At 38.6% G+C, this 57,152-nt stretch carries 62 protein-coding genes, 3 pseudogenes, 1 riboswitch and 1 other annotated feature (1 of these 67 only partly in view); of the genes and pseudogenes, 47 read left to right on the top strand and 18 right to left on the bottom strand.

The features are described from left to right. The first annotated feature begins 3 nt into the window (after window positions 1-3). The 5 genes from AC25Y1_RS00860 (at window position 4) to AC25Y1_RS00840 (ending at window position 3,704) form a co-directional block, all read left to right on the top strand. Window positions 4-474 carry an S-ribosylhomocysteine lyase gene (locus AC25Y1_RS00860; protein WP_488146044.1) on the top strand — a complete coding sequence of 157 codons (471 nt, stop codon included), beginning with the start codon at window positions 4-6 and terminating at the stop codon, window positions 472-474. After that, a complete protein-coding gene (locus AC25Y1_RS00855) occupies window positions 474-1,406 on the top strand; it encodes a PLP-dependent cysteine synthase family protein (protein WP_488146043.1) in 933 nt (310 codons plus the stop codon). Before AC25Y1_RS00860 ends, AC25Y1_RS00855 begins: the two co-directional genes overlap by 1 nt. 1 nt (window position 1,407) lies before the next feature. After that, window positions 1,408-2,541, top strand: a complete 1,134-nt coding sequence (locus AC25Y1_RS00850; protein WP_488146042.1) for a bifunctional cystathionine gamma-lyase/homocysteine desulfhydrase — start codon at window positions 1,408-1,410, stop codon at window positions 2,539-2,541. 224 nt (window positions 2,542-2,765) lie between these two features. Continuing rightward, a complete protein-coding gene (locus tag AC25Y1_RS00845; protein ID WP_488146041.1) occupies window positions 2,766-3,194 on the top strand; it encodes a hypothetical protein in 429 nt (142 codons plus the stop codon). A 60-nt stretch (window positions 3,195-3,254) separates the two neighbouring features. Further along, window positions 3,255-3,704, top strand: coding sequence for an OsmC family protein (locus AC25Y1_RS00840; protein ID WP_488146040.1), 450 nt, complete (start codon window positions 3,255-3,257; stop codon window positions 3,702-3,704). 43 nt (window positions 3,705-3,747) lie between these two features. Here AC25Y1_RS00840 and AC25Y1_RS00835 read toward each other — a convergent pair whose 3' ends face one another. From AC25Y1_RS00835 to AC25Y1_RS00825, 3 genes are all read right to left on the bottom strand, one after another. Beyond that, complete coding sequence (locus tag AC25Y1_RS00835; protein WP_488146039.1) at window positions 3,748-5,220, bottom strand: PH domain-containing protein; 1,473 nt, start codon at window positions 5,218-5,220, stop codon at window positions 3,748-3,750. Continuing rightward, a complete protein-coding gene (locus AC25Y1_RS00830) occupies window positions 5,220-5,714 on the bottom strand; it encodes a PH domain-containing protein (RefSeq protein WP_488146038.1) in 495 nt (164 codons plus the stop codon). Before AC25Y1_RS00830 ends, AC25Y1_RS00835 begins: the two co-directional genes overlap by 1 nt. Before the next feature lie 319 nt (window positions 5,715-6,033). After that, window positions 6,034-6,579, bottom strand: coding sequence for a GbsR/MarR family transcriptional regulator (locus tag AC25Y1_RS00825; RefSeq protein WP_488146037.1), 546 nt, complete (start codon window positions 6,577-6,579; stop codon window positions 6,034-6,036). Between the two features lie 220 nt (window positions 6,580-6,799). On the opposite strand from AC25Y1_RS00825, the gene AC25Y1_RS00820 reads away from it, so the two are divergent. From AC25Y1_RS00820 to ribH, 6 genes and pseudogenes are all read left to right on the top strand, one after another. Then, a complete protein-coding gene (locus tag AC25Y1_RS00820; RefSeq protein WP_488146036.1) occupies window positions 6,800-8,062 on the top strand; it encodes a quaternary amine ABC transporter ATP-binding protein in 1,263 nt (420 codons plus the stop codon). After that, complete coding sequence (locus AC25Y1_RS00815) at window positions 8,055-8,906, top strand: ABC transporter permease (protein ID WP_488146035.1); 852 nt, start codon at window positions 8,055-8,057, stop codon at window positions 8,904-8,906. The genes AC25Y1_RS00820 and AC25Y1_RS00815 overlap by 8 nt, the downstream gene beginning before the upstream one ends. Before the next feature lie 2 nt (window positions 8,907-8,908). Then, window positions 8,909-9,811, top strand: a complete 903-nt coding sequence (locus AC25Y1_RS00810) for a glycine betaine ABC transporter substrate-binding protein (protein WP_488146371.1) — start codon at window positions 8,909-8,911, stop codon at window positions 9,809-9,811. 93 nt (window positions 9,812-9,904) lie between these two features. Next, window positions 9,905-10,082, top strand: a riboswitch (FMN riboswitch). A 703-nt stretch (window positions 10,083-10,785) separates the two neighbouring features. Next, window positions 10,786-11,436, top strand: coding sequence for a riboflavin synthase (gene ribE, locus AC25Y1_RS00805; RefSeq protein ID WP_488146034.1), 651 nt, complete (start codon window positions 10,786-10,788; stop codon window positions 11,434-11,436). A gap of 13 nt (window positions 11,437-11,449) precedes the next feature. After that, a pseudogene (gene ribB / locus AC25Y1_RS00800) lies at window positions 11,450-12,055 on the top strand (3,4-dihydroxy-2-butanone-4-phosphate synthase); the annotation flags it as partial. 30 nt (window positions 12,056-12,085) lie between these two features. Continuing rightward, window positions 12,086-12,550, top strand: coding sequence for a 6,7-dimethyl-8-ribityllumazine synthase (ribH, locus tag AC25Y1_RS00795; protein WP_488146033.1), 465 nt, complete (start codon window positions 12,086-12,088; stop codon window positions 12,548-12,550). A 68-nt stretch (window positions 12,551-12,618) separates the two neighbouring features. Here ribH and AC25Y1_RS00790 read toward each other — a convergent pair whose 3' ends face one another. Beyond that, window positions 12,619-13,830, bottom strand: a complete 1,212-nt coding sequence (locus AC25Y1_RS00790; protein WP_488146032.1) for a CynX/NimT family MFS transporter — start codon at window positions 13,828-13,830, stop codon at window positions 12,619-12,621. Between the two features lie 157 nt (window positions 13,831-13,987). Then, a complete protein-coding gene (locus AC25Y1_RS00785; RefSeq protein ID WP_488146370.1) occupies window positions 13,988-14,611 on the bottom strand; it encodes a flavodoxin family protein in 624 nt (207 codons plus the stop codon). A gap of 135 nt (window positions 14,612-14,746) precedes the next feature. Between AC25Y1_RS00785 and AC25Y1_RS00780 the strand changes: the two genes are divergently transcribed. From AC25Y1_RS00780 to AC25Y1_RS00745, 8 genes are all read left to right on the top strand, one after another. Beyond that, window positions 14,747-15,094 (top strand): ASCH domain-containing protein, encoded by a 348-nt coding sequence (locus AC25Y1_RS00780; RefSeq protein ID WP_488146031.1) that lies wholly within the window; start codon window positions 14,747-14,749, stop codon window positions 15,092-15,094. 8 nt (window positions 15,095-15,102) lie between these two features. Continuing rightward, the gene (locus AC25Y1_RS00775) at window positions 15,103-15,546 is read left to right on the top strand and encodes a DUF2269 family protein (protein WP_488146030.1); all 444 of its coding nucleotides are present in this window, start codon (window positions 15,103-15,105) and stop codon (window positions 15,544-15,546) included. Between the two features lie 222 nt (window positions 15,547-15,768). Continuing rightward, complete coding sequence (locus AC25Y1_RS00770; protein WP_488146029.1) at window positions 15,769-15,870, top strand: hypothetical protein; 102 nt, start codon at window positions 15,769-15,771, stop codon at window positions 15,868-15,870. A gap of 204 nt (window positions 15,871-16,074) precedes the next feature. Beyond that, window positions 16,075-17,358: a family 4 glycosyl hydrolase gene (locus tag AC25Y1_RS00765; RefSeq protein ID WP_488146028.1), complete on the top strand. Its 1,284-nt coding sequence runs from the start codon at window positions 16,075-16,077 to the stop codon at window positions 17,356-17,358. Window positions 17,359-17,427: 69 nt separating this feature from the next. Beyond that, on the top strand, window positions 17,428-18,585 hold the full coding sequence (locus AC25Y1_RS00760; RefSeq protein WP_488146027.1) for an ROK family transcriptional regulator: 1,158 nt from the start codon (window positions 17,428-17,430) through the stop codon (window positions 18,583-18,585). 54 nt (window positions 18,586-18,639) lie between these two features. Then, window positions 18,640-19,956, top strand: coding sequence for a sugar ABC transporter substrate-binding protein (locus tag AC25Y1_RS00755; protein ID WP_488146026.1), 1,317 nt, complete (start codon window positions 18,640-18,642; stop codon window positions 19,954-19,956). A 62-nt stretch (window positions 19,957-20,018) separates the two neighbouring features. Further along, entirely contained in the window at window positions 20,019-20,975 is a 957-nt protein-coding gene (locus AC25Y1_RS00750; RefSeq protein ID WP_488146025.1) for a carbohydrate ABC transporter permease, read from the top strand. 18 nt (window positions 20,976-20,993) lie between these two features. Further along, on the top strand, window positions 20,994-21,803 hold the full coding sequence (locus AC25Y1_RS00745; protein WP_488146024.1) for a carbohydrate ABC transporter permease: 810 nt from the start codon (window positions 20,994-20,996) through the stop codon (window positions 21,801-21,803). Window positions 21,804-21,860: 57 nt separating this feature from the next. Here the strand turns inward: AC25Y1_RS00745 and AC25Y1_RS00740 are convergent, their stop codons facing one another. Then, complete coding sequence (locus AC25Y1_RS00740) at window positions 21,861-24,365, bottom strand: PIG-L family deacetylase (RefSeq protein WP_488146023.1); 2,505 nt, start codon at window positions 24,363-24,365, stop codon at window positions 21,861-21,863. Between the two features lie 438 nt (window positions 24,366-24,803). On the opposite strand from AC25Y1_RS00740, the gene AC25Y1_RS00735 reads away from it, so the two are divergent. Continuing rightward, window positions 24,804-25,229 (top strand): VOC family protein, encoded by a 426-nt coding sequence (locus AC25Y1_RS00735; protein WP_488146022.1) that lies wholly within the window; start codon window positions 24,804-24,806, stop codon window positions 25,227-25,229. 200 nt (window positions 25,230-25,429) lie between these two features. Then, a complete protein-coding gene (locus AC25Y1_RS00730; RefSeq protein ID WP_488146021.1) occupies window positions 25,430-26,281 on the top strand; it encodes a GNAT family N-acetyltransferase in 852 nt (283 codons plus the stop codon). A gap of 71 nt (window positions 26,282-26,352) precedes the next feature. Here AC25Y1_RS00730 and pepF read toward each other — a convergent pair whose 3' ends face one another. Next, complete coding sequence (gene pepF, locus AC25Y1_RS00725; protein ID WP_488146020.1) at window positions 26,353-28,170, bottom strand: oligoendopeptidase F; 1,818 nt, start codon at window positions 28,168-28,170, stop codon at window positions 26,353-26,355. Between the two features lie 137 nt (window positions 28,171-28,307). Then, entirely contained in the window at window positions 28,308-28,610 is a 303-nt protein-coding gene (locus tag AC25Y1_RS00720) for a hypothetical protein (RefSeq protein WP_488146019.1), read from the bottom strand. Between the two features lie 105 nt (window positions 28,611-28,715). Here AC25Y1_RS00720 and AC25Y1_RS00715 point away from each other — a divergent pair, with 105 nt between their 5' ends. From AC25Y1_RS00715 to AC25Y1_RS00695, 5 genes and pseudogenes are all read left to right on the top strand, one after another. Beyond that, window positions 28,716-29,099, top strand: a complete 384-nt coding sequence (locus AC25Y1_RS00715) for an NUDIX hydrolase (protein ID WP_488146018.1) — start codon at window positions 28,716-28,718, stop codon at window positions 29,097-29,099. Between the two features lie 368 nt (window positions 29,100-29,467). Next, window positions 29,468-29,983: a DUF2268 domain-containing putative Zn-dependent protease gene (locus tag AC25Y1_RS00710; RefSeq protein ID WP_488146017.1), complete on the top strand. Its 516-nt coding sequence runs from the start codon at window positions 29,468-29,470 to the stop codon at window positions 29,981-29,983. An 8-nt stretch (window positions 29,984-29,991) separates the two neighbouring features. Next, window positions 29,992-30,192: pseudogene (locus tag AC25Y1_RS00705) on the top strand (DUF2268 domain-containing putative Zn-dependent protease); the annotation flags it as partial. After that, window positions 30,189-30,992 carry a class I SAM-dependent methyltransferase gene (locus AC25Y1_RS00700; protein WP_488146016.1) on the top strand — a complete coding sequence of 268 codons (804 nt, stop codon included), beginning with the start codon at window positions 30,189-30,191 and terminating at the stop codon, window positions 30,990-30,992. The pseudogene AC25Y1_RS00705 and the gene AC25Y1_RS00700, both read left to right, overlap by 4 nt. A gap of 28 nt (window positions 30,993-31,020) precedes the next feature. Then, window positions 31,021-31,536, top strand: a complete 516-nt coding sequence (locus AC25Y1_RS00695; RefSeq protein WP_488146015.1) for a GNAT family N-acetyltransferase — start codon at window positions 31,021-31,023, stop codon at window positions 31,534-31,536. Between the two features lie 148 nt (window positions 31,537-31,684). Here the strand turns inward: AC25Y1_RS00695 and AC25Y1_RS00690 are convergent, their stop codons facing one another. Next, on the bottom strand, window positions 31,685-32,128 hold the full coding sequence (locus AC25Y1_RS00690; RefSeq protein ID WP_488146014.1) for a hypothetical protein: 444 nt from the start codon (window positions 32,126-32,128) through the stop codon (window positions 31,685-31,687). A gap of 152 nt (window positions 32,129-32,280) precedes the next feature. Here AC25Y1_RS00690 and AC25Y1_RS00685 point away from each other — a divergent pair, with 152 nt between their 5' ends. Beyond that, window positions 32,281-32,772, top strand: a complete 492-nt coding sequence (locus tag AC25Y1_RS00685; protein ID WP_488146013.1) for a PaaI family thioesterase — start codon at window positions 32,281-32,283, stop codon at window positions 32,770-32,772. A gap of 360 nt (window positions 32,773-33,132) precedes the next feature. Here the strand turns inward: AC25Y1_RS00685 and AC25Y1_RS00680 are convergent, their stop codons facing one another. Next, window positions 33,133-34,386 carry an erythromycin esterase family protein gene (locus AC25Y1_RS00680; RefSeq protein ID WP_488146012.1) on the bottom strand — a complete coding sequence of 418 codons (1,254 nt, stop codon included), beginning with the start codon at window positions 34,384-34,386 and terminating at the stop codon, window positions 33,133-33,135. Between the two features lie 131 nt (window positions 34,387-34,517). Between AC25Y1_RS00680 and AC25Y1_RS00675 the strand changes: the two genes are divergently transcribed. From AC25Y1_RS00675 to AC25Y1_RS00655, 5 genes are all read left to right on the top strand, one after another. Continuing rightward, the gene (locus AC25Y1_RS00675; RefSeq protein ID WP_488146011.1) at window positions 34,518-34,769 is read left to right on the top strand and encodes a hypothetical protein; all 252 of its coding nucleotides are present in this window, start codon (window positions 34,518-34,520) and stop codon (window positions 34,767-34,769) included. 11 nt (window positions 34,770-34,780) lie between these two features. Further along, window positions 34,781-35,170 carry a DnaJ family domain-containing protein gene (locus tag AC25Y1_RS00670; RefSeq protein WP_488146010.1) on the top strand — a complete coding sequence of 130 codons (390 nt, stop codon included), beginning with the start codon at window positions 34,781-34,783 and terminating at the stop codon, window positions 35,168-35,170. Between the two features lie 74 nt (window positions 35,171-35,244). Continuing rightward, window positions 35,245-35,553, top strand: coding sequence for a magnetosome magnetite crystal formation protein family (locus AC25Y1_RS00665; protein ID WP_488146009.1), 309 nt, complete (start codon window positions 35,245-35,247; stop codon window positions 35,551-35,553). Window positions 35,554-35,685: 132 nt separating this feature from the next. Further along, window positions 35,686-36,891 (top strand): dicarboxylate/amino acid:cation symporter, encoded by a 1,206-nt coding sequence (locus AC25Y1_RS00660; RefSeq protein WP_488146008.1) that lies wholly within the window; start codon window positions 35,686-35,688, stop codon window positions 36,889-36,891. A gap of 99 nt (window positions 36,892-36,990) precedes the next feature. Then, a complete protein-coding gene (locus AC25Y1_RS00655; RefSeq protein ID WP_488146007.1) occupies window positions 36,991-37,557 on the top strand; it encodes a GyrI-like domain-containing protein in 567 nt (188 codons plus the stop codon). 52 nt (window positions 37,558-37,609) lie between these two features. Here the strand turns inward: AC25Y1_RS00655 and AC25Y1_RS00650 are convergent, their stop codons facing one another. Further along, on the bottom strand, window positions 37,610-39,205 hold the full coding sequence (locus tag AC25Y1_RS00650; protein WP_488146006.1) for a catalase: 1,596 nt from the start codon (window positions 39,203-39,205) through the stop codon (window positions 37,610-37,612). Between the two features lie 320 nt (window positions 39,206-39,525). Between AC25Y1_RS00650 and AC25Y1_RS00645 the strand changes: the two genes are divergently transcribed. The 8 genes from AC25Y1_RS00645 (at window position 39,526) to AC25Y1_RS00610 (ending at window position 44,224) form a co-directional block, all read left to right on the top strand. Next, complete coding sequence (locus AC25Y1_RS00645; RefSeq protein ID WP_488146005.1) at window positions 39,526-40,011, top strand: YitT family protein; 486 nt, start codon at window positions 39,526-39,528, stop codon at window positions 40,009-40,011. A 77-nt stretch (window positions 40,012-40,088) separates the two neighbouring features. Next, window positions 40,089-40,667, top strand: coding sequence for a histidine phosphatase family protein (locus AC25Y1_RS00640; RefSeq protein ID WP_488146004.1), 579 nt, complete (start codon window positions 40,089-40,091; stop codon window positions 40,665-40,667). A gap of 219 nt (window positions 40,668-40,886) precedes the next feature. Beyond that, the gene (locus tag AC25Y1_RS00635) at window positions 40,887-41,216 is read left to right on the top strand and encodes an ArsR/SmtB family transcription factor (RefSeq protein WP_488146003.1); all 330 of its coding nucleotides are present in this window, start codon (window positions 40,887-40,889) and stop codon (window positions 41,214-41,216) included. A gap of 2 nt (window positions 41,217-41,218) precedes the next feature. Beyond that, a complete protein-coding gene (locus AC25Y1_RS00630) occupies window positions 41,219-41,479 on the top strand; it encodes a hypothetical protein (protein ID WP_488146002.1) in 261 nt (86 codons plus the stop codon). 117 nt (window positions 41,480-41,596) lie between these two features. After that, complete coding sequence (locus tag AC25Y1_RS00625; RefSeq protein ID WP_488146001.1) at window positions 41,597-42,037, top strand: GNAT family N-acetyltransferase; 441 nt, start codon at window positions 41,597-41,599, stop codon at window positions 42,035-42,037. 60 nt (window positions 42,038-42,097) lie between these two features. Next, entirely contained in the window at window positions 42,098-43,036 is a 939-nt protein-coding gene (locus tag AC25Y1_RS00620; RefSeq protein ID WP_488146000.1) for a ring-cleaving dioxygenase, read from the top strand. 15 nt (window positions 43,037-43,051) lie between these two features. Then, on the top strand, window positions 43,052-43,645 hold the full coding sequence (locus AC25Y1_RS00615; RefSeq protein ID WP_488145999.1) for a flavin reductase family protein: 594 nt from the start codon (window positions 43,052-43,054) through the stop codon (window positions 43,643-43,645). Between the two features lie 33 nt (window positions 43,646-43,678). Further along, on the top strand, window positions 43,679-44,224 hold the full coding sequence (locus tag AC25Y1_RS00610; RefSeq protein ID WP_488145998.1) for a hypothetical protein: 546 nt from the start codon (window positions 43,679-43,681) through the stop codon (window positions 44,222-44,224). Window positions 44,225-44,263: 39 nt separating this feature from the next. Here AC25Y1_RS00610 and AC25Y1_RS00605 read toward each other — a convergent pair whose 3' ends face one another. After that, complete coding sequence (locus AC25Y1_RS00605) at window positions 44,264-44,833, bottom strand: nitroreductase family protein (protein ID WP_488145997.1); 570 nt, start codon at window positions 44,831-44,833, stop codon at window positions 44,264-44,266. Window positions 44,834-44,955: 122 nt separating this feature from the next. Here AC25Y1_RS00605 and AC25Y1_RS00600 point away from each other — a divergent pair, with 122 nt between their 5' ends. From AC25Y1_RS00600 to AC25Y1_RS00590, 3 genes are all read left to right on the top strand, one after another. Then, window positions 44,956-46,188, top strand: a complete 1,233-nt coding sequence (locus tag AC25Y1_RS00600; RefSeq protein WP_488145996.1) for an MFS transporter — start codon at window positions 44,956-44,958, stop codon at window positions 46,186-46,188. A gap of 70 nt (window positions 46,189-46,258) precedes the next feature. Continuing rightward, complete coding sequence (locus tag AC25Y1_RS00595) at window positions 46,259-47,434, top strand: MFS transporter (RefSeq protein WP_488145995.1); 1,176 nt, start codon at window positions 46,259-46,261, stop codon at window positions 47,432-47,434. A 175-nt stretch (window positions 47,435-47,609) separates the two neighbouring features. After that, window positions 47,610-49,181 (top strand): BCCT family transporter, encoded by a 1,572-nt coding sequence (locus tag AC25Y1_RS00590; protein ID WP_488145994.1) that lies wholly within the window; start codon window positions 47,610-47,612, stop codon window positions 49,179-49,181. A 65-nt stretch (window positions 49,182-49,246) separates the two neighbouring features. Here AC25Y1_RS00590 and AC25Y1_RS00585 read toward each other — a convergent pair whose 3' ends face one another. Both AC25Y1_RS00585 and AC25Y1_RS00580 read right to left on the bottom strand, forming a co-directional pair. After that, window positions 49,247-49,672: a protein-tyrosine phosphatase family protein gene (locus AC25Y1_RS00585; protein ID WP_488145993.1), complete on the bottom strand. Its 426-nt coding sequence runs from the start codon at window positions 49,670-49,672 to the stop codon at window positions 49,247-49,249. Window positions 49,673-49,701: 29 nt separating this feature from the next. After that, window positions 49,702-50,400, bottom strand: coding sequence for a metallophosphoesterase family protein (locus AC25Y1_RS00580; protein WP_488145992.1), 699 nt, complete (start codon window positions 50,398-50,400; stop codon window positions 49,702-49,704). Between the two features lie 99 nt (window positions 50,401-50,499). Here AC25Y1_RS00580 and AC25Y1_RS00575 point away from each other — a divergent pair, with 99 nt between their 5' ends. Together AC25Y1_RS00575 and AC25Y1_RS00570 are read left to right on the top strand one after the other, a co-directional pair. Next, window positions 50,500-51,174 (top strand): SOS response-associated peptidase, encoded by a 675-nt coding sequence (locus AC25Y1_RS00575; protein ID WP_488146369.1) that lies wholly within the window; start codon window positions 50,500-50,502, stop codon window positions 51,172-51,174. 20 nt (window positions 51,175-51,194) lie between these two features. Continuing rightward, window positions 51,195-51,914: an NAD-dependent protein deacylase gene (locus AC25Y1_RS00570; protein ID WP_488145991.1), complete on the top strand. Its 720-nt coding sequence runs from the start codon at window positions 51,195-51,197 to the stop codon at window positions 51,912-51,914. A 79-nt stretch (window positions 51,915-51,993) separates the two neighbouring features. Here AC25Y1_RS00570 and AC25Y1_RS00565 read toward each other — a convergent pair whose 3' ends face one another. After that, window positions 51,994-52,605 carry a DUF3298 and DUF4163 domain-containing protein gene (locus tag AC25Y1_RS00565; protein ID WP_488145990.1) on the bottom strand — a complete coding sequence of 204 codons (612 nt, stop codon included), beginning with the start codon at window positions 52,603-52,605 and terminating at the stop codon, window positions 51,994-51,996. 83 nt (window positions 52,606-52,688) lie between these two features. On the opposite strand from AC25Y1_RS00565, the gene AC25Y1_RS00560 reads away from it, so the two are divergent. Further along, window positions 52,689-53,636 carry a threonine/serine dehydratase family protein gene (locus tag AC25Y1_RS00560; RefSeq protein WP_488145989.1) on the top strand — a complete coding sequence of 316 codons (948 nt, stop codon included), beginning with the start codon at window positions 52,689-52,691 and terminating at the stop codon, window positions 53,634-53,636. Window positions 53,637-53,957: 321 nt separating this feature from the next. On the opposite strand, the pseudogene AC25Y1_RS00555 reads toward AC25Y1_RS00560, so the two are convergent. Next, window positions 53,958-54,142 (bottom strand): annotated as a pseudogene (locus AC25Y1_RS00555) (low molecular weight phosphatase family protein); the annotation flags it as partial. A gap of 196 nt (window positions 54,143-54,338) precedes the next feature. Between AC25Y1_RS00555 and AC25Y1_RS00550 the strand changes: the two are divergent. Next, window positions 54,339-54,749: a YkvA family protein gene (locus tag AC25Y1_RS00550; protein ID WP_488145988.1), complete on the top strand. Its 411-nt coding sequence runs from the start codon at window positions 54,339-54,341 to the stop codon at window positions 54,747-54,749. A gap of 37 nt (window positions 54,750-54,786) precedes the next feature. On the opposite strand, the gene AC25Y1_RS00545 is transcribed toward AC25Y1_RS00550, so the two are convergent. Together AC25Y1_RS00545 and AC25Y1_RS00540 are read right to left on the bottom strand one after the other, a co-directional pair. Continuing rightward, a complete protein-coding gene (locus tag AC25Y1_RS00545; protein WP_488145987.1) occupies window positions 54,787-55,647 on the bottom strand; it encodes an SAM hydrolase/SAM-dependent halogenase family protein in 861 nt (286 codons plus the stop codon). Between the two features lie 88 nt (window positions 55,648-55,735). Beyond that, window positions 55,736-56,011: a binding site (T-box leader), on the bottom strand. A gap of 156 nt (window positions 56,012-56,167) precedes the next feature. After that, window positions 56,168-57,152: the 3' end of an efflux RND transporter permease subunit gene (locus AC25Y1_RS00540; protein WP_488145986.1), read on the bottom strand. Its footprint extends 2,168 nt past the window's final position; the window shows 985 of its 3,153 coding nt (coding positions 2,169-3,153); its start codon lies beyond the right edge, outside the window — the gene reads right to left on this strand; it ends in the stop codon at window positions 56,168-56,170.

Raw genomic sequence — 57,152 nt, 5'->3', positions numbered from 1 at the left:
GACATGGAAAAATTAAATGTTGAAAGTTTTAACTTAGATCATACGAAAGTAGCTGCACCATATGTGCGCTTAGCAGGAACAAAAATAGGTGAAAAAGGCGACGAAATCTATAAATACGATCTCCGGTTTACACAACCAAATACTGAGTTCATGAAAATGGATGCACTCCATTCCATTGAACATATCATGGCTGAAAACATTCGTAATCACACAGATCAGGTAGTGGATCTAAGTCCAATGGGATGTCAAACGGGTTTCTATTTAACGGTTATTAACCACGATAATTACGATGAGATTCTAGTGATTTTAGAAAAAACATTACAAGATGTGTTAGCAGCAACGGTAGTTCCAGCATGTAACGTCGTTCAATGTGGATGGGCTGCAAACCATAGTTTAGAAGGCGCAAAAGAATTGGCGGAAAATATGCTCGCGAAAAAAGATGAATGGCATCAAGTGTACAAAGAGGCAAAGTAATGAAAGTATATAAAAATGTGCAGGAATTAATAGGGAATACACCAATTGTTGAAATTAATCACATACCTATTCCTAATAATTGTCGTATTTTTGCAAAGCTCGAGTATTTAAATCCAGGTGGTAGTGTAAAAGATCGACTCGGTCTTTCTCTTATTGAGGATGCTGAGCAGTCGGGTGCTCTAAAGCCGGGCGGAACAATCATCGAACCGACCGCAGGGAATACGGGAATAGGTCTAGCACTGGCGGCAATTGGAAAAGGGTACCATGTGAAGTTTGTTGTACCGAAGAAGTTTAGTATGGAAAAACAAACATTAATGCGCGCACTTGGTGCTGAAATTATCCATACAGAAACGGACCTAGGGATGACGGGTGCTATAAAAAAAGCACAGGAACTCGTTTCGGAAATCCCAGGCGCTTATTCTCCTTCACAGTTTTCCAATCCAGCCAATCCTGCGACTTATGTGAAAACACTTGGCCCTGAACTCTGGAATGATATGGACGGCCAAATTGGTATCTTTGTTGCAGGCGGGGGAACTGGCGGAACTTTCATGGGAACAGCCGAGTATTTAAAAATGAAAAACAACCTCGTGAAAACAGTCATTGTTGAACCAGAAGGCTCGATTTTAAATGGTGGAAAAGCAGGATCCCACGTCACAGAAGGAATTGGCATGGAATTCATCCCGAACTATATGGATACATCCTATTTTGATGCGATCCATACAATAAGTGACAAAGAAGCCTTTAAGCAATTGCGGCAACTTGCCAAATTCGAAGGTTTACTTGTTGGAAGCTCTTCAGGGTCTGCATTTAGTGGGGCATTACAGGAAGCAAAAAGTGCAAAAGAAGGCAGTCACATCGTCACTATATTTCCAGACTCGAGCGAACGTTATTTAAGTCAAAACATCTATGATTTGTTTAAAGGGAGCGAATAATTTGCGAGCAAAAACGAAGTTAATTCACGGTGGAATCGTAGGAGACGAAACGACAGGTGCTGTGACAACACCTATTTATCAAGTGAGTACGTACAAACAACAATCAGTCGGGGTATTTAACGGTTATGAGTATTCAAGAACTGGCAATCCTACACGACATGCTCTGGAAGTATTAATCAGTGATTTAGAAGGCGGTAAAGCCGGGTTTGCTTTTGGATCTGGAATGGCGGCAATTAGTTCGGTGATGATGCTGTTTAGTAAAGGGGACCATGTCGTCTTCACGGATGATGTTTACGGTGGGACTTACAGGGTCATGACAAAAGTATTGAATCGGTTTGGAATCTCCTCGACATTTGTTGATTCAAGTGATATTACTGAAGTCGAAGCGGCGATTGGGAAAAACACGAAAGCAATATTTTTAGAATCGCCAACCAATCCTTTGCTAAAAGTGACAGATATTGAAGCAGTCGCTAAACTTGCAAAGGAAAAAGGATTACTAACGATTGTTGATAATACATTTATGACGCCTTATTTCCAACAACCCATTGCACAAGGGGCAGATATCGTTCTGCACAGTGCAACGAAATATATCGGTGGACATAGCGATGTCGTCGCTGGGCTCGTCGTTGTCTCAACCGAAGAACTAGCAGAGGAAATGCATTTCATCCAAAACTCAGTGGGCGCTATTCTTGGGCCGCAGGATTCATGGTTATTAATACGCGGGATAAAAACGTTGGGCCTTCGTATGGAAGAGCATAATGAAAATGCCTTGAAGATTGCAAAGTATTTAGTTGAACATGATGCCATTGGAAAAGTATATTATCCAGGTTTAGAAGACCATCCTGGTTATGAACTTATGACGAAGCAAGCAACTGGTTTTGGCGGAATGATCTCATTTGATGTTGGAAGTGAAGAAAAGGCGGATGAACTACTAGCGAAATTGCGTTACTTTACACTTGCTGAAAGTTTAGGCGCTGTTGAAAGCTTAATTTCAATCCCGGCGAGAATGACACACGCATCGATTCCAAGTGATCGTAGACAAGAACTAGGTATTACAGACGGCCTTGTTCGTATATCTGTTGGGATTGAAGATGTAGAAGATTTACTTGAGGATTTGGAACAGGCTTTAGCATAAAAATATGATTGATAAAAAGATTGGCCATGCAGAAGATGCATTAGCCAATCTTTTTATGTGAAATTAAATATTGCAATGTATTAAAAAGTATTGTTTGATAGCTGGTATCGGTTTATTTACTTATCTGATAATATATTAATAAAGAGGTGGTCCAGTTGAGGAATAAAGTCTTATTAATTTTGATGAGTATATGTAGCGGCTTACTTTTTTTCTTTATTAATCAAATGACACCCCATCCAGGTCAGACTTCTGGAAACGGAAACCCTGCAATTCCATTAATCATTTTACTATTTTTCCCGTTTTGTTATTTAGTATTTTTATGGCTAAAAACATTCAATAATATTGTAATTAAAAGGTTACATCTTATTTTCGCCATGATAATAATAGCTATCTTTTGGATTATTGGTGTACTTTATCAAAAAGCCGCGTTTATAGTCCACCGCGATGTTTTAGCAGAAGCACATAAGATGAAATATGGTTCGACTGATTGGGAATATATAAATCAAATAACATCATCAATTTTATCTATACACGTCAATAATCACTATTTCAATGTAGTCACTTACTTTATATTTATTTCAGCCTCATTGTTCATTGCAATTATATTTAAATTCATAAAGGATTTTACATCTCAGCCTAGGGAGTCTTTTTAATTCTTTATCATCATCATTTGATACAATTATCTCAACAGATATAGGGAAGGAGATAAAAAAATGGCAGAGCACTATTTCCACCTAACGGCAAATTGGCCGGGTTTACGAAACGATGTTGGAACGATTGACGCGGGGAATTTGAAAACAGAAGTCTCGATTCCGCCGGAGATGGACGGGCCGGGGATTGGAACAAATCCAGATGAAATGCTCTTAGGTGCAGCAGCGACTTGTTATATTATTACATTGGCTGCGATCATGGAGCGAAGTAATCTTGAGAAAGAAGCACTGACAATGGAAGCAGTTGGTGTAGTCGATGTGACGAATGGTGTCATTACATATAAAAAAATCATTCATAAACCACTTATTTTACTAAAAGTGAATGCAACGGAAAGAGACAAATCGCTTGCGCTTAGACTTGCAGAAAAAGCAGAAACTTCCTGTATGATTAGCCGAGCCATTCAAGGAAACGTTCAAGTTGAATTAGAAGCAACTATTAAAGTTTCTAAATGAAAAATAGCCCTATACAACATTAAAGTTGAATGGGGCTATTTTTTCATTCGACTTTAATGTCGTTTCCTCGATTTGCATACCATGTGTAGAAATGATCGGCCATCTGAACGGGAATGTCGTCTACTCCGCTATGGTGAACGGGTTTTGCCCGATTTACAGTTCCAATGGATGCAAGTCCGAGTAATTGTTGTAATTTGCTACGTGTAACATTGACTTCAATTATTTTTTCACGTTTTGATATAAAAACTGTCGTCTGAAAACTCCCTGATTTGAATTGAATAAAATTGTCATTCATAGCGAATCGTGTGTTGAAATAATCAAGCAATCTTAAACTGATAATTAATACAAGTAATGCCGCCGAGCCTATCCACCAAGTATGTTCAAAATCAAATGGCGTGGGCTTAAAATAATAGAGTGTAATTGTCACAATCAACCAAAACCAACTGGGTTTTAAGAGCCGGATCCAGAACGACTTTTTCGGAAGTTTACGCATCGATTCTGTTATTTCATAGTCTGGTAATAGTTCGTGAATCATCTCATAAGCACGTTTAATCGGTAGAAAAGGGTACAGTGAATTCGTCGCAAGTTCATCGTCACCAACACTACCAGCACTGATTAATTTAATTTCCGCAAGTCCTAGGATTCGTTTAATAGTCGATTGTGTAATTTCAATTGCTTGAACTTTTTCTTTTGAAATAGTAAAGAAAGATTCAGTCAAAACCCCTTTTTTAATGAAAATACGTTCTTCATCAGATGCGATTTCATATTTTCCATACTTCAAAAAGGTCCTAATAATTCCAGCAATGATAGAAATGATGAACAATAAAATAACGACAATTACGATGACAAGCGTAGACGTTAAAAATCGTGACAGAAAGCCTTCAGCAAATTCCTCCACACCATCAAAATTGGTAATCTTTGAATAAATCGATCCGAAGATTGGAATTATCAAAAGAAAACTGAAAGAAGTGAATGATGCTTTTAACAGGTCTTTCTTAGTAGGTGTGAAATGAAGGGTTCGCCCTGAAATAGTCATATTAGGCTGATCGATATCCTCAATTCCGGGAGACTCTTCGACACTTGTCTCAAATTGGTCCAGTAACGCCTCGATTCGAGAAGCTTCCAAATTTGAAACTACTTTAAATTCAACAGTCGTATTTGCACCTGTTTCTAACGTTAGGGATGTAAGTTTAAAAAGTCTCTGGAAGAAAGAGGTCTGCCTTTGTATATTTTGAATTCGAGAAAAAGGAATAACGCTCTCACTTTTACTAAAGATCCCCTTATAAATATGAAAATTGTCGTCCTGTATTTCGTATTTATTAACGACCCAGTCTAATAAAATATTAATGATTGCTCCTGCAAACAATAATAAAAGAAGGATTCTACCGTATGTATAAAGCGTTGAATCATTACTGAAGGAAAGAATGAAAATGAATATAAGGAAAAAACTATTTTTCACAAAACCCCATAAGTCCATTGCAATAACGAATGGATGATAACGTCGACGTTTCTCCATTATTCTACTTCCTTTATTTTTGCGAAATGTGCAATTTGGTTCCTTAATTCATAGGCGACATCTTTAGGCAATGTGGGAATGACGTGAGAAGATCCCATGGTTTCGATAGAGATAGAGTAAAGTCCGTACTTTCTAAGTATTGGACCTTGGTTAGTAGAAACAGATTGAATTTTTGTCATCGGAACAAGTTGGTGTTCTTCATGAAAAGCGCCAAACTTTAATTGTAAAAACTCTTCGTTAGCAGCGTATCGCCAATTTTTATATAGTATAAAAGGTTTAATGAAGACGGACCAAATTCCGGACAATGCGATTAAAGAAGTAATCCCTATTAATATCCACCCAATCCATTCATACCAAGAAAACCGGAAATCTACATAGAGTAGAACCGCAAATAGGATAAGCCAAATAGAATAACTTATGATTCCACTAATAATCCAAACTTTTACTGAGTCCTTTGATAACCTGTTTTCAGGTGCGTGAATTTCCGAATACATTAAACCACTCCTATGAATCAATTAATAACTTACTTCTAATACGTATTGAAGCCCGTAAAGTTTCAATGGAAACTTTACGGTTTGCAATGATCATAAAGGTTCGAGCAACGAGCACAAACCACAACGCAACGATCATAAAAAAGGAAATCGTCCTGCTCCGAGAATAACCGTTCGAGCAACGATCACAAACCACAACGCAGCGATCATAACTGCACCCGCACCGCCCAAATTCCCCATACTTTCATTTTACCTAAGAAATTAGCAACAAAAAAAGGCAATCAGTAAGAGGCTGATGCCTTTTCGGTAACTATTCAGTTAGTCAATCCTTAGTAGTGGTTTTAATTGGAACAAGATCGAAAATATCATGGTCCTCAAAAGCATCGATGAGGCGGTCGAGCCAATCGTAATAATCTCGAATATAGATAATTTTATCTCTGTCGACTTTAGCTTTCTCCAAAATTTCAGGACTAATGGACTCGTCATTTATAAGTTGCTCAAGTTCATTGAGCGATTTTCTAATGGCAGTTGAATGCAGCGACACCGATCTTCTCCATCTACTATTAAACATATCAATGAAACTTTGATACCAATCATCTTTCACTTCATATAAGTCTTTTCGAACGCCGCGTTGCCATACGCGATCTACTAATTTGGCATCTGCCAACGCTCTAATCGATGTGCTCATACTTGTCTTACTCATTCCAAGCTCTTCAGACATATCGTCGAGGGTTAGTGGACGATCCTGGAAAAACATCATTCCATATTGTCTACCGGCAGATGGTGGGAGGCCGTATAAATGTATATTTTGCGCAATCGACTCAGCGATACGATTACGTGCCTTTTCCAGTCTTTCTTCACCATCCATATTCCGTTCCTCCTTATAGCTAATGGCTTATATAAAAGCTTATTCTAGCTGTTTCTATATAGCGTATTACAGTTTTTCTTAAAAAGCAATTCATAGCGACGAAAGTTTGTACAGTTTTAACCGTATATTCGATTTAAATGGTTAAAACAGTTGTATTGCAATCTTGTTACAGATATACTGATAGACATTCGGAAATTTATAGATTTTAGGGAGTGTAAGTATGACTGAGCAAAATGCCAAGAAAAAGATCGAAGTGAAAGACGCGACGAAAATTTTTGGCAAAAACAACAAACGGGCAGTGCAACTGCTTAATGAAGGAAAAACGAAAGAAGAAGTATTAAAAGCTACCGGCGCAACAGTCGGTGTGAAAAATGCATCGTTTGACGTGTATGATGGTGAAATATTTGTCATAATGGGCCTTTCTGGAAGTGGAAAGTCGACATTAGTCAGATTACTTAACAGATTAATAGACCCTACGTCGGGGCATGTTCTACTCGATGGTGAAGACATTGTTCAAATGAATAAAGAGCAACTTCGCGAAGTTCGTCGGAAAAAAATAGGCATGGTGTTCCAAAACTTTGCACTATTTCCGCATAAGACCATTCTTTCAAATACCGAATACGGATTGGAAGTTAAGGGAGTTTTGAAAGAAGAGCGGGCGAAAAAGGCAAAAGAGTCCTTGAGACTAGTAGGACTTAAAGGATATGAAGAACAACTCCCATCCCAATTGAGTGGTGGAATGCAGCAACGTGTGGGACTTGCAAGAGCACTCGCTAATGATCCAGATATATTGCTTATGGATGAAGCATTTAGCGCGCTTGACCCACTCATCCGAAAAGATATGCAAGATGAATTGTTACAACTTCACGATAATATGAGGAAAACAATTATCTTCATTACGCATGACTTGGACGAAGCACTCAGAATTGGTGATCGAATCGCGTTAATGAAAGACGGAGAAATTGTTCAAATTGGAACTCCTGAAGAAATATTGATGAATCCATCAAATGAATATGTCGAGCGATTTGTTGAAGACGTCGATTTAGCTAAAGTATTAACGGCAGCACATATTATGAAGAAAGCAGATACAGTGCAGATAGACCGTGGTCCTAGGGTTGCGCTTAGACTCATGAAGACACTGCGTATTTCATCCATTTATGTTGTGGATAAAAGTGGACGATTGCTTGGTGCAGTTACTGCCCAAGATGCAGTGAAAGCGACAGAATCGAATAAATCCCTTGAAGAAATACTTATAGTCGATATTCTCAAGATTCCAGAGGATCGATTGCTAACGGAGTTGTTTGATGTCGTATCAACGGCTACAATACCAGTCGCTGTTGTCAATGAAGAGAATCGACTTCAAGGAATTATTATTCGCGGTGCGCTAATCGGGGCATTGGCTGGAAATAATCAGTTCATTAATGAAAATGGAATTGTCGATTCTGTCGATGAAGTAACTTCGGAGGTGGAGACAAATGGATAAACTTTTACCTCGAATTCCGTTTGCCGATTGGATTGATAATGGTGTCGATTGGCTTGTTCAAACATTTAGTGCCGTCTTTGACGGAATTGCCGTATTGCTAGAATCAATTGTTGAAGGATCTGTCGATGGGCTAGAGCTCGTTCCATCAATTTTGCTTGCATTTGTGTTTGCTTTGCTCGCTTGGTGGATATCAACTAGAAAAATCGCGGTGTTCTCACTCATCGGATTTTTATTCATCGATTACTTGGGGTATTGGTATCCAATGCTTCAAATGCTCGCACTCGTCCTCACATCCGTTGTTTTTGCCATAGCAATTGGCATACCGATAGGAATATGGGGTTCTCAAAATGCAACTGCACGAAAAGTTATTAATCCCATTCTGGATCTCATGCAGACGATGCCAGCATTTGTCTACTTGATTCCAGCAATATTCTTTTTCAATATAGGTGTTGTACCAGGAGTTGTCGCATCCGTTATATTTTCGATGCCGCCAACAATCCGTTTAACGATGTTAGGAATACAACAAGTACCTGAAGATTTAATTGAAGCGACGGAAGCATTTGGGTCGACATCGTGGCAACGGCTGAGTAAAATTCAGATTCCGTTAGCTAAACCAACTATAATGGCAGGGGTTAACCAGAGCATTATGCTCTCATTGTCTATGGTGGTAATCGCTTCAATGGTAGGAGCACCAGGGCTTGGAGAACAAGTATATCGAGCTGTAACACAGTTGAAAACAGGGGTTGGCGTTGAAGTAGGTGTGGCTATTGTAATCGTAGCGATTATTTTGGACAGAATTACGCAACATGCCGGTACCAAAAAACAAGGAGGAAAAACATCATGAAAATCAAGAAAAAAGTATTAGGACTCGGAGCGGTTGCTCTATTAGCGGTCGGATTAGCTGCATGTGGCGACGCTGAAGAAACAGACGATAATGCAACAGGAAGCTCAACAGAAGCGGTCGGTGAGTCAGTCGATTATAAAATTACAGGAATCGATCCAGGTGCTGGTATTATGGAAAAAACAGAAGAAGCACTTGTTGACTATGAACTAGATGAATGGACGCTTACAACAGGTTCGGGTTCGGCAATGACAGCTGCTTTGAAAAGAGCATATGCTAATGAAGAGCCGATTATTGTTACAGGTTGGACACCACACTGGAAGTTTGCAGAATTTGACTTGAAATACCTTGACGATCCGGAAGGTACCTACGGTGGTGAAGAAGAAATTCATTCAATTGGACGTACTGGACTTGCAGATGATTTACCAGAAGCTCATACAATTCTTTCCAACTTTAACTGGTCAGAGGACGATATGGGTGAAGTGATGATTGTAATGCAAGAGGGCGAAAATGAAGTAGATGCAGCACAAACATGGATTGATGCAAACGCAGATAAAGTCGCAGAGTGGACTGATGGCGTTGAGGCAGTCGATGGTGATAAAATCAAACTTGCATATGTTGCATGGGACAGTGAAATCGCGAGTCATAATGTGATGAAAATTGTTCTTGAAGATGTAGGCTATGATGTTACGTTGACACAAGTTGAAGCAGGACCAATGTGGACAGCTATTGCTGATGGTAGTGCAGACGCAACACTTGCTGCCTGGTTACCAGTTACACATGCAACTTATGCTGAAAAATTCGATGGTGATTTCGAAGATTTAGGAATCAATATGGAAGGCGTTAAAATTGGCTTGGTAGTTCCAAGATATATGGACATCGATTCAATTGAAGACTTAAAAGAATAATTTAGTGAACAATTAGACTCAGTTCCGAGCAATCGGGCTGAGTTTTTTTGATTTATTTTTCTACCTATGTTACGTTGAAGTAGCATATAAATACAAACTCTTCGGGGCAAGGTGAAATTCCTTACCGACGGTGATCGAGCAAAGAAGAATTGTACTGCATTCTTCTCCATTGCTCGTTAGTCCGTGACCCGCGCCTTTTACTTAACGAGGGGCGGTGGAGCTGGTGAAATTCTGGCACCGACAGTTAAAGTCTGGATGGGAGAAGTTGTTTGGCTATTTTTATATGCAATGCTTTGGTCTTTGTCCTTTTCAATTTGAATGGAAGGGGGAATACCAAAAGTTGTGACTATATAAAGCGCTTAGCTGCATGAAGACCTTGATTTCAATTGGAAATTGATAGGTATCATGACGCCCAGAAAACCAAATCCTTTCAAAAGGAATTGGAACTTGGCTTATTAAAGTTACACTTTGAGACTCTTAGAAAAAAGACAAAGCACGCAAACCAAGCATTTTTCATTTTATCAAATACGGTAATCCATACGTCACTTTAAAGCCCGCCACCCTGGTCGGTGCATTTTTAGACGCGAATTTGGATTGGTCATTCACTGACTAATTTTTAAATCAAACCCAAATTGCGATTTCAATCGACGGTAAACCGTACTTCATGATAATCCTTTCCCAACCACTCATTGCCCCTAGGTGGAAAGAATCCAACATATTATTTTAGATCTAAGTTTAACAGTGAAAAAATATTTTAACACTTGTATCTGCCCAGTTAGAAACGGATTTTTCGGCATTTTCATTCGTTACCTTGGTTGGATTAAACCAGAGAACGAATGGACATTATTTGAATAAGGTATCAAAATTCACTGGAAATGGTGCTTATTTATTTATGGCAAAATTTCACTTCAAGTTTTCGATTTACGGATAATTGGGAGGCTTCATATGCTTTAAAGTAGGAGGAATCACCATATATGTTCACTGGAATTATTGAGGAAATTGGAACTATATCCCGGGTCACGCCAGGAGCTACTTCACTTCAACTTGCGATTAGATGTAAGAAAGTGCTTAGTGACGTGAACAAAGGCGACAGTATAGCTATTAATGGCGTGTGCTTAACAGTCTCAAACTTTTCGGTAGATCATTTTACAGCTGATGTAATACCAGAGACAGTAAAAGCGACGACATTACAAGAACTTCGTTCAGGAAGTAAGGTGAATTTGGAACGAGCAATGGCTGCAAATGGCAGATTTGGCGGTCATTTCGTTAGTGGTCATGTTGATGGTACGGGTGAAATAATTTCTATTGAAAAAGTTGCGAATGCATCGTATTTGGAGATTAAAATAGATCTCCAACTGTTGAATTATTTCATACCAAAAGGCTCGGTGACAGTTGATGGAACGTCATTAACAATTTTTGGTGTGACGGAAATAGGGTTTATTATTTCTTTAATTCCTGTCACTCAAGATGATTCAGTCGTTGGATATAAAAAAGTCGGAGATAAAGTCAATATTGAATGTGATATGTTAGCGAAATATATCGAAAGATTACTCATAAGAAAAGAAAATACCCCAAGTAGCAGCGTAACGATGGACACGCTGATTTCAAACGGATTTTTAGATTAAGGAGTTGAGCGAATTGTACGCAACAGTAGAAGAAGCAATTGAAGAACTTAAACTTGGGAAAGCAATTATCGTTGTAGATGATGAAGACCGAGAAAATGAAGGAGATTTTGTTGCTTTAGGTGAATTTGCAACGCCTCAAATGATTAATTTCATGGCAACTGAAGGCCGTGGCCTCATATGTGTGCCAATTGAAGAAGAGAAAGCAGTGCAACTCGATTTAAAACCAATGACTGAAAACAATAGTGATGCGTATGGAACAGCTTTTACAGTCAGCATTGACCATGCCTTAGTACATACAGGGATTTCAGCGTTTGAACGGTCAGATACCATTTTAAAAATGCTTAGCAGTGATGCAAAACCCACTGACTTTAAAAGACCAGGGCATATCTTCCCGTTGGTTTCTAAAGCAGGCGGAGTCTTGAGACGACCTGGACACACAGAAGCGGCGGTTGATTTGGCCAAATTAGCGGGCTCAGATTCAGTTGGTGTCATTTGCGAAATTATGAACGAAGACGGGACGATGGCTAGAAGTTTGCAGTTAAAAGAAATTGCAAAACGTTTTGATTTAGTCATTTTAACGATTAAAGATTTGATTTCGTACCGTCGTCAAAATGAAAAAAGTCAATTACATAATTGAGGGGGAACCATAATGGGAACTATATATGAAGGACATTTAGTTGGTACTGGGTTAAAGATTGGGATTGTCGTGGCAAGGTTTAATGAATTTATTACTGGAAAACTTTTAAGTGGGGCAGAAGATGCGCTACGTCGCCACGGTGTAAATGAAAGTGATATTGCCACTGCATGGGTACCAGGTGCTTTTGAAATTCCACTTGTCGCAAAGAAAATGGCTACTTCAGGAAAGTATGATGCAATTATTACTTTGGGAACAGTGATTCGCGGATCTACACCGCATTTTGACTACGTATGTAGTGAAGTTGCTAAAGGAGTTTCAGCCATTAATATGGATGAAGGAATACCTGTTATTTTTGGTGTGTTAACGACAGATTCAATTGAACAAGCTATTGAGCGTGCGGGTACGAAAGCTGGAAATAAAGGTTGGGATGCAGCTGCTTCCGCGATTGAAATGGCAAATTTATTGAAACAGATTTAAGTTTAAAAAAAATCTATCGTAAGAAACATAAAACCTCAACTCGGTCTATCCGAGCTGAGGTTTGTGTTTTACTCTTCAGAAACATATTCATCTTTTGCCGCACCAAGACCGACAAATAAAATGCAAAAGGTCGCTGCGATTAATAATAATAATGGGAATGTCCAACCGTTTGTCAGGTCAAATAGAAGACCGAAAAGTGGTGGCCCGGAAGCCGCCAGTAAATATCCGAATGATTGTGCCATCGCTGATAAATCGGCCGCATGGAAAGAATTATGCGTACGCAGTGAGAAAAACATCATCGCTAAACCAAATGCGAATGCTGCTCCCACACCGATAATAATCACTGAAGGCAGGACTAGTAATGTCCCTCCGAACAAAATTCCAGAAAGCCCAGCTGTCATCAGTACAAATGTAATCCAGACAAGCGGAACTTGGTTTTTCATGCGACCTGCAATAATGGGAACGAGGAATGTAAAAGGTAATTGCGAAAATTGAATAGCAGATAGCATCCAACCGGCTTGTCCCGATTCCATACCACGACTTTGTAAAATTACAGGTAACCAAGCAACGAGACTATAAAATAATAAAGACTGCAAGCCCATAAATATAGTGATTTTCCATGCGAGTTTTGAACGCCATAAGGACTTTCCTTTGACACCGTTTTTCCCTGGTAATGCTTCTTTTCGGCGATGTCGAATTTGAGGGATCCAGATAACTAAGGCGACAACGGCAAGTATTGCCCAGATGCCGATTGACCCTTTCCATCCCAAACTGCTTGATGTGGCAATTGGAATGCTTATACCAGCTGCAATAGCCCCAGTTAGGTTCATTGAGATCGAATAGACGCCCGTCATCATGCCGATGTTATTGGCGAATTTCATCTTGATAAATGCCGGCATAAGCACATTGGCGATTGCGATACCGGCACCCATGAGAATTGTACCGATATACAAAGAAGACGGACCACCAACTGGTCTTAAGAGAAGCCCCATAGAAAGGACAATGAGCACGACAAACAAAACCATTTCCATTCCGAATCTTCGTGCTAAACGAGGTGCGAAAGGGGATAATACGGCAAATGCTAGTAATGGAATTGTCGTTAATGTTCCAATTGCAGCATTTGAAATCCCTAGACTATCACGGATCGCAGGAACAATCGGGCCAACTGCAGTGATGGGTGCCCGTAAATTCATTGCAAGAAAAATAATTCCAACAACAAGAATGATTAAACTAGTTGTTGAACGCCGCTGCTTTGTCTCTTTTTTAACAGAAACGCTCATACAATTTCCTCCTTATGTAAGACTATAAAGCTACTATGTAAATAGTTCTTCCAATGGGCAACATTATCAGTTATTTCAAGAAATGTAAATGTTATTGACTGAAAATTAGTATTGAAATGAAAAATGCACCCCAGTATACTGGAGCGCATAATTATTCTCATTCATCGATTAAGTTTCCTTCGGCAGGAATAGGGGTCTTTTTCAAAATTCGTGATAAATGAATGGTATTGTAAGCAAGCATTTCAACATTTTTTTTCGTAAAATCATTTTGTTGGCCAGCATCTATATATGAAGGACCTGGACCCGCATCTCCAACCCAATAAGCATCCACATTAGGCGGAACGACAAACCCTATATGTGATAAACCGTATAAAATAGATGCAGATGCGTGTTTCGCTCCATCTTCATTTCCCGTCACAATAGCGCCACCGACTTTGTTGTAATAAATTGCTTGTCCTTTATCATTGGTTTCTGAACTACTTCCATATAGACGTTCAATCGCTAGCGCGGCGATACTACTTTTTTCACCAAGCCAGAGAGGTGTTCCAATTAGTAAAATATCTGCAGCTTTTACTTTTTCTAAAATAGATGGCCACTCATCACCTTGGCCCATATCTGGTTTGATACCGTAAGCTATGTTGTAGTCTGCTAATCGAATAATTTCCGAATCGATTTCTTCATTTTGATAAATCATTTGCACTTTTTCAGCAAGTGCTTCTGTATTCGATTTTTCATCTGTACTTTTTAATGATGCAATAAGAATAACTGCTTTCAAGATGATCTCTCCTCATTATAAGTGTCTTTATTTATATAGACGAACTACTTCGAATTCAAACATAAAGTCGGAGTTCTCGCGATATACTTGAAATAAAGATATACTTATTAACAGAATATATAATTGAAAAGGGGTCTCAACATGACAAATCAAAAAAATGACACGCTTCCAGAAAAATCTTGCTCTATCGAACGGCTTGTGACAATGGATGCCGATATAGAAAAAGTATTGAACGGTGAGAAAACAGCAACGAGACGTAACGGGGTGTATGCTTATCCTGGTGAGATTATGGTGTTGAATGGCAAAGAATTCAAAATCGATGCGCTGTATTCACAAACACTTGGCGAACTAACGGACGAAAATGCCAAGCAAGAAGGCTATTCGAGTGTCGAAGACTATAAAGAATCAATTTTAGCATTTCATCCGAAAATGCCTTGGTTACCTAAGATGAGCGTCTGGGTTCATGAGTTTAGCCCTGCAGAGAAGTGATTTAAGGAATGAAGCTTGCCTTCTACTCATTAATTGTTTTCATACATGTGTTGAGTGCTGTACTAGCAATTGGACCGTTGTTCATCTTAATGCCGACTATTAAACGATTACGCGGCGTTGATATGCAAGTGGAAAATGCGTATCTTTCCATTGTCAACGTTGTCATTCGGATTGTCATGCACGCAGGACATGCCCTCGTCGTATCAGGTGTACTATTAGTAATCTTTGGACCATGGCCATGGCATACATCATGGGTCGTAATGACAGTAATCGTTTTACTATTGTCAGGTTTATTTTTATCAAGAGGATTTACAATTGTCCTTAGACGCTTTAATAAACCGAACGAAGATAAAAACCATATCTTAGATCGATTAAAGCAAACATCATGGATTTACATCGGTTTAATGATTGTGATGCTCTGGCTCATGATTCAAAAACCAATGTTATGGTGACATACATATGAAAAAGTGTATCTCAATTGAGCTACACTTTTTTGTTGGTAAATTCTGACTCACAAAAATAGAAGCGCATTGAAAAGTTTGCCATGGATATTATTTATAACGACTAACCATAATAGGTTGCTTGGATAATGTTTAAGAATTAAAGAATAAAGGAATTACAAGAAAGAACCAACAATTGCATTCGTAATATCTTATAAAAATGGAGGCGTTTAAATGAAGAAGCTTATAGGAAGACTCATAAAATATGGACCGATTGTTTTTCCGATTGTCATGAAAATAGTGAAAAATAAAAAGGGTAAAAAAGTCGTACGCTAGATTTCAAATTAGGCTTGTTCTGAATGAGAATGTCATTCAGAACAAGCCTTTATTTATAACTTCTATTTTTGCATTACTAGGAAAACATAAAAAACTCCGTTGACATATCTGAATCTTCATAGTAGTATACTATTTATTAGTAAGTAAAGGTTACTAACCAAAGATTAATGATCAATAGAATAGTAGGTTAAGGGGGCTTACTTAATGCGTAGTAGACAGAGGATTGTCATTATCGGAGCGGGTAGTGCAATCTTTGGACTGAGCATGATAAAAGATGCATTCTCGACGAAAGAATTATGGGGAAGTACGCTTGTTTTAATGGATATCAATAATGAGGCTGTAGAAAAAACAGCACGAGCTGCTAATCGCATTAATGATGTTCTTGGGGCGAACTATCAGATTTCAGCGACTACCGACAGGAAAGAGGCTTTGCAAGGCGCTGATTTCATCATCGTTTCAATTGCCGTTGACCGTGTGGAGATGTGGAAACAGGATTTTGCTGTACCACAGAAACATGGTATTAAACATGTCTTGGGAGAGAACGTTGGTCCCGGCGCAGTGTTTCACACAATGAGAAACCTACCGATCTTTATGGACATTTGCAAAGATATTGAATTGATTTGTCCGAATGCATTATTGATTAATTTCACGAACCCGGAAAGTAGATTGTGTATGGCTATCAAAAAATATACAAAAGTAAAAGCAGTGGGGCTCTGTCATCAAATCAATGCGGGAATTGAAATTGTGTCTACAATATTAGCGATTGACCGTGAACATATTGATGTAAAAGCATGGGGCATTAACCATTTCACATGGATCTTCGATATGAGAGATAAAAGAACAGGGGAAGATCTATACCCACTATTTCGTGAAAAAGAGGCTGTCTATAATAAAGAATATGAGAAATTATCGCGGTTCATTTTCCAGCATTATGGGTTATTTCCAACATCAGGAGACGGCCATTTAGGTGAGTTTTTTCCCTATGCGCATGAGCTGATATCAGCGAATGGCTATGACTTTGAAAAATATGAAAAACGGCGACAAAGTATTGTAAGTGTTCTCGATGGCGTCATCAGCGGTGAAATTCCCATCGATGATAAACTGATTGCTCCTTCAGGCGAAAAAGCATTCACGATCATCAACGGCATCGTGCATAACACAAATGAGTTGTTGGAATCTGTAAATTTACCAAACGATGGTTATATTTCTAACTTACCAACAGAGGCAATTGTTGAGGTACCAGCTGTCATCAGTGGCCACGGCGTAAATGGTCTTGCGTTGGGTGAATTGCCGCGAGGGATAGCGGCGATGTGCAGAACACAGATAGATATCCAGCATCTTGTTGTAGATGCTGGTGTTAAAGGGGATCATGGACTTGTCATTCAGGCATTGCTTACAGATCCAAATGTTCCGAGTGCAGAAGCTGCGCTGAAAATATATGATGAGCTGATGGACATCAACAAACCCTACCTGCCGCAGTTTACCTGATATCCAACCATCATTAGAAGGGGGAGGAGTGTAATCACCATCAGGAATATACAAGTAAATCCTCAATATATGAAATATATTAATAAGAAAAAAATCCTGCATTATATTCAAAAAAATCCCGGACGTTCTAGATCTGAAGTTGCCAAAGCATTGAAGATTAGCAAACCCACTATATCTAAACTTGTTGATGAATTAATCGGTGAAGGCTGGTTTCGTGAACAAGAGAGTCTTAGTTCAAGTTCATCTGGTGGCAGACGAGCTTTCCAGATTTTCTTCAATCATAATGCCAAATATATTGTTGGCGTAGATATTGGTGGAACCTCGGTAGAGATTGGCGTTATGAATTTAAACGGTGAAATCATAGAGAAAGTAGTATTTTCAACACAGGCGTATTTGTCTAAGGACTTAGCTCAATCTATTGCTGATAAAATCACCTTACTCATTGAGAAAAATGATTTAGCTACCAGTCAAATTCTCGGCGCAGGAATTGGTGTTCCCGGTATTACAGATGTTGAAAAGGGAATTGTTATTGATGCACCGAGTTTAGGATGGAAACAATTTAATTTGTTAGACAGTATTGGTGAAGTTTTACCATTTCCAGTTTACATCGATAATGATGTGAACGTTGCAGCACTCGGTGAGCAATGGAAAGGAGCGGGTAGAGATAAGGATAATATTTTACAAATTACATTGGGTACTGGGATAGGTTGCGGAATGATTATCAATGGTCAGCTGTACCGGGGGTCATCTTTTGCTGCTGGCGAAATTGGTTATATGGTAACAGATAAGCATGCAGCCGAAGAAGCATATGACAGCATCTTTTCAGGCTACGGCTTTCTAGACAGTCATGTAGGTGGACCATCTATCACAAGGAGAATGATGAAGTATCTGGGAGAAAGTGAAAAAGAATCGGCTGATTGGCCAGCGAAGAGAATTTTTGAGTTAGCGATTGAAGGCGATAAAAATGCGTTAACCATCGTTGATGATGCTTTTTCCCATCTTGCGTTCGCACTGGTCAATGTGATTTCAATCGTCAATCCAGAATGCGTCATCATAGGGGGTGGCATCTCAAAGTCCATGCATCATTTTCTACCCAAAATCATGTCAACGATCAATCAACATTTGCCAATCGAAACGACGGTCACAATCACGAAACTTAATAATGTGTCGATTTTAGGCGCGGGATATTTAGTTTTAAAAGAACATGATTCTATCTTGCAGGTGTGATTATATTATTAAATTGGCATTATATCTTAAAAATATGAAAGTAGGGGGATTTACATGATTAAAAAATGGTGGCTAGGTTTAGTTGCTTTAGGTTTACTGTCAGTATTATTGGTAGCTTGTTCGGACGACAAAGATTCTTCCGACAAAGATTCCTCATCGAATGAAGGATCAGGCGACGACGAAATTGTATTGGAATACTGGCAGTACGCTTTTGACGCAAAAGTTAAGTTGATGGATGAGCTAATTGCGGAATTCGAAGCAGATAACCCTGGTATCAAAGTAAAGCAGACCAACTTTCCTTATGATCAATATAATGAAAAGGTAGCAGCACAAGTCCCTGCGGGGAAAGGGCCAGACGTGATCAATTTATTTTATGGATGGGTTCCAAAGTATGTGGATTCTGGCTATTTACAGCCATTACCACAAGATGCATTTCCACATGCGGAAATTGAAAGCGAATTTTTCCCATTGGTTGAAGCGACAAAACTTGATGGTGAATATTGGACGATTCCAACTGCAGTAAGAACGCTAGCGCTATTTTATAACAAAGATCTTTTTGAAGAGGCAGGCTTAGATCCGAATTCTCCGCCAAAAGACTGGGACGAATTGCAGGAGTATGCTGAAAAACTTACAAAGGCAGACGGTAGTGGGAGATTAGAACAATCAGGTATGGCTTGGGAGCCTTCACAGCAAGGACATCAATGGTTACGTGACGGTTTGACGCGCCAGGCTGGTGGGGAAGTAATGAGCGAAGACAAGAAATCAGTGGTTTGGGGTGAAGATCCAGCGGGTCTGGAAGCTTTCAAGTACTGGTTGAGTTTTCCTAAAGATTTAGTAACATCTGAGGTTGGATTTTATACGGATGACGTAACCGCTTTCTTGACTGAAAAAGCAGCCATGAATATTGATGGTTCATTCCGTATTGGTACGATTCAAAGTGATGCACCTGATTTGAACTACGGGGTTGCACCACTACCTGGAAATAAAGAAGATTCTACGAACGCTTCATTCTGGACGAACGGGATTACTGCAAAAGTTGAAGGTGAGAAACTTGAGGCGGCTACTAAATTCATTAAATTTCTAACTAGCAAAGAAGTCATGGAGAAGTGGATTGATGCAACTGGTGAACTACCTGCCAAAGAAGAAGTTGCGATGCAAGATAAATATGTCAATGATGAAGTATACGGGGCATTTATCAATTCGCTACCATTTGCAAATGCTCATTTCTTCGTAGATGAGACTGTAGAACGTCAGCTTGTCATCGATGCTGCAGACAAAGTCCTACTACAGGATATGGACGTAGAGGAAGCTTACAATGAATTAGTAGAAGAGACAAAGAAATTACATGAGAATTATTGGAGCGATAAATAAGAGAAAAGTGAGCCAAAGGTTATTTATAGCCTTTGGTTCTATCAACTATTAGGAGGTGCCAAGTGGGAGAGAATCATTCTGCATCGAACCAGAAAACAATACAAAAGACATCACTGATACAAAAATTCAGGGGTAATGTAAAATACCAAAAATATCTTTTTGTCTATACTTGTCTGTTGCTTCCAATTCTATTTTTCATTGGCATTCGTATACTTCCTACGCTATTCACATTTAACGTAGGTTTTAGGGATTGGAATTTACTCGCGACAGGGATAAGACCATTTATCGGTCTAGAAAACTACCAGGCACTTATACAAGATAAAGTATTTATCAAGTCTGCAGTGAACACATTGATTTATATTGTGTTAGGCGTTTCTGGACAATTGTTTTTCGGAATTATTGTTGCACTCCTACTACATAAAATAAATCGATTTGTCGGTTTTTTCAGAGTCATCTATTTTATCCCCTATGTAACTAGTATTGTTGCAATCAGTTGGGTATTTCAGTGGATTTTGATGAAAAACGGAATTATTAATGACATCTTAATAAAAATCGGTCTATCACCACAACCATTTTTAAACTCACCCGATCAAGCAATATACGTCATCATCGGCGCGATGATTTGGCAGGCATTAGGTTTTCAAATGGTTCTGTTTTTAGCTGGTTTAGAAAATATTCCTAAGATGTTGTATGAGGCAGCAGAGATTGATGGTGCAAGTCCTTGGCAAAAATTCTGGCATGTGACAGTTCCACTGTTGAATCCGACGATTGTATTCTCAGCAGTAATTGGAAGCATTAACTTCATCCAAGTATCCTTTACCCAAGTCATTAACATGAGTTCGGACGGCACTGGGGGTCCGCTGAATTCTACGATGACAGTTGTGGTGTATATTTACCAGTTGGCTTTTAGAAAGTTTGATATGGGACTTGCATCGGCTGCGACCGTCTTGTTGTTTCTATTCATTTTGGCCTTGACCTTATTCCAAATGAAGGTGCTAACTCGGAAATTCGATTATTAGAAAGGGGGATGTGAGAGAATGAAAGTTGGAAATATATTAACGTACGTAGCATTGATATTGGGTTCCATTATTATGCTATTTCCCTTTGTTTGGATGGTTTCTACTTCTTTAAAATCGCCAATTGATATTTTTAGTCTGGATATCATACCGGAAAATATAACCTTCAGTAACTACACTAAAGTGCTGGAAGAAAGTTTATTTGCCAAATGGTTCCTAAATAGCTTAATTATCGCCACGGCTACGACAATCAGTGTTGCATTTTTCGATACACTTGTTGGTTATATTATTGCCAAGTTTTCTTTTGTTGGTCGCGGCGTTTTGTTCATACTAATATTAAGTACACTAATGGTTCCAACTGAAATGCTAATTATTCCATGGTTTATGATGAGTTCCGATTTTGGCTGGACGGACACGTACTGGGGAATTTTGTTTCCAGGATTAATGACTGGATTCGGCGTATTTTTAATGAGGCAATTCATGGAGCAAATTCCTGATGATCTTCTAAACGCAGCTCGTATTGATGGCATGAATGAATTTATGATATTTTTTAAGATTGCCATTCCACAAGTTTGGCCGGCACTTGCTGCTTTAAGTATCTTCACATTCCTCGGTAACTGGAATGCATTTCTATGGCCATTAATCGTTATTGAGTCTGCGGCACTTAGGACGCTGCCCGTTGGCTTATCTTTCTTCTCATCGGGGGAGGCAGAGTCGCAGTGGCATCTAATCATGACAGGGTCTACCATAGCGGTTATTCCATTAATTTTAGTGTTCATTTTCCTACAGCGTCATATTATTTCTGGGATTACCTTGACGGGAATGAAGTGATTTTACATAAAAATAGCCTAGAAGGTTTTTATAAACCTTCTAGGCTATTTTTTATATTTAATTATCTTCTATTCCATAGCTGATTAAATTCGTGAAAATTCGATAGCCTCCAGGAACTTGATTGTCGATTTGGCGATAAAAGACCAAGTTCGTGTACAAGTAAGTTCCTTCTCCGTACTCAGCCATTAAAATACCACCTGTGAATGGATCTTCATCTGGGTCGGCCATGCTGACAAACGTTTCATAACGCTCATCCCAGTTCATTGGGTAATAGAGTCCGCGTTCTTGCACCCAATGATCCCAATCGTTAGTTGTAATGTTATTTGGGTAGTTGAAAAGCTTATGTTCTGGTTGCGTCATGGTGACTTCCGCATTTTCATCAGTTACGCGCCAACGAATTGACGGGTTACCAATTTCTAATGGATACGGTGCGCTTGTTTGTATATTCCAGTTGTCTCCTGGTTTATGGTATTGAACAACCAAGTGTCCGCCGTTCTCAACGTATTCATGCAGTCGCTCATTGTTTTGAACCAAATCTGCACGTGAAAGATTTGCTCTAATGCCCGTTACGATTGTGTCGTATACAGAAAGGTCTCCAGAAGCTAAATCGTTCTCGGTGAGTTTTGTTAAATCAAATCCAGCATTGATTAAATCGTCTGCTATTGTATCAAATCCACTTTCGATATAACCTACCTTTAAATTATCTGGCTTGAGTAGTTCGAAAGCTACTCCGTTGATGGCAGATGAATAAAGGAAGTAGGCATCGTTGATATGGTCGTACTTTATTTCTTGAACGGTGTTATCGAATGTTTTTCCATTAGAAGTTGCCAGAACATCGATTGAGAAATTTCCTTCTTCAACCTCTCTAGTAGGGTGGATCGTAAAACTTATTTCTCTTTCGTCAAAACGTTCGGAAAAACTGACATCGATTTGCGCTGGATTGCTTGTCCAACCTTCAGGAAGCGCTAAAGAAACGGAAGCATTATTCTCACCATTGAAGTAGTTTTTGACGCTTACGGTTACTGGTACTTCATCTTGTATATCTGCCGTATTAATCATCAAGTTGACAGGATTGGATGATAAGCTGATTTCTGGCAGCACTGCAACAGTGTTATCCAGCTCCAAAATCTTTTCTGTTTCAAATCCATTTTCTTTAAACTGGATGTTAGATTGAATGACCGATGAATCATACGGATGGAAATATGGTTCGTCTTTCGGTACTGTTACCTTAAAAGTAACTGTTTTTGTTTCATTTGGTTTTAAATGTTTAATATTTCCTTTTGCGTTAACCAGCCAATTATCAGGCACTAAGAGGGATGGTTCAATATGATTGATTTTCTTCTTACCCTCATTCGTAATTGTCATACTAACCGTAGTTGTTTCGCCTTGTGTCAATACATCTGAGTCTGTAACTGTTTCAACTTTCAAACTTGAGGAAACGAAGCTGACTTCCTGTAATTGTTCTTCTTTTAATGTTAGTTTATGGAGCAAATCATTTTTCAGAGATGGATCCATTTTTGCCTTATTCGTATCTGAGATAAGCTTATGAATATCTTTTAAAGCTTTTTGTGATTTGGGTAAAATCGATTCTCGTTTCGGATAAAGCTTAATAATATCATCTAATTCATTTTGAAGATTTTGTAAATGAACGCGTAAATTATTCTGTGGGACAACTTGTGCCCATTCTTTTAAATCGTAAGGAATACCTGAAAAGAGCTCATCGTTGTCAGCATCCACCGCAATATCGATTAGTTCTAAATGTGCCTGTCTTGGTGCCACAGGGAGGTCTCTGCCCATTCCTTGACTCTTGTGCAAGTATCTCGAAGCTTCCCCGAGCTGTGGATAGGACATTTCGTAAATTGGATCATAATCTCCAATTTCAATAGATGTTGTGGCAGTGCTTTCTGATTCAGCTGGAAGATACAGCTTTTTAATTTGCCAGACGGATAATCCATCGTCAAGTTGCTCCGGGAAAATGGCTGGATCTGCTGCATCTTCAAATGCTTGTAGACTCAAGATTGAAATCGCACGGTGATGTCCATGCTGATTATCAACATCACGGAAGGAAGGCATAACAATATCTGGTTGATAGGTTCTTATGAATCGGATGAGTCGTTCATAAGTTACTTCCTCTCCCCATTTTTCCAATGTTTCATCAGGTGATTTCGAAAATCCGAAATCAAAGATCAAATCCGATGTTGTTTCACTTAAGTGATAGGCTTTCACACCATTTACTTTGGCAGCCTCTATCATTTCATTGGATCTAATGATGCCAAGGCCATCACCTAGTTCTGTACCAATTTCATTTTGGCCCCCTTCACCACGATTGGCAATGAGGCTCGCAGATTTGACACCCAGCCCCCTAGATAAATAGGCGAGCAGATCGCTTCGTTCATCATCTGGATGAGCGCCGGTATTTAAAAATGTGACAGTTGTACTTAACGGGTTTACTGCATTCCATAATTCCACGTCGGAGGTGGCCTGATTATCGGCTTTTCCAAGGAGGGGAGTCATAGACAGCAGTAACAAGAGTGACGCAAGTATCTTGAATCGTTTTTTCATTATTGTAACCCCTTTCATTTTTTGTTAGCAAATGAAATCGTACAATAGATGATTATCAAATTCTTTTGGTTAGTAAAGATAACTAACCAAATAGCTGTCATCATTCGCTTATGAACAATTTTATCAATAGGTTTGTATATTGTAAATATTATAAAAGTTCTATTTATTCGACGTTGAAATAAGAGAAGATAATGATTTTATCGTGAGGTATGCCTTTAGTTGTAGGTTATTTATCTTTCTTTTAAGAGGTTTTCAACAATTCAATAGTTATTTGTACATTGAAGGGAAGAATCAAGATGAGATGTTTTACAGGCAACTGCCTATATACTCCTGGATTAAGATGTTTCTGACATTTTCTCAAGAAAAAGATTATTGCGATTCTTTTCGGATAACTGGTACAATTAAGATGTAAATCATTATTTCAAAAGGAGTGATGACATGTCAGTAGATATTTATATGAATTTTGATGGGAATTGCAGAGAAGCAGTTGAATTTTATGCGGAAGTATTTAGAACTGAAAAACCAGAAATTATGACTTTCGGAGATGCGCCGCCAAATCCGGATTATCAACTTCCAGAAGAAGCGAAAGACTTGGTTATGCACACGCGCCTCAACATTAATGGAAGCAATGTTATGTTTTCAGACGTATTTCCTGGATCCCCATTTGTTGCAGGAAATAATATTAGCCTTGCGTTTGTAACCGAAGATCTTGATGCCATTCAATCTGTATTTAACCAACTGGCAGAAGGCGGTACGATCGCAATGGAGCTTCAGGAAACATTTTGGAGTAAGAGCTATGGTAGTCTAAAGGACAAGTTTGGAATTGAATGGCAAGTCAGCCATGAAGAGGACAAGGTAGTATAAAACGAGCGTAATATAGGGTAAAGAATTTTTTCTTCCATGAAAAAGTTCTGTGCCCTTTTTAATTCCGTAACCGAAACGACAACAATGTTTGTTGGATTAAACCGCAAAGAGTCGTGCTGCATATAGTGTATAACACTTAGACAGTTACTTTGACCTTCTCTAATCTTAAAAAAAGAAAGTGTGACGGGGGAATGATTATAATGGAATTCAAGGTTTATAAGGATGTAAATGAATTCTCACTGAAAGCAGAACCGGTTTTAGTTCAGAAAGAAGATGTGAACAGCCTTTTTTTAGGTGTTTTACAAGGCATAAAATCTGGACAGTATAAAAATCCATTAATGGCAACAATTGAAGAGGAAGATAGAGTAATCGCAGTTTTTCAAATGACACCGCCACATCCATTAAACATTATTTTTGTTGATGAAGATTGTTTGGAAGAATCTCTGGATTTATTAATAGAAAATTTATTGGATCTTAAGGTTGAACTCCCTTCAATTATTAGTTTGAAAACCTGGTCGTATCGATTTGCAAGTAAGTGGGAATCCGAAACGGGAATGTCTACTAAACTAGTGATGGATCAAGGATTGTATCGACTCGATCATGTTAACGAAAATTTGGAGAAAAGCTCAGGTACTTGGCGTTTTCCAGAGGAGATAGATTGTCATCTTATCGAAGGATGGTATTATTTATTTGCTGAAGAGGCAGGAGTTCCAATTCCATCAACAAATGCTATTAAAGAAAATGTAGCAAAAATGATAGATAAACGAGAAGTGTTTCTCTGGGAAGACGATGGGGAAGTTGTATCCATGATGAAAAAGTCACGGCCAACAAATCGTGGTATTACTGTTGGGTTGGTCTACACACCGAAGGATAAGCGTAGAAAAGGGTATGCACGGACATTGGTAGCGGCAATCTCCAAAGAACTTCTGAAAGACTACAACTTTTGCACACTGTACACGGATATGATGAATCCAACATCGAATAAAATATATAAAGAAATCGGCTATGTAAGGATTGTGGATTCTGTTCAGCTAGGGTTTGAGGAGAAGTAACAATGACACCCCTAGCAACATAAGAAAAAACTGACGACTACTAATAGCTCGTCAGTTTTTTATAGAAATGATTAATTCTTTACAGATTCAATTTCTTCCGTTAATTCAACAAGCTGATCGATTAAATCACCGATATAAGCGATTGTGTCGCGTAATGGTTTTTCTGTTGTAATGTCGACTCCGGCCATTTGTGAAAGTTCAGCAGGGGACTTAGTTCCACCAGCTTTCAACACTTCGAGCCATTCATCGACTGCAGGTTGACCTTCATCTAAAATGCGCTTCGAAACTTGCGTGGAGATTGTCAGTCCTGCACTGTAAGTATATGGATACAAGCCCATATAATAGTGAGGTTGGCGCATCCACGTCAGTTCAGCACCTTCGTTAATCTCAACGTCTTGACCCCAGAAATCTTCTAGAACTCCACGCTTTAACTCATTTAAGACATTGGCGTTTACGCTTCCGCCCGCATCAATGCGATCGTATACTTTGCGTTGGTATGCTGCTTCCAATAAATGCGTGACAAAGTTATGATAGTACGTTCGTGACACAATCGATGAGATCACCCAGCGTTTGAATTTTGGATCATCCGAGTTTTTCAATAAATGATTTGCCACTAACATCTCATTCATCGTAGACGGTGCTTCGACGAAATACATGGAAGGGCGCGCATTAAACACGTTTTGCTCACGGTTTGCATTATAGAAATGACCAGCATGTCCCAGTTCATGTGCCAGGACAAAAACATCTTCCATACTACCTGTCCAAGAAATCAAGATATATGGGTGGTAGCCGTGTGGACTTGAACAAAAGGCACCAGTTGACTTGCCTTTATTCTGAGCGAAGTCAATCCAACGTTCTTCGTATGAACGGTCAACCATATTGATGTAATCGTCACCCATAATGGCGAGTGCGTCGTCAATATACTTTTTAGATTCTTCAATCGTAATTTTCGGCTCGTACGACGGGTCAAGTGAAATTTTCAAATCTGCGAACGTCATTTTATCCAACCCATGAACTTTTTGAAGCAGTTTCGCGTACTTGCGCATATGCGGTGCAAGCTCTTTTGTGATCAAATCAATTTGACGGTCATACATCGATTTATCGACTTCTTGATTAAACAATAAATAATCGAAAACAGAATCATACCCACGTATATCAGCTGTTGTTTTTTCAGTTTGCAATTGCATATCATAAGTTTTTGCAGTTGTATGTTGATAATCTTTTAACTTTTTAGAAAAGGCACCAAAAGCAGCCCGGCGTTTAGAGGTGTCCGTTTCAGATTCCCAGTCGCCTTCAAATGAAACATAGCTTAATGGATAACTTTTTCCGTCTACTATGAAATCATCAAATGCCATATCGACCATTTTTGTTGTATTATACAGTCCGTATGGCGCGTTGAATGTTGACGAATAAGCAGCCAATGTTTTTTCTACTTCAGGATGTAGTTGATATTCTTTTTTCTTGATCAATTTTTCCAAGTAGTTTTTGAAATCGGGTGAAAGTTCCATAGCTTCTTTAAGCGTTTCAACTGGTAACTCAAGAAGTTCACTATTTACAAACGACAGTTTACTATTTACCTTTGCAGATGTTGAACTAAATTTACTGGAACGCATTTGTGCTTCATCGTTCGTTTGATCAGTGCTGGCAGCAAGGCTTGTATATGTGCCAACAGGAACAATCTTTTCGAAAAGCGTCAAATAGCCTTTAAGTGCCTCATTGACTGATGCGGCATCAGTTATTTTTCCGTTAAACTTCTCAGCATATGCTTCAACTTCACTTTCAAGCTCATCGACTGCAGCATTATAGTCTGCTTCAGTTTTGAATAGGTCTTCTAAATTCCATGTTTCTTCGAGCTTAACTTCTGAACGTGGTGGTAAACTTTTAACCATTCTCATCTCTCCCTGTGTCGTCCAATTCATGGACTTTAATATATTACGGTAATCGAACTAAATACTAGTATATAGCACCGAAGCCAAAATGTAAAAACGAATCTACACTTTGGCAACTTTCAGATATAGTGGTATATTTATTTTTTAGAAAGACGTTCAATTTCCTCCGAAAGAACGAAGGCCAAATCGTAATTTCCGAACATTTGCAAGACGTCCATCATAGTTTCATTATCAATGTCAAGATGATCTGCATCATCAATTTCTGAATAAACTTTTTGCAATAAGGCATTTTCCTGCTGCTCGGGATAAGCGCGCGCATACAGCTCATTCGGATTAAGTTCATGATTAACACACCACTGCACAAACAGCTGAATCATCAAATTCTCATCTTCTTGATATTTTTGAATCACTTGCTCGTCGATACTTTTAAACTCCTTCATGATTATGAACTCCTTTGTCTTACACGATGATATAAGTATATATGAAAAACATGTAGAGCAGGTAAACCTTAGATTCGACCTCTAAAATTAGAAAGGTGGGCGGATATGTACCCAAGAGCGAAGGTGTTAGGATTCGTTTATTGCGCGGAACAAATTTTGGTGGAAGAGTTTCATGGAAGACATTCAAAAGGCGAAGGTACCTTTTATCGACCAATAGGCGGGTCAATCGAATTTGGAGAAATGTCTAAGAGTGCATTGATTAGGGAGTATTTTGAGGAATTACAGGTTGACATTAAAATAGAACATTATCTTGGTTGTTTGGAAAACATTTTCAAAATTGATGATGAGATTGGCCATGAACTGATTCAATTATATGAAGTCGAATTTGCGAATGAGATGGATTATGCAAGAGAAATTTTTACTGTGACGGAGGGGAATAAAACTAGTATTGCTAAATGGATTTCCTTGGATGAATTTATCCCGCATTAACGGGCAGTAAGACTCCCACCTCAAGACTTGAGTTAAACGATAAGGATAGGTGGGAGATTAACTGCCCGTAAAAGCCCGATTGGTTCAACTAACAATCAGTTAGGAAGAATTGAACTGCATTCTTCTTTCGGGGATGAGGAAAACCCCACTGATTGAAGTTTCACTTTATTTTAAAACATAAAACGCTTTATCCAGATGGCTTATTGGAACAATTAACATTGAATCGCTAGAAGATAATGATTTATATTTCCGGTAGTAAAATACAAGGAGGAATGTGCATGGTGCATGTAAGACAAGTAACTCCTAATTTGTTGTTTAGAAATCAGGAAAACTTTTAGGGATATCTGCGTGATACACTTTCATTATCGGTGAACGAAAATACGTGGATGAAAGACTGGCAGCAATTAGCAAGTCGTTGTCAACTATCCAAATTTGAAACGATGAGTGAAGAAAACCTTTCTGAGTATAGTTGGAATACTGATAGTGTAGAAAAAACAATTCAAAAGACTATAAAAGAAGTAGAACAGTATTTCCCGCTTGAAAAACTAGATATTACTGTAGTACCAGCATTGCCATTTCCTTGGTTTAAAAACGTCGATCGTTCCCAATGGATTAATGGTTTTACCAACGGACCAAATAATATTCTCATTGCAGTTCCGCCAAATCCAGATTTTGAATTTTTACGCTATCTTGTTGCGCATGAAGCCCATCATGCATATTTTAAAAATCCAATCTATCAACTAACATTGGAAAATTTTACACTTGCAGAATGGCTTAAAATGGAGGGAACCGCTGAGTATTTTAGTCTGAAGCTATATCAAGATAGAGATGGTGGAAAGATAATTTTTCAAGCAAAGTCGAAAAGCATTATTGGGCGGAAGTAAAGAATCACTTACAAACGACAGATGATCAAGTAAAAGCTTCATTTTGTTTCGGGAATCCTTCAAAAGAATTGCCTTTGATGTGTGGCTATTCTTTTGGCTATGAATTGATAAAATCATATATGGAACGATACCCGAAAACGGATGTAAGCGAATTGTTTCATATTGAAGTAGAGCAGTTTATTTCAGCTTATGAAAGGAGCTCAACATGAAACAAAAAGAAATGAGTGAAATAAACAGACTTGGATGGAATCGATTTACTTATGAGGCTTGGGAGGGGAGGCATGGGGCGCCAAAGCAATATGCAGAAAAACTGAAAGAAAACCCGGAAAAACCTGTTCGATATTATCTAAATGAGCTCGGGGATGTTTCGGGTAAACGGATTTTGAATTTACTCGGGTCAAAAGGGAATAAAGCAGTATGTTTTGCGTTATTGGGTGCGGATGTAACAGTTGCCGACATTTCATCAGAAAATCAAAGGTATGCGCTGGAACTTGCAGAAGCGGCTGGAGTTTTCATTTCATATCTTGTAAGTGATGCACTTGATATCGATGAAAACGAACTTTCAACCTTTGACATCATTATTCTTGAAATGGGTGTACTCCATTATTTTCTTGATCTTCACCCGTTGTTTCAAAAAGTGACGAAACTTATGGATGAAACCAGTGTATTTATACTGAGAGATTATCATCCTTTTATTTCTAAAGTATTGGATTTTGAGAATGGTACTTCTGCAGTTAATGGAGATTACTTTAATGAGGATTATGTTGAAGTTGATGTAGCCTATGCGCATTTATTGACAGAGAAACAGCGACAGGATTTAAAGAGAAATATCATTCGAAGATGGACAATATCCGAAACGATTAACACTTTGGTGAATTCTGGATTATCGATACGGAAAATGAATGAAGACAAAGGAATTAGGTGGGCTTTTCCAAAGGATGCTCCTAATGGAATCGAAAATCGATTGCCGGGTACTTATGCAATCATTTCGACCATAAATAATAATTGACTAAATCATATCTTGGAGGAATTTTATATTGGACGTAAGATTGTTGAGACCGACAGTAAATTTAAAAGAAGAATATATTGAATACTATTCAGAATGGCATGCGGCGGGAGAGAAGATGAATCCCGGTATCCTTAGAAAGATGGATCCTAATCAGTTTGAAGAAATGATATACGCGCTCCGGGAAATCGAAGCAGGTAATCGAGAAGGGCATGGCTCTGAATCTGTCTGCTTTCTTGTAAATGAACAGAACCGCATTTTAGGTGCGGTCACCATCCGTCATTCCTTAACAGAAAGAATGCTTAATACAGAAGGGCATATCGGAGCAGGGATTCGACCATCGGAGCGGAGAAACGGTTACGCGACAAAAATCCTTGAGTTGGCATTAGGTAAAATGCGAGAAATGGGTATCCCAAAAGCGCTTGTTACATGCAATGAAGATAATATCGGATCGGAAAAAGCAATTATAAGAAATGGTGGCATCAAAACCAGTAATTTCCTAGAAGCACATGGAAATATTGTGAAGAGATATTGGATAACTTTATAGCAGTAGTGGATCCCCCGGAGAAGGCAACGTTTACCAGAAAGAACGCAACGTTATGCCCTGCGTAGGCAACGTTTTCTCGGTACGCAACGTAATGTCAAAAAAACGCAACGTTTCACCTCAAGTACGCAACATGCCCCACAAATCCCATTCAAGTTTGATTGCTAATAAAAAACTGTACGAGCCAATCAACATTTAACGGACCATCGACAATTTCGTAGTATAAGACTGAGTTTTGAATGATAAGATCCTCTGTTACGATTATGCTTAACGTATTGCCGTTTTCATCTTGTAAACTCACACTAAACTGTTCAATATTGTCAAATGGGTCAATTTCTTCAGGTGTTAACTTTCGCACATTATAATTTTGTAGGAAATATAATAGACTTTCGATTTCACTCGGCTCGTCGACAACCCAAGAATGGGCTTGTGAATCGGCTAAACTAGGTTTTGTAAAAATCAGCGAGCTAAAATGCGCATTCATCGGCGCTAAAATTTCATTGAAGTTTTTTTGTTCGAATTCTTGATAAGACTGCAACATGGCGTATGTGCCACCAATCATTAAAGCAATCAGCAGAATCGCTCTAAATTTCATCCTCAATCCTCCCTGTACTGTAGTATACGCATCCTCTCATTGTTTCACTTGCACATTTATACCAAAGCTAGTATTCTTCCACTATTTTCGTGAAAATGATTAACTAAATGGTATACTTGTAATTGTGGGAAGATTACAAAGGGGTGATTTTTATGACGGATAATAAAACGGTTAATCATGCAATTCAAGATGACTATCCAGATGATTTTGCGTGGTGTTTTGGCTGCGGACGTTTAAATGAGGATGGGTATCATTTTAGAACCGGTTGGGAAGGGGAACAAACGGTTACATATTATGAACCATCTTCAAAACATATTGCGATTCCAGGATTTGTATATGGCGGTTTGATTGCTTCATTTGTGGATTGTCATGGAACTGGATCAGCATCGCTCGCTTTGCATCGTAAGAATGGGAATGAACCAGGTAGCGTGGAAGAGCCGCCGCGCTTTGTGACCGCTTCGTTGAATGTCAATTATGTTAAACCTACTCCGCAGGGCACTTTGTTGAAAGCAGTTGGGACAGTCGAAGAAATACATCCGAAAAAATGGAGAGTTATGATAGATGTTTTTGCAGATGATACACTTTGTGCAACAGGAGAAGTCATTGGTGTCGTCATGCCAGAAACCTTTGGCAATAAAAAATAATTCTCAAAGCCGATAAAAATATTTCGGCTTTTTTCATGAAAACTTTATGAAGTATTTAATATTCGAAGGGGAGAATTTAGTGTGAAGAGGGCGTTCGAGATGTCAATTCGAAAACGACTGCTGTTGTCAAATAGTGCAATCGTGGTTGTGCCGTTCCTCACATTCCTTATGTTAGAAAAGATTATTGGTTTTGTACTCAAATAGGTGTACTTGGAATTTTGGTTTCCTTCATTGCTTAAAATAGCACATGACTCAGTCGCCGAGATTATAAAAGGGATGCCGCAAAACTTGAGTCAGTCGATTCCGTGTCAGGATAATCGATTTATAGTGAATATTGATTAGCAGTAGGGTACGAGATTATCATATAATTGGCGTGAGTGCCTTCGTTTCATCGATGAAAATAAATGCATCGTACCTCTCGTTAATAATGGAAGGTACGTAATTTGCAGGGGCTTCATAATCAGGATGGTAAACCAGACCAATTGCACGATGGCCAAACCATCTTGTAAATGCCTCACGGTTTTCTTCATTAAATAGTAAGATTTTATTGAATGCGCCTGCTTCATGTAAGGCAGATTCCCAAGACTCTTTCATAGCAGGCGGGACGTTCATTATCTCATAAGGCTTTCCCCATTCATCTGCGGCAATCACTGTCCCACGATAAGTGCCGAAGCCAATGGCGTATACGTCCTCTTTACGGTTTTGCTCGCGAATTAATTGCCCAACATTAACCATTCCATCCTCCTTCATTGTCGTGGCTCTAGCATCGCCAATATGGGTATTATGTTCCCAAACAATTACTTTTGTATGTTCTCCGTGAAATTTTCGCAGCTCATTTATCGCTTCAACCATATGTTCGTCACGAACATTCCAAGAGTTTGCATCACTCTTAAAAGAGGTACGGTAATACTTTTCGGCATTATGAACCACTAAAGTATTTAATACTAGATTAAGTCGCTGTTCGAATTCACACGGATAAAGCGCTTCATTTGCCCGGATTGATGATAAAAGCGCTTCTACTTGAGCGGTGCAACTTTCTGGGAAATGCGCGGTAGCCATAGCGTAATGTTCTGTAGAGTGATTAAAACCTTCAAAACAATCTGCAACCTTCATCGCAAGTTTATAATCATCTCCAGTTGGATCGGCATGTTTTAAATAAGTAATGACTTCTTCGATTGACTCAAAAAGGCTATATAAATCGATGCCATTGAAACCAACTTTTCGACTCGTGTCTAGTTGTGAATTATGATTTTTCAACCAGTCTACTAACTCAACGACTTCTTCGTTTGCCCACATCCAAGTTGGCCATCGATTGAATGCGTTTAATGCCTCTTTGGTGGTCATTTTCGTATCTTCATACCCCTTGATATACTGGTTAACTCGGCGTGATGAGGGCCAATCACCCTCAACTGCAATGAGTGAAAATCCTTTTTCTTCAATTAGACGCTTCGATATTTCTGCACGAACCGAATAAAACTCAGATGTTCCGTGGCTAGCTTCTCCGAGTAATACGATGTTTGCGTCTCCAATGGATTCAAGTATGGTAGAAAGATTATCATTGTGATTGAAAGGGATTGAATAATCTTGAATCGCTTTTACTAGTGAACGAGTCATTATGAAAACTCCTTTATGAATTTACGTATTTTCCTAGTATGTCCAAATTTAAGGCATATTAAAATAAAAATGTCGTGACAGTCATTTAAAATAAGGTACAATTAAACTAACGGAAAAATCAAACAGGGGTGATGGAATTGTTATTAGCATTTGGTATCGTTTTAGTCGTCATGTGCGTGCCTATAACAGCAATTATTACGGAACACAAAAGAAAAATCGCGAAAATAACAGTTGAAATAACACATGAACAAATTGAGCTTGAAAGGCTTAAACAACAAAATTTTATCATCGAGACTGAAAAAATGAAATTAGAACTCGAAAAAATGAAATTGGATTACACACCGCAATCGAATGAAGTTTTTAAAAATACAACCGATAGGTGAGGTGGATCTATATGTCAGGTGATTCGAATAATCCTATTCAATATAATGATTTAATTGGTGATATCTTAAAAAAGCATACTTCAGAAGGCGGAATGGATAATTTGAAAGGTACTGGAAAACCACTACCGAAAGAATATTTTTCTGGAGATACCTTTCAGCATTTTCAACGTATCGCAGATGACGCGGGGTATAAGCCCTATTGGCTAAGTCTTAGCCATGAAATACGTCAAGAGCTCCATTCGATGATTGAAGTTATGGAAGTAAGCCCAAAAGATGAATTAAATAAACGAATTACGGAAGTAAACGGAAAAATCATAAACTATAATAAGGCCTGCCCACCACCGCTGCAAAAAGGACAAGTAACACTTGCATCTATAAAAAGCGCTGTCTCATTTTGGTAATCAATTATAAAATGAAACCTTCTATTATCTCATCCGTATAATAAACTACAAGAAATCAATTGGAGGTTTTTTAAATGGAGAATACAGGGATGAAGATATTAATTCATGCAAGCGCATTTTTCGCACCTTTCTTAGTACCCGTCATTATGTTTTTTATCAGTGATGACCAGCATATTAAAAACCTTTCAATACAGGCGATTCTTTTTCAATTAATCATAGGTTTGTTGATCACAATATCTGCAATATTATCATTCATTTTGATCGGTCTACCATTCTTAATTGGATTCAGTCTCATATGGTTGATTGTTCCAATCATCGGTATTGTGAAAGCACTTCAAAATCAACACTATAATTATCCGATTATTGGAAGGTTTTTTCAATAAACTGACATAAAACGCAACCGTTAGTAAGAAATGGTTGCGTTTTTTTGTTGAAAATTAATCATGTTAGAAGAAAAATCTGAATATGGTAGAGTATAGCTATTATGCGAAAACAAAAAATGAGAGGGGAATCGCATGAAGGTCAAATTTAATCTAGTGACCCAAATTTTCATCGCATTTGTACTCGCCGTAATATTGGGTGGTATTTTTGGTAGCTCTATTGACTTTTTAAAGCCATTTGGGGATTTGTTTTTAAGACTCATTAAATTTATCATTGCGCCACTTATTTTATCGACGCTAGTTGTAGGAGTAGCTAGTTCAACGGATCCAAAGCAATTAGGGCGGATTGGTTTAAAGACAATGGCCTATTATTTAGGGACAACCGCTATTGCAATTATTATTGGATTAGCAATCGCTTTTATGATTTCACCTGGTAAAGGCTTGGATATTTCTACCGAAGGGCTTGTCGTTCCAGAAGCAGCAGCTCAAGAGCAACAAGGCACAATTACAACTATATTAAATATTATTCCTGAAAATCCATTCACTGCACTTGCGAACGGTAATATTTTACAAATTATTTTCTTTGCTTTATTTATTGGTTTGGCCATTACGTTTATCGGTGAAAAAGCTCAACCAGTTTATCAGTTTTTTGAAGGCTTTGCGGAAATCATGTATAAAATCACTGGAATTGTGATGAAAGTAGCACCAATTGGAATTCTAGGTTTACTTGCGCCGATTATCGGACAATATGGAGTTTCTGTGTTATTACCTTTACTCAAGGTAATTATTGCGGTCTATCTGGCTTGTATACTACATGCGGTAATTATCTATTCAACTGCTGTTAAAATGTGGGGTAAAATGAGCCCAATTAAGTTTTTTAAAGGAATATCACCGGCTGCACTCGTCGCATTTAGTACAGCAAGTAGTTCAGGTACGTTACCGGTGACAATTAAAAATACGAATGAAAATCTCGGTGTACCAAGTAGAATATCAAGTTTTGTCTTACCGCTTGGTGCTACGATTAATATGGATGGAACAGCCATTTATCAAGGCGTAGCGGTCATTTTCATTGCTCAGTTTTACGGATTAGAATTAACGTTTCTACAACTTCTTACAGTTGTATTAATGACTATTTTGGCATCAATTGGGACTGCAGGTGTTCCAGGTGCTGGAATGATTATGTTAGCGATGGTCTTAACGTCTGTTAACATGCCGCTTGAAGGCATTGCCTTGATTGCCGGTATTGACCGCGTCTTGGATATGATGCGCACAAGTGTTAACATTGTTGGTGATGCATCAGCTGCGGTAGTCGTTGCAGGGACAGAAAAAATTGAAAAATAGCCTACTAGAAAAAATGATTTGAACCAATTGGTAATTTAAACGTCTTTTAAGGGAATAGTAACGAATGGAAATATATTATCTTTGGGGGGAGAATTGTCAGTGAATAAAATCGACGAAAAACTAAACCATCAAAAATTGCAAAAGGACAATCCAACTAAAGAATTTGAAGAAAAAGTCGAACCAAGAATAGAGGTACGTGCAGAGAGATTTTATATTGCATTCCCTGTTGAAATAACCTTGAAAGAATGGGATAAAGCCAATGCCTTATTTGAAGAACTTTTTGAGTGGTTAAACAAGAAAGGACTTCAACCCAATGGCGCACCTTTTTTTCGCTACTGGACGTTTGACGATAATAACCAAAGATTTAAATTAGAAGTTGGAATCCCTGTAGTCAATGCAACATTTGGTGATGAAAGAGTGATTGCAGACACGACACCAGAAGGGAAATACGTGATTATCACCCATAAAGGACATCCAGACCGTATCCATGAAACAGTCAATATATTAGAAGAATGGTCCAAAGAACGTGGTTTAATCCTGGATAAAAGTGTAAAAGGAAATGAAGAAAACTGGGGCGGTCGGTTTGAATATTATTTAACGGATCCACAGGTTGAGCCAGATCGTACTAAATGGTCAATTGAAATTGCCTTTAAGCTTCAAGAGTAAAACAAATAAACCTTCTACGCAGAAGAAATTCTTCATGCGTAGAAGGTTTATTTTAATAGGGTTCTGCATCATGACCTTTTTGAATTGCTTTTTCGGGTGCCTTGTCGCCATCTCTGTTCCCTAGAGGTTTTTGGCTAGAATCTCCTTTGATAGCATTCTGAATGCCTTCACGTAAACGCCTACCATAATCTTCGTCAGCTTCTTCGGCAAGCGCAATCATTTTCTTGCGAATACGCACATCGCAGTTGGAAAGATCCGCAACTAAATTGGCAATTAAATCATCTTTTTCCCATTGTTCAAACATGCGATAAGTTTCGCCAGCTTGCTTCGTATTACTTTGTCTTTCGATTGATTCGCGAACTAAATTCCCTTCGATATAGGGTTTGTATTCTTTGTTAGTTTGTTCTGCCTCTTGTAATCCGCCTAATATTGATGGTTCATAGTTAATATGAGGATTTTGTCCAGGGCCACGGTCCAATTTATATTGCATTTGGCCGCCGCTTTGATTGGTTGCAACATGCTTTTTAGGTGCATTAATGGGCAGTTGTAAATAGTTTGCGCCAACTCGGTGACGTTGTGTATCTGAGTAAGAGAATGTTCGACCCTGTAGCATTTTATCATCAGAGAAATCCAGTCCGTCAACGAGGACACCTGTACCAAATGCAGCTTGCTCTACTTCGGTAAAATAATCTTCTGGATTTCGATTTAACACCATTTTACCCACAGGTAACCAAGGAAATTGATCTTCAGGCCACAACTTTGTATCATCGAGCGGGTCGAAATCGAGTTCAGGATGTTCGCCGTCACTCATAATTTGAACATGGAGCTCCCACTCAGGATAATCTCCTTGTTCAATCGCATCATATAAGTCTTGTGTTGCATGGTTAAAATTCTCCGCTTGGATTTCGCTTGCTTCTTTTTGAGTTAAGTTTTTAATCCCCTGCTTTGGTTCCCAATGATATTTCACAAGAACAGCCTCGCCATCACGATTCACCCATTTATAAGTGTTAACGCCGGATCCTTGCATCATTCGATAATTTGCTGGAATGCCCCAAGGTGAATAGACGAATGTCACCATGTGAAATGACTCTGGTGAATTCGCACAGAAGTCAAAAAAACGTTCACTATCTTGAATATTTGTAATCGGATCGGGCTTAAACGCATGAATCATATCAGGGAATTTTATCGCATCGCGAATGAAAAAAATTTTAAGATTATTTCCAACCAGATCCCAGTTTCCGTCTTCTGTATAAAACTTTACTGCAAACCCACGTGGATCGCGGAGGGTTTCGGGGGAGTGTCCTCCGTGTATAACACTTGAAAAACGTACGAAAACGGGTGTTTTTTTACCATTTTCTTGAAAGAGTTTAGCACGTGTATATTTTGAGATTGGTTCATCTCCAGCCGTTCCGTATGCCTCAAAATAACCATGTGCGCCAGCACCTCTAGCATGGACAACGCGTTCAGGGATACGTTCTCTGTCAAAATGACTAATCTTCTCTAGAAAATCGTAGTTTTCTAAAACTGCAGGCCCACGATTACCAACGGTACGCAGGTTTTGATTATCAGTGATGGGGTGTCCTTGTCTGTTTGTTAATGTATCATCATGTTCTTCGTTCATGTTTTCTTTTGATTGATCAGTTGACATCTGTTTCCACCTCAAGTTTATATTTTTCAAAAGCTTGTATCTCACCATTTATACTCTTGTCTAATTGGGAAGAAATCATTCATTTTATGCGAATAAGTTTATGCATTTGAAAGACTTTGTTGTATTTGGTGAAGAAACACTGATTGGAAACATATACATTAGAAAACATTGAAATGGGTGAGGGGTGTCCTGTTTGTTAAAAAAGGGATTATTATTACAATAGGGAGTTTCTTTATTGCGTTTGGAGTAAATGGATTTCTTTTGCCGTTTGGCTTGTTAGACGGGGGGCACTCGGCATTAGTCTTATATTTCACTATGTGATGAATGTTAGAGTTGGTCTTACCTTTTTGTTTATAAGCATTCCCATATTTTTATTTGCATGGGTTTATTATCGTCGTTTTTTTTACAATGGTCTCCACGGGATGCTGATGTCATCTCTAATCATCGATGTAGTTGCCTCCATGAATCTCTTTGGACAAGGAATCGTTGGACATCCACTCACAAGCGCGATGTTGGGTGGAATCTTTATAGGCATTGGCGCAGGGACTATGCTTCGTTATGACATTAGTATAGGCGGGACTGATTTACTTGCACAAATGCTCGCAAGCAAATTGAAGATAAATTCAGGTGTTGCCATTTTTTTCTTTGATTTTATAATTGTCATGATTGGTAGTTTCATCGTTATTTCTGCACATTTAGTATTATCATTCACAACGGTTTTCTTAACCGGATTAACAATCAGTATGATTGTAGCTACTGCATCTAAATCCAAAAATGTCGTTGCGGAGCCAATCGCTTCGAGGTGATTGTATGTATGATATGCATCTCTTGTTCTATCCCTGTATAATAAGGATATAAGTATGATTAAAAGGATGTGTGTTGCATGACGACGATTGGTTTTGTAAGACATGGTGTAACATCTTGGAACAAAGAAGGAAGAGCGCAAGGAAGTTCAGATATTCCATTAGACGAAGAAGGAATAGAAATGGCGGAGCATGTAGCGAAAAGGCTGGTAAATGAACCGTGGGATGTCATCTACACAAGCCATCTTCTTCGTGCTAAAAAGACTGCGGAAATCATTGCTGAAAGAAAACCTACTGTCGAATTATTCGTGGATGAACGTTTACGTGAATTGGGCGGCGGACAAGTCGAGGGAACGACAGAAGCAGAACGGCTTGAAAAATGGGGTGAAACCTGGCGAGATTTAGATTTAGGCTTTGAAAGACACGAGGATCTTATCGCCAGAGGGACGGCCTTCATAGAAGATGTAAAAACAAAGCATCCGAATCAGCGCGTATTAGTGGTAAGCCACGGAAGTTTCATCCGTCGATTGGTGCGAGAACTAGTCGCAAATGATGATTTTAATAGTAGTTTAGGTAATACTTCCGTTACGGTTGTAAAGCTCCAAGACGATATCAATAACTGTGAACTCTATAATTGTATGGAACATTTGAAAGTTTAAGAGGTCAATAATTGAGGAATTACTGATTGCTTTAAGGCATTTTTCCTGAAGCAATCTTTTATTATTCCCTTATACCTGTTGACTTTATAAACCACCTGTAATATATTTATTACAGGTGGTAAATTTTACTTTATATGTTTGAGAAGAGGGCGGTATAATGGGAGAAATAATTTTTGTAACCAACATCTCAAAAACTGTAAAATCAACGAGGAAAATAATATGGAAAATGAACGGTTAACTGGTGATGAACTCCTTGCACTGTTCGAAGCTTTGTCAAACCCACATAGACTGAATATTATTTCTGTTTTGGGCTTTGGTAGGCAATATGTGAGTCAGTTAGCGAGGGACACTGAAATGAGTCGACCACTGTTGTACATGCACTTGAAGAAACTTGAACTAGCAGGCATCGTGAAAAGCGAAATGGAGCTTTCAGAGGATGGAAAAGCAATGAAGTTTTATGAGCTTATTTCATTTGATTTTCATATAAATCAAGAAATGATAACGAGGGCCGTCAAAACATTAACGACTAAAAAGAAAGAAGGGAAATAACAATGGGATTTAATAGTTTTGGTTTGCTTGCTATAGTGCCAATTTTATTTTGGCTTGCAATTTTCATTCTCGTTATTGTTCTTATCGTGAAATTTTCGAAAAAACAATCTGGACCAACGAATGAAGTACTATTTCAAAAGGTAGTGGATTCCATTCAACTCCAACAGGAATCTTTACAACAACAGCAACTTTTAGCTGATGAATTGAGTGAAGTGAAAAGTCGACTACAATCAGTAGAGAAAATCTTGAAAGAAGTTGAATAAGCAGTTGAAAACACGACATCTATAATGGTTTCGTGTTTTATTTAATTAATGAAGGATTTTTCCATTCCATTATTGAAATAAAAGTAGACTCGTTTTATAAAAAGGGGATGGTGTGAATTGTTGGTTGTTAAACAAATAACTCCTGAAGATACTTATCAAATTAGACATATCGTCTTACGTCCAAATCAAACACTTGACGACTGCAAATATGGTGATGATTTTCAAAAAAATGCTTTTCATCTCGGCGCTTTCCAACATGGAAAACTAATAAGCATCGCATCTTATTATGAAGAACAAAACGCTAGCTTCGATGAGGATGTACAATATCGCTTAAGGGGCATGGCCACTTTACATGATTTAAGAAATCTAGGAGCAGGCCGCGCGCTGATTGAAGCTGCTGAAACAATCCTTATAAATCGAAATGCTGACTTGTGGTGGTGCAATGCCAGGGTTTCCGCAAGTAGTTATTATGAAAAATTGGGATTGAATGTATTTGGCGCTGTATTTACTATCGATCCGATTGGACCACATAAATTAATGTATAAAAAATTTATGTAGTCATGTACCTTGACAAAGTATCTCGAATTCAAGATAATGTGTATTAAGGAGTGAGCGATAATGACGATGAAAACAATGGGCATCCATCATATTACAGCGATTGTAGGTGACCCGCAGGAAAATGTTGATTTTTATGCAAGTGTGTTAGGATTGCGTTTGGTAAAGAAAACGGTGAATTTTGGAGATAAAGTTCGGTATCATTTATATTTTGGAAACGAAGAAGGGTCCCCGGGAACACTGATAACCTTTTTTGCTTGGCCAGGTGCCGAAATCGGTCAGGTAGGCGATGGTGAAGTCGGTGTATCTTCATACGTAGTTCCGATAGGTGCTATAGAATTTTGGAGAAATAGACTTGAAAACTTTAAAGTATCGTACACTGAAACTGAGCGATTTGGCGAACATTTTTTACAATTCCAAGATCCTCACGGCCTTACTTTAGAAATAGTGGAACGTGAAGAAGGTGAATCTAACAAATGGGCATTTGGAGGTGTCACCGAAGACGTGGCTATTAAAGGGCTCGGCGGAGCAACCCTTTATTCCGCGAAATCAACCGAAACAGCGGACGTATTGGACAATATATTAGGGCTTGAGTTAGTTGGCAGAGAAGGCGACTATATTCGTTTTAAATCGGAAAGTAAATTGGGCAATATCATAGACATAAAGGCGACATCTTTTGGTAAAGGCCATCAAGGACCTGGTGTTGTGCATCATATCGCTTGGCGAACGAAGGATGACGGGGAACAGTTGGAGTGGAAAAGCTTTGTTGAAGAAAAGGGCTTTGAAGTGACTCCGGTAAGAGATCGAAATTACTTTAAAGCAATTTACTTTAAAGAACACGGTGGTACCTTATTTGAAATTGCTACGGATCCACCTGGATTTGCACATGACGAATCATTGGAAACAATGGGTGAAAAAATCATGCTTCCAGCGCAATTTGAAGATGAAAGAGAAGAACTCGAAAGTATTTTAATTCCTGTAGAGGTAAGAGAGATAACATAACTGAGGAGTGATTTTTTGATTTCAATTGATCCGTCGAAGAATAAGGAAAGAGATAATTACAAGCTCATGATTGGCAGTATAATTCCAAGACCAATCGCATTTGTAACATCGCTGGCTGAAGATGGAACGTTGAACGGCGCTCCATTTAGTTATTTTAATATCGTTTCTTCCAATCCGCCGATGATATCGATTACTGTTCAATATAAGGGGAACGAAAAAAAAGATACTGCGCGTAATATTATTCATCATAAAGAATTCGTTGTTCATATTGTGGACGAGGAAAACGTTGAGAAAATCAACCAGACTGCTGCGAATCTTCCTTCAAATGAGAGTGAAGTCATTGCTGCTGGTTTAACAGAGAAGCCAAGTACGATCATTACAGTTCCAGGAATTGAAGAGTCTCGGATTCGCATGGAATGTACGTTGGAAAAGGTCGTTGAATTTGACGGGTGTGATCTTATTATTGGTAAAATTGTTCAATTCCATATTAGTAAAGACATTTACGAGGACGGAAAAATTGATCCAAGAGGACTCGCAGCAGTGAGCCGTTTAGCTGGTAGTAGCTATGCGAAAGTCGGGGAGATTTTTGATATAGAAAGACCGAATTGATTACTAACATCGTTTAGGAAGAGGGCTTTACAAATGGATAACCAATTAAAATCACATTTTGAAAACCTAGAAGGGCCAGATAAAAACCTTCAATATGAGGCTTTTACAAGTATCTTAGCAGCCACTGGGGATAAAGTAGATTGGGCTTATGAAGTTTGGGATCAATTCCTGGAGTGGTTAACAGATGCTGACAATCATCGGAGGTCTAGGGCTGCACAGTTTTTAGCAGGCTTGGCAATAAGTGATCCTGAAAAAAGGATTCTTACGGTTTTTCCAGCACTTTGGGAAGTGACGAAAGATCCAAAGTTCGTCACAGCACGACATAGCCTGCAAGCTATTTGGCGGGTAGGATTAGCTGGTGAAGAACAAAAGAACCTTGTCATCAACCATTTCATTGATCGATTTCAAAGTGGTGAAAATGAAAAGAACTACACATTGAGACGGTTTGATATGATTCAAGGACTTAAAAATCTATATGATGAATTAGAAGATGAACATATCAAACGAACTGCTCTTGAGTTAATTGAATTGGAAGAAGACCCGAAATATCGTAAGAAATATAGCGCTGTTTGGAAATGAATTAATCTGAAAAGGGATGCCAACGCATCCCTTTTTGTGTTAACTAATCCATGATGTAAGTTCTTTCGCATCTGTCCGCTTTCTCGGAGCGGGTTCAACATCAGGATAACCCAAGTAGATGAAAGCAACGATTTCTCCGTGCTCGGATAGCTCAAAGAATTCGGTTACTTTGGAATTGTAGCAAATTGCGCCAGTACGCCAAATTGCACCAAGACCGAGGGCATGTGCAGTTAATAACATATTCTGGATGCCAGCATTCACCGCTGCAAATTCTTCTTTTAAGATGACATTATTCCGTTCGCTAGGTTCAACACCGACTGCAATAATGACTGGTGAACGTAACGGATTATTTTGGCTGCGTTCTATTTTTTTCTGACTCGCTTCAGACGCTAATTCTTCCAATTCAGCTTTTGTAATCTTCCCGAAGACTTCTCCTAATTTTGTACGACCTTCACCCGATAAAACGAAAAAACGCCAAGGTTCAGTTCGGAAATGGTTTGGTGCATAAGTGCCTGCTTCAATAATTTGTTCAATCAGTTCAGTTGGGACAGCTTTATCTTCCAATAATGGGACACTTCTGCGTGTTTTTATAGCCTCATGTATGTTCAATTTGAAGACCCTCTTTCTACTAATCATGCTAACTACCTCTCTTTAGTATAGCCATTAACCGAAATAAAACCAAGAACACTGAATTATGGGTTATACTAAATGAATGAAATGGTTGGAAAATAATGAAAGAAGTGAATTTATATATGTCTACAGAAACAAAGTCGATAGTAGGAAGTCCAGTTTATCCCGTTATGTTCGCCATTGGTGGTGTTCATCTGTTAAATGATTCATTGCAATCAGTGATCCCCGCAATGTTTCCGATCCTTGAAGAAAGCATGGGCTTATCTTTTACCCAGTTAGGCTTGATTGCATTTGCGTTAAATATGGTCGCTTCCGTTTTACAACCTGTGGTGGGCTATATTAGTGACCGAAAGCCAAGGCCATATGCACTTCCAATCGGCATGACTTTTTCACTTGTAGGAATTGCTGGGCTTGCTTTTGCACCAGAATATTGGATGATTCTCGTTTTCGTGATATTCCTTGGGTTCGGATCAGCTGTTTTTCATCCAGAGGGATCTCGTGTTTCATTTATGGCGGCTGGATCCAAAAGAGGACTTTCGCAATCCATCTACCAAGTTGGCGGTAATTCAGGACAAGCCCTTGCGCCGTTAATCAGTGCTTTTATATTAGTCCCACTCGGTCAAAAAGGAGCGGCAATCTTTATCTTAGTAGCTGCGCTTGCCATTTATATATTGATGAAAATATCTGCATGGTATAAAGAACAGTTAATCCAAGAGAAGTTAAATAATCGAAAACGCGTCATTTTATCTAGAATGGAGAACTTAACGAAAAAGCAAATAGGCATGGCACTCGGCCTATTATTAGTGATTATTTTCGCACGGTCATTTTATGTGATTAGCATTACGAATTTTTACATATTCCATTTAATAAGATCATATGAGCTGACCATTCCACAAGGTCAGTTATGTATCTTTATATTTTTAGCACTTGGCGCTGCAGGGACATTCTTTGGTGGACCAATGGCGGATAAAATGGGACGTAAAAACATTATCGTCCTCTCACTCGCATTGCCAATTCCGTTTTGCCTATTGTTGCCTTTTGTGCAACTATGGGCAGTCATTGTGTTACTAATTATCATTGGATTTTTCATTATGCTCAGTTTTTCTGTGACAGTTGTCTATGCACAGGAACTCGTACCCAGTAAAATTGGGACGATGGCGGGTTTAACTGTTGGCCTTGCTTTTGGAATGGGTGCCATTGGGTCTGTTGTCGTCGGCATGTTGATGGACCAAATTGGGATTCATGAGACAATGATTGTCATTTCTTTTCTTCCTATTATCGGGTTAGTTGGTTTGGCCTTACCGCGTGATCAAAAAGTGGTTGCAACAAAATAATGATTGCATTTCTGTAGTGATTTACTTATAATAAAGCGTTGGCATTATATTGAGAGTAGGTTGAGGAAGTTTGTCTCAAATTCAGCGTAAAAAGTTATTGATATTAATGATAAATATGTTTATCGCTATTGGAAGTTTTGGTATTATTATTCCCATTTTGCCGCAGTATCTCTTGTCTATTGGCGAAGGTGGGAAAGCAGCAGGTCTAATGATTGCAATTTTTGCTGGTGCACAGCTAGTTATGTCACCAATAGCTGGGAAGTGGGCAGACCAATATGGCCGGCGAGTCATGATCATTTCAGGGCTTAGTGGATTAGCACTTTCGATGTTTGTTTTTTACCTTTCGGACACGATTGCAGTCCTGTATTTGTCTAGAGTGATTGGCGGTGTAGGGGCTGCGCTCTTAATCCCTGCAATATTCGCTTATGTAGCTGACATCACAACGATGGAACAACGTGCAAAAGGGAATAGTTTAGTCTCGGCTGCGATGTCGCTTGGTATTGTCATAGGACCTGGAATTGGTGGGTTTTTAGCAGATTTCGGTTTGAAGATGCCGTTACTTGTTTCGGCAATTGTCGGTGTCATTGCGGTGATATTCTCAGCAATCATGTTAAAAGAAAGCAAAGATACGGAAATAGCGATAAGTACAGCTAAGTCAGAACCGATGGTGAAAGAAATTTTTCACGCGATTGATAAACCATTCTTTGTGCCGCTTCTAATCACGCTTGTTATGAGTTTTGGATTAATGGCCTATGAATCGGTTCTTGGATTATTTGTTGACAATGAATTCGGTGCAACGCCAAAAGACATTGCGATTCTTATCACATCTACAGGAATAGTTAGTACGATTATTCAATTGTTTGCTGTCGACAAAGTGGTACGTAGATTCGGTGAGGGCATGGTGTTAACCATTTTTCTTGGTGTCGTTGCTGGTGGATTCTTACTATCTATCTTCGCATCTACCTACGTCATGTTTTTTGTTGTTACATTAATAATCTTTCTATCCACATCGATGTTGCGCCCAGTATTAACAACGCTCATATCTAAATTAGCTGGAGATCAACAAGGATTTGCGATGGGCATGAATAATGCTTATATGAGTATCGGAAATATTCTAGGTCCTATATTAGCAGGTGTTTTATTTGATGTGAATATTATTTATCCTTTTATTTTAGGATTAATTGTCCTCATAATAACGACAATCGGCTCAAGTCGATGGAAAGTACCAATAGATATAAACGCATGAAGTGACAGGCTATCCAGAGTGAAATGGATGCCTGTTTTTTTTATTTCACTTGGCTTATAGTATGATGTAAAAGTAAATTATTAGGGAATACTAAAGACAAACATACCTTGAAGTTTAACCTTAAGTAGTTTAGGGTAATCAAATATGGAAGATTAAAAATAGGGGTCGATTTGTTTTGGATAAGAGGTTTTGGAGAAACCCGGTATTCTCCATATCATCAGCAGTAATTTTGGTATTGGTAATTCTCGGGGCAACTGTTCCTGAGCAGTTTGGGAAAATAGCAGAAAAGCTTTATGGATTTACAACAGTGAACTTTGGTTGGTTTTATTTATTAGTCGTATTTATCGTAATTGTATTTCTTGTTGGCATCGCTATTAGTAAGTTTGGAGCGATTCGAATTGGCGGTGATGAGGAGCGCCCAGATTATCCATTTTTCACTTGGATCGGCATGTTGTTTTCTGCAGGATTTGGTGTTGGGCTAGTTTTCTGGGGTGTTGCAGAACCAATGAGTCACTTCTTCAATACACCTATTAAAGGCGTTGAACCACAATCGGCAGAAGCTGCAAGAATTGCGATGGGGTATTCGTTTTTTCACTGGGGAATTTCTCAATGGGCAATCTTTGCAATTGTAGGACTCGTAATTGGGTTTTTACAATTCCGAAAGAAAAAGGATGGCTTGATTTCAACAGCCTTGGAGCCACTTACTGGGTCTAATAAGAATGTGAAAATCACAATTGATTCATTTGCAGTGATTGCCACTGTTATGGGAATCGCAACTTCATTAGGTCTTGGAATTTTACAGATGAGTGGTGGGCTCGAGTCAGTCTTTAATATTAAAAATACATTTTGGATACAACTCTTGATTGCAGTACTTGTTTTCGTTGCCTATATGATTTCTGCAACAACTGGATTAAATAAAGGAATTCGATATTTAGGGAATTTTAACTTAATCATGGCACTTGCTTTATTAGCATTTATTTTTGCAGTAGGACCTAAAGTTTTTATTTTAGATTCATTTACTTTAGGGTTAAGTGATTATATTACAAACTTTGTACAATATAGCTTGCGTTTACAGCCTTATGATGGTGGTGGCTGGGTTCGTGATTGGACAATTTTCTATTGGGCTTGGACAATTGCTTGGTCTCCATTTGTCGGCGCATTTGTTGCACGTGTATCGAAAGGTAGAACGATACGAGAATTCATAACAGGAGTTATGGTGATTTCACCAGTGTTTGCATGTATGTGGATTGCAACACTTGGGGGTACAGCCTTATACAATGATTTAAATAATGGGACTAAAATTGCGGAAGCAGTAGATGCGGACGTTACATCTGCGATCTTTGCAACATTTGAGCATGTACCTTTCACAGGTTTGATTTCTGCGTTAGCTATTTTATTAATATTTACTTTCTTAGTCACATCAGCAGATTCAGCTACTTATATATTAGCTAGTATGACAACGAATGGAAGTTTATTACCACCATTAGTGGTGAAAATGGTTTGGGGATTCCTCATGTCTGCCATCTCGATTGTTCTTTTGTATGCAGGCGGTTTAGAAGCGTTGCAATCTGCTTCACTCGTGTCAGCACTTCCGTTTACATTATTATTATTGTTGTTAGTGTTTTCTATGATGAAACTTTTAAAAAGAGAACCAATTACGGTCCGTTCTTCGGATATTAGACGTTTTACAAAGATTGAAAGAGAAGCAAAGAAAAAAGAGCTTGAAAAAGATATGAAAAGAAAATAATAGATGATGTTTTACACAAAAGAATGCCGAGTTCCTTTGACTAGAGGAACTCGGCATTTTTCTAATTATTCTTCGTATATTCTCTTTAACGCTTCTTTAAATTGAGGTCGTACATTGATATCAGGGCGGATTTCTTTTGCTTTTTGTTCAGCTTCCTCAACGGTTTCAGCTAATCCGAGTTCGAGTAGTGTTGCCGCGGCAATGGTTCCGGCTCTTCCACGGCCAGTATTACAATGGAAATACACATTTTTCCCTGAGGAATAGGCATCCATTACTTCTTTGACAGCAGCCTTGATGGATTCATCTTGATGTTCAGCTTCGTCGACAATAGGTTGATGGATACTGACTTTGCTTGACAGTGGTCCTTTTACTTCTGCACGTAAATCGTAAATGACATCAATATTCTCCTGTTCGAGAACATCCTCAATGGCATCGATCCCTCCAAAGAAAATCTGGTTCGATATGAGTGCTCCATATTTTTTGTTTGTCATATTATCACCTCTAAAGTTAATTATATCATTCATTTGACGGCATATACTTTTCGGCTTGGCAATTCTAAACAATTCAATTGTCCCCCATAAACAGCTGAACCATCAATCCCAATGACGTTATTTTGACCGAAATAGATGGAATGTTTGTTATGAAGGTACTTTGTGGGTGTATGTCCGAATATAACTGTTTTATGACCACTATAATTTTGGTGAAAGTCTTCACGAATCCACATCAATCGATAAGGATCTGTTTCTTTTAGCGACTGTCTAGGGTCTACGCCAGCATGAACGAATATATAGTCTTCAAGCTCTATGTAATGATCAAGGTTTTGAATGAATGCAAGATGTCTATCGAGTGTTCCGTTAAGTAGCTTTGGTTTAACATACGGCTTGTTTTCACCAACAAGGAATTCATTTTCAGCAAAACCATAGCTTTCTAATGTTTTATTTCCACCATTTCTATTAGTCCAGTTTTTCCATGCGTGTTCATCTTCAGTCGTTAGGGCTTTAATCATCATATCTTCATGATTTCCTTTAAGGACAAACGCACCCCTAGCTTTCAACTCCATTACTTTCTCCAAGACTTGCTTTGAATTTGTCCCACGGTCTACGTAATCTCCTAATAGAATGAGTTGATCTTGAGCAGGTTGGTAATTTACTGTCATTAATAATCGTCTAAACAAATCGACTTCTCCGTGTATATCACTAATTACAAGTATGCGTTTCATCGATTGATCTCTTCCTTTCAAATAGCAGTTGCTGTGACTATAACGTACAACAATGATAAACTAATGTAAACATTCTAGAAATGAAGGAGAGTGATTTTGATGTGTGGTCGTTTCACACTATTTGCACCATTTTATGATATTGTCGAACGGTTTGATATTGAGTCGGCTTTTGCAGAGGGCGATTATATTCCAAGTTACAATATCGCGCCATCACAGCAGGTAGTTGCCATTTTAAATGATGGCGAAAAAAACAGGCTTGGCCATTTAAGGTGGGGATTGATACCCCCGTGGGCGAAAGATGAAAAGATAGGTTATAAAATGATTAATGCAAGAGCTGAAACTGTCTCAGAAAAACCAAGTTATAAAAATGCATTTAAACAGAAAAGATGTATTATTCCAGCAGATTCTTTTTATGAATGGAAAAATACGGATAATGGCAAGGTTCCCATGCGTTTTAAGTTGAAATCAAATCAAGTCTTTGCTTTGGCAGGCTTGTGGGAGTCGTGGAATTCACCAGACGGGAAAACAATTCACACCTGCACAGTTATTACGACATCGCCTAATGAGCTTGTTAAACCTGTTCATAATCGTATGCCTGTCATTCTTAGACCTGAAGACGAGGCGGCATGGCTATCTCCGAATTCTGAAGACTTTGATTTCCTGGGCAATTTACTTGTCCCATTTGATGGTGAAGAAATGGAAGCATATCCAGTGTCATCTTCTGTTAATTCGCCAAGAAATAATGATGAATCACTAATTGTTCAAGTGAATTAGAAACTAAGGGGGACTTTTTTGTGTTAATTGATTTATTAAGATCTTCGAATTATATCGTTGTATATACTGGTGCTGGAATGTCTACGGAGAGTGGGCTGCCGGATTTTCGTTCTGCGAATACAGGACTTTGGGAACAAGAAAATCCAGCACATATTGCGAGTACTGATGCATTGAACCGTGATGTTGAAAAGTTTTTTGAGTTCTATCGTAAACGCGTTCTTGGTGTGAAAGATTGTAAACCGCATAAAGGGCACGAAATTTTAGCCAAGTGGGAAGAGGAAGGCATTATCCAGCGTATTATCACGCAAAACGTCGATGGTTTTCATACTGTTGCGGGATCAAAAAATGTCATCGAATTGCATGGAACATTGCAGAAAGTGCATTGTCAGTCTTGTAAAAAAGAATACGCGAATGACATGTACGAATCAGAACAGTTCTATTGTACATGTGGCGGTAAATTACGACCTTCTGTAGTTTTATTTGGAGAAGAACTCCCGGAAGATGCATTTATGCAAGCAGTTCAAGAAAGCGATAAAGCAGATCTTTTTATCGTATTAGGTTCTTCGTTAACGGTTACACCCGCAAATCAATTTCCGCTCATTGCAAAAGAACATGGCGCGAAACTACTGATCATTAATATGGATTCGACTCACTTCGACGATTTAGCGGATGTTGTTATTAATGACCGAAAAATAGGAGAGGTGCTTGATGAAATCGACAGTTATTTAGTGGAAAAGTAAGTATTGAAGTGGATATCCGACACAAATCAGGGCTAAACAAATATTGAATACTTGCTTATCTACTGTTGAATTTGACGATTCAAGTAAATGCCATCATCGTGTCAAGTGGGCCGTCTGGTTTCCTTAAATCTGCAATATCTAAAATGGCAATTGGGAAATAAGGAAAACCCCAATAATAAGGTGTAATCTCATAAAGTTGGAAATAGATTACGAGAGATGTATCGGCAATATAGAAGTCTTGATCGGGACGAATCGTTGTAAATTCGCCTAGCAATTGGACATTCCATTTTTTTATATCAATCGCAATAATCTCAGATAGCTTTTTCACGTAATCGCTGTCCTCTTTAAATAATTCATTTAACGTATATTGTTGACCAGTATCGGTATCGAAAGTAAGGGACTTAATGATCGTCATGCCATGTGCACCGCCTGTGAATGAATAAACAATCAAATTTAGACTCAGTATGCCGCGCTGAGTGTTTTTAATCTCATAGTAGGCCATCATTTCAACGAGTTCGGGTTTATAATAACTTTGTTCAATAAGTATTTGATTTAACAAGGTTACGATGGCATGGTTGATTTTCGCTTGCGCATTTGGATTTTTTAAATGAGTAACCGCTGGAAAATAAACCGTTACATTTGGTGAGTTATGGGGGAGCTTTTTGGTGATTACACGAACAGGGAACTTCAATAACTACATCCTTTCACGAGTGGGTTATAAATGATTATATGTTGAATAAGGTAAATAAGAACTTCAGAAAGGGGGACGACGTTTTGGTTACATTGGATGATATAAAGGACGCGCAAAATCAGATTAAAAAATATATACATGACACGCCCATCCTGACTTCCGCCCAATTAGATGCCTACTGTGGGAACCAGGTTTTCTTGAAATCAGAGCATTTACAAAAAACGGGTTCATTTAAAATTCGAGGGGCTGCCAATAAAGTTCAGCAAGCCGTGAAAGAGGGCGCAAAATATATAACGGCAGCGTCTTCTGGAAATCACGGGCAGGCAGTAGCTTATATGGCAAATCAATTAGGGCTTCCAGCGACCATCGTTGTTCCTGAAGATGCGAATGCGGTAAAAATAGCGGCGATTGAAGCTTACAATGGGAAAATCGTGAAATGCGGAACGACATCAGCTGAGCGAATTCCGAAAGCAAAAGAAATAGCAGAGCAAAATGGCGGTGTTTTTATTCCGCCTTATGATGATCCGTATATCATAGCGGGTCAGGGAACGGTGGGTCTTGAAATACTAGAACAAGTTCCAAATGCTGATGCTATTGTCGTACCTGTTGGCGGTGGGGGATTAATAAGCGGCATCTTAACTGCGGTGAAACAACTAAATCCGGAGATAAAAGTAGTTGGAGTGGAACCGGACACTGCAAACGATACATTTTTGTCATTACAAGCGGGCGAGATTACGGCCATACCAGCGACGTTAACCATTGCAGATGGCCTTCGTACATCTCAGCCAGGAGATTTGACGTTTCCTATTTTGAAAGAAAATCTTGATGATCTTGTACTAGTTTCAGAGATTGAGATAAAAGAGGCGTTTCAATTTATTGTGGAACGTACAAAACAAATCATTGAACCATCTAGTGCTGTGACAATCGCTGCCATTCTTTCGGGGAAATTGAATGTGAAAGGGAAGAATATTGTGGCTGTACTATCTGGTGGAAATGTGGATTTACAGCAGATGGGCGAGTTTTTAGTTTAGATAAACTTTTTAAAAAATGAGTACCTGAATAGGGAGGCGATAACAGGCCTTTATTCAAGTGCTCATTTTTATTTTTACTGGATGATTTTCGTTGAGAGCGACCGGTAGTTATCAGTTAAGTAGCTTGCGCATCGGTTTTCGTGTGGGTGAAAGGTCCCAACTTGCAAGCAAAATCATTTGAGTGCAAGGAAAACACTTTCAACTGCAAGCAAACTGATGATGAGTGCAAGGAAAACCGTTTGAGTGCAAGCAAATTACAAAGATGGTTCATTGATTGTGTAATTTCAGAAGTTTGCCCATAATTGTCTCTACATTTTCATTTCATTTACCAGAATTTGCAAAATCTTGAATGCGTTTTTCAATGTCATCGCACACTTCTGAAAGACTGCCCACTTTTCTTCTTCAGTGCCAATTGCACGAACAGGGTCGACAAAGCCCCAATGCTAGCGGGTAATATGGGACGGGGTAACTGGGCAGTTATCGTCGGCATCACCGCAAAGTGTAATCCAGAATGATTCATAGGTATTTCCTTATGTATTAAGTGGATTTATGTTTATTATATTGATTACTATATAAGTTATTGCTTATGTAGTCGAGAAATTTTATCTTTGATTTTTGATGGTCGAATAAATGCTACCGAATGACATGATATGCATTTCGGTGTACTATTAATTAAGTGGCTACTGAAGAGGAGGTTTCGAAATGTCGAAGAAAAATGATTATGATGAAATTATGAAAACGATAGATTCAGATGAAGTTATTCAAAATATGGACAACCATTACTCGGATAACAGATTCTGGCGTAAGTTGTTAAAGTTTGGGCAAAAGGCAGGGGAAAAGACTGTCTATTTTAGTTTGCTCTTGTATTACACAGCAAAAGATCCAGCCGTTCCGAAATCTTCGAAACTGATTATCGTCGGCGCACTTAGTTATCTTATCTTTCCAGTCGATCTGATTCCTGATTTCATCCCGGTTGTTGGATTAGCAGATGATGCGACAGTGATTGCAACGGCCGTCTATAAAGTCGTTTCACATATCGATGATGACATTAAAAATAAAGCAAAGCAAAAATTAAACGGTTTTTTCAAAAATACATCTACTATAGAAATTTAAAAGCTCTCGCAGAGTTGAATCTCTGCGAAAGCTTTTTTCATTGATAAACAATACGAGGGGCTTTACGAATTACAACTTCCCAATTTGTCCCTGTTCCAATCCGGTAAGCATCTGCAAACGATCCTTGGTTGATAGCAATACCGATATTATCAAGTGAATTTACATAAACTAGCGGCTCGCCGATATGTAAATCTGCAAACGAACGGCCAAATGTCATGATGTTGTTGTAAATTGTACGTCCGTCAGTTGTGATGGTTACTTCGAAAGAATCTCCATGTTGCTCTGCAATTTCTCTGAATTGTTCACGACTGATATTTGTCCAAAGGTTACCGAATGGTCTGTCGATAATATCAACATTACCTGTGATGACTTCATCGGAAATCGTTGAATTTTTCAGCGGTAATGAAATAATCTCGGATGAATTAAATGAAGGTCCCACGTCTTCAAAATTAATTACCTCTGAAGCAAGTCGAGCGCCTGTATAAGCAAAAATATCACGGCCATGGAAAGTATGAGATTCGCCGGAATTCGGAAGACGGTTAATGGACTCGTCAATTTCCCTAACTGCCGTAATGCCAATAAATTGTTTTACATGTGTTAGCGTGCCATTATCTGGTGTTATTATAAATTGTCCATTTTCAGTTTTAGCAACAACTGCGCGACGATCTGAACCAACCCCTGGATCGACAATCGATACAAAAACGGTTCCCTCCGGCCAATAGCTAATCGTCTGAAGCAGTCGATAAGAGGCTTCCCATATATTGTACTGAGGAATTTGATGCGTAATTTCAAAGATTGGAATACCGAGTTGTACTGTGTTTGCTACCCCGTGCATTGCACTTACAGCACCGTCACTATTACCAAAATCTGACTGAAAAACTAATAAACCTTTTGTCATTTCAAAACACTCCTAGTGTATATTTACTTACTCATAAGCTGAACAATCTTGTGAAATTAAAAAATCCCGTCCAAATCAATCCTGCGATTGAAAGGACGAGATTATCTCTCGTGTTACCACCTTTATTCGTTGCGAACTCTCGTAAGCAACCTCAACAAGTACAGAATTCTATCATGATGAATTCTAGACTGTGGTTTTGGTAACGGGAACCAACTCCCGCTGACATCTACTTATGCAGGTTGCTGCATGTTCAACTCAGAGCTCAGAGGCCATTGTTCAAATGAAAGATTTTTTGCTTCTTTTCAGCTACCGAAGCTTTCTGTTAAAAAATCGAACATTTTACTTTTCTCTTCAACGCTTTTAAGTATTGACTATAAATTTACACGACCTAAATCAGAATGTCAAATGTTTTTTGGAAATTAATTATAAACAGTACTTTTAAGATCACTGCAAAATGCAAGGGGAGTATGCTTAACAAAAAACGTGTCACGACTGAACCATCGTGACACGCACCTTCAATTTAATCTACATCTATTTCTACTTCTGATTTCTTTTTCCGAAACTTACCTAAGAACTCATAAACGATTGGTACGAATATCAGTGTGAGGAGTGTTGAACTTATTAATCCACCGATAACTGTAATACCAAGACCTTTAGAGATAAGTCCGCTACCTTCAGCGCCAATAGCTAATGGAATCAGTGCACCAATTGTTGCAAGTGCAGTCATTAGGATTGGGCGAAGTCTAGTTGTTCCAGCTTCTAATATGGCTTCTCTTGTAGATAGACCATCATTTTCCATATTGATGACTCTGTCAATTAAGACAATCGCGTTGGTGACGACGATTCCAATAAGCATGAGTACGCCGATCAATGATGAAACACTGATTGTTTCACCAGCGATGAGCAAACCGACTAACGCACCAATTACAGTAAACGGTAGTGAGAATAGAACTGCAAATGGTGCAAGTCCTCCGCCGAACGTAACAACTAGGATGAGATACACGATAGCAATTGCAGCAAGCATCGCAAGACCGAGCTGTGTAAATGCTTCTTCGATATCTTCTGTAACACCTGCAGTATTCACTTCTACATTTGAAGGAATATCTAATTTGTCAACTTCTGTTTGAATATTCGCAGAAACTTTAGCAATGTCTTTTGCCGTTATAGTGGCTGATGCACTAGAGAAGACTTTGCCGTTTCTACGGGAAACTGTATCTGAACTTGTTCCTTCATCCACTTTAACAAATTCGGAAATTGGAATTTCCATGCCGAAAGGGGACTGAACTGTTTCATCAAGCAATTCGTCGATTGTTTTATGTTCAGTTTGTTCAACATCAATATAAACATCGAATGTGTTATCACCATTTGTGATTTTTGTAAGTACTTCACGTTGTTGCATCGGGTTCAACTTCATGCCGATTTGAGCAGCTGTTAGACCGAATTGTGTAAGTTTTTCTTGATCTGCAACAAGTGTATATTCTTTATATGATCTTGCCAAACTTGTT

This window comes from Sporosarcina sp. Y1009, from assembly GCF_057669865.1.
This window is presented reverse-complemented; position numbering and strand designations above follow the sequence as displayed.

Coding starts and splice junctions, on each gene's coding strand:
- AC25Y1_RS00860 (WP_488146044.1), top strand. CDS start 4: ATGGAAAAATTAAATGTTGAAAGTTTTAACTTAGATCATACGAAAGTA.
- AC25Y1_RS00855 (WP_488146043.1), top strand. CDS start 474: ATGAAAGTATATAAAAATGTGCAGGAATTAATAGGGAATACACCAATT.
- AC25Y1_RS00845 (WP_488146041.1), top strand. CDS start 2,766: ATGACACCCCATCCAGGTCAGACTTCTGGAAACGGAAACCCTGCAATT.
- AC25Y1_RS00840 (WP_488146040.1), top strand. CDS start 3,255: ATGGCAGAGCACTATTTCCACCTAACGGCAAATTGGCCGGGTTTACGA.
- AC25Y1_RS00835 (WP_488146039.1), bottom strand. CDS start 5,220: ATGGAGAAACGTCGACGTTATCATCCATTCGTTATTGCAATGGACTTA.
- AC25Y1_RS00830 (WP_488146038.1), bottom strand. CDS start 5,714: ATGTATTCGGAAATTCACGCACCTGAAAACAGGTTATCAAAGGACTCA.
- AC25Y1_RS00825 (WP_488146037.1), bottom strand. CDS start 6,579: ATGGATGGTGAAGAAAGACTGGAAAAGGCACGTAATCGTATCGCTGAG.
- AC25Y1_RS00820 (WP_488146036.1), top strand. CDS start 6,800: ATGACTGAGCAAAATGCCAAGAAAAAGATCGAAGTGAAAGACGCGACG.
- AC25Y1_RS00815 (WP_488146035.1), top strand. CDS start 8,055: ATGGATAAACTTTTACCTCGAATTCCGTTTGCCGATTGGATTGATAAT.
- ribE (WP_488146034.1), top strand. CDS start 10,786: ATGTTCACTGGAATTATTGAGGAAATTGGAACTATATCCCGGGTCACG.
- ribH (WP_488146033.1), top strand. CDS start 12,086: ATGGGAACTATATATGAAGGACATTTAGTTGGTACTGGGTTAAAGATT.
- AC25Y1_RS00790 (WP_488146032.1), bottom strand. CDS start 13,830: ATGAGCGTTTCTGTTAAAAAAGAGACAAAGCAGCGGCGTTCAACAACT.
- AC25Y1_RS00780 (WP_488146031.1), top strand. CDS start 14,747: ATGACAAATCAAAAAAATGACACGCTTCCAGAAAAATCTTGCTCTATC.
- AC25Y1_RS00775 (WP_488146030.1), top strand. CDS start 15,103: ATGAAGCTTGCCTTCTACTCATTAATTGTTTTCATACATGTGTTGAGT.
- AC25Y1_RS00770 (WP_488146029.1), top strand. CDS start 15,769: ATGAAGAAGCTTATAGGAAGACTCATAAAATATGGACCGATTGTTTTT.
- AC25Y1_RS00765 (WP_488146028.1), top strand. CDS start 16,075: ATGCGTAGTAGACAGAGGATTGTCATTATCGGAGCGGGTAGTGCAATC.
- AC25Y1_RS00760 (WP_488146027.1), top strand. CDS start 17,428: ATGAAATATATTAATAAGAAAAAAATCCTGCATTATATTCAAAAAAAT.
- AC25Y1_RS00755 (WP_488146026.1), top strand. CDS start 18,640: ATGATTAAAAAATGGTGGCTAGGTTTAGTTGCTTTAGGTTTACTGTCA.
- AC25Y1_RS00745 (WP_488146024.1), top strand. CDS start 20,994: ATGAAAGTTGGAAATATATTAACGTACGTAGCATTGATATTGGGTTCC.
- AC25Y1_RS00740 (WP_488146023.1), bottom strand. CDS start 24,365: ATGAAAAAACGATTCAAGATACTTGCGTCACTCTTGTTACTGCTGTCT.
- AC25Y1_RS00735 (WP_488146022.1), top strand. CDS start 24,804: ATGTCAGTAGATATTTATATGAATTTTGATGGGAATTGCAGAGAAGCA.
- AC25Y1_RS00730 (WP_488146021.1), top strand. CDS start 25,430: ATGGAATTCAAGGTTTATAAGGATGTAAATGAATTCTCACTGAAAGCA.
- pepF (WP_488146020.1), bottom strand. CDS start 28,170: ATGGTTAAAAGTTTACCACCACGTTCAGAAGTTAAGCTCGAAGAAACA.
- AC25Y1_RS00720 (WP_488146019.1), bottom strand. CDS start 28,610: ATGAAGGAGTTTAAAAGTATCGACGAGCAAGTGATTCAAAAATATCAA.
- AC25Y1_RS00715 (WP_488146018.1), top strand. CDS start 28,716: ATGTACCCAAGAGCGAAGGTGTTAGGATTCGTTTATTGCGCGGAACAA.
- AC25Y1_RS00700 (WP_488146016.1), top strand. CDS start 30,189: ATGAAACAAAAAGAAATGAGTGAAATAAACAGACTTGGATGGAATCGA.
- AC25Y1_RS00690 (WP_488146014.1), bottom strand. CDS start 32,128: ATGAAATTTAGAGCGATTCTGCTGATTGCTTTAATGATTGGTGGCACA.
- AC25Y1_RS00685 (WP_488146013.1), top strand. CDS start 32,281: ATGACGGATAATAAAACGGTTAATCATGCAATTCAAGATGACTATCCA.
- AC25Y1_RS00680 (WP_488146012.1), bottom strand. CDS start 34,386: ATGACTCGTTCACTAGTAAAAGCGATTCAAGATTATTCAATCCCTTTC.
- AC25Y1_RS00675 (WP_488146011.1), top strand. CDS start 34,518: ATGGAATTGTTATTAGCATTTGGTATCGTTTTAGTCGTCATGTGCGTG.
- AC25Y1_RS00670 (WP_488146010.1), top strand. CDS start 34,781: ATGTCAGGTGATTCGAATAATCCTATTCAATATAATGATTTAATTGGT.
- AC25Y1_RS00665 (WP_488146009.1), top strand. CDS start 35,245: ATGGAGAATACAGGGATGAAGATATTAATTCATGCAAGCGCATTTTTC.
- AC25Y1_RS00660 (WP_488146008.1), top strand. CDS start 35,686: ATGAAGGTCAAATTTAATCTAGTGACCCAAATTTTCATCGCATTTGTA.
- AC25Y1_RS00650 (WP_488146006.1), bottom strand. CDS start 39,205: ATGTCAACTGATCAATCAAAAGAAAACATGAACGAAGAACATGATGAT.
- AC25Y1_RS00645 (WP_488146005.1), top strand. CDS start 39,526: ATGAATGTTAGAGTTGGTCTTACCTTTTTGTTTATAAGCATTCCCATA.
- AC25Y1_RS00640 (WP_488146004.1), top strand. CDS start 40,089: ATGACGACGATTGGTTTTGTAAGACATGGTGTAACATCTTGGAACAAA.
- AC25Y1_RS00635 (WP_488146003.1), top strand. CDS start 40,887: ATGGAAAATGAACGGTTAACTGGTGATGAACTCCTTGCACTGTTCGAA.
- AC25Y1_RS00630 (WP_488146002.1), top strand. CDS start 41,219: ATGGGATTTAATAGTTTTGGTTTGCTTGCTATAGTGCCAATTTTATTT.
- AC25Y1_RS00620 (WP_488146000.1), top strand. CDS start 42,098: ATGACGATGAAAACAATGGGCATCCATCATATTACAGCGATTGTAGGT.
- AC25Y1_RS00610 (WP_488145998.1), top strand. CDS start 43,679: ATGGATAACCAATTAAAATCACATTTTGAAAACCTAGAAGGGCCAGAT.
- AC25Y1_RS00600 (WP_488145996.1), top strand. CDS start 44,956: ATGAAAGAAGTGAATTTATATATGTCTACAGAAACAAAGTCGATAGTA.
- AC25Y1_RS00585 (WP_488145993.1), bottom strand. CDS start 49,672: ATGACAAACAAAAAATATGGAGCACTCATATCGAACCAGATTTTCTTT.
- AC25Y1_RS00580 (WP_488145992.1), bottom strand. CDS start 50,400: ATGAAACGCATACTTGTAATTAGTGATATACACGGAGAAGTCGATTTG.
- AC25Y1_RS00575 (WP_488146369.1), top strand. CDS start 50,500: ATGTGTGGTCGTTTCACACTATTTGCACCATTTTATGATATTGTCGAA.
- AC25Y1_RS00550 (WP_488145988.1), top strand. CDS start 54,339: ATGTCGAAGAAAAATGATTATGATGAAATTATGAAAACGATAGATTCA.
- AC25Y1_RS00545 (WP_488145987.1), bottom strand. CDS start 55,647: ATGACAAAAGGTTTATTAGTTTTTCAGTCAGATTTTGGTAATAGTGAC.